We start from the raw sequence: 57,671 nt of genomic DNA on the forward strand, positions 1-57,671 counted from the left end.
AGGGGTCGACGTCGCTGGTGCGCTCCAGGAGGGCGACGGACTCCATGGCGAAGGTCTCGCGGACCCGCTCCAGCAGGGCGTCGAGGCTGGTCTCGCCGCGCAGCACACTGCCCGCGAGGAAGGACAGGATCTCCGACTCGGCGCGCAGCCGGGCCGCCTGGTGGGTGCGGCGGGCCGCCAGGTCCACGACGGAGGCGACGGAGACGCCGACCGCGAAGAAGATCACGATGGCGACGATGTTCTTGGGGTCGTCGACGGTGAGCGTGCGGGTGGGCGGGGTGAAGAAGAAGTTCAGCAGCATGGAGCCCGCCGCGGCGGCGGCCAGGGCCGGCCAGAGGCCGCCGAGCAGGGCCGCGAGGACCGTCAGGAAGAGGTAGAGCAGGACGTCGTTGGCGAGGCCGGGGCCGTTGTTGATGCTGAGCAGCAGCAGGGTCAGCAGGACCGGGCCGAAGACGCCGACGAGCCAGCCCGCCAGGATGCGGGAGGCGCCGAGCCTGGCGCCGCGGGCGACCGGCAGGCCGCGGCCCTTGGCGACCTCGTCGTGGGTGACGATGTGGACGTCGAGGTCGGGCCCGGAGTCGCGGGCGACGGTCTGTCCCACGCCGGGGCCGAAGACGTACTGCCAGGTCTTGCGGCGGCTGGAGCCGAGCACGATCTGGGTGGCGTTGACCCCGCGGGCGAACTCCAGCAGGGAGCTGGGGACGTCGTCCCCTATGACGTGGTGGAAGGTGCCGCCGAGGTCCTCCACCAGGGTGCGCTGGACGGCCAGCTCCTTGGGGGAGGCGGAGGTCAGGCCGTCGCTGCGGGCGACGTACACGGCGAGGATCTCGCTGCCGGAGCCCTTGGCGGCCATCCGGGAGGCGCGTCTTATGAGGGTGCGGCCCTCGGGGCCGCCGGTGAGGCCGACGGCGATGCGCTCGCGGGCCTGCCAGGTGGAGCGGATGTTGTGCTCGCCGCGGTACTGCTGGAGGTACTCGTCGACCCGGTCGGCGACCCACAGGAGGGCGAGTTCGCGCAGGGCGGTGAGGTTTCCGGGGCGGAAGTAGTTCGAGAGCGAGGCGTCGATCTTGTCCGGCTGGTAGATGTTGCCGTGTGCCATGCGGCGGCGCAGCGCCTGCGGCGACATGTCGACCAGTTCGATCTGGTCGGCGCGGCGCACGACCTCGTCGGGCACCGTCTCGCGCTGGCGCACCCCGGTTATCGACTCGACGACGTCGCCGAGGGACTCCAGGTGCTGGATGTTGACCGTGGATATGACGTCGATGCCCGCCTGGAGCAGCAGCTCCACGTCCTGCCAGCGCTTGGCGTGCCGGGAGCCGGGGACGTTGGTGTGCGGGAGCTCGTCGACGAGGGCGACGGCGGGGGCGCGCTCCAGGACGGCGTCCACGTCCATCTCGGTGAAGGTGGTGCCCCGGTAGGCGATCTCGCGGCGCGGCACCTCTTCGAGGCCGTGCAGCATGACCTCGGTGCGCGGCCTGCCGTGGTGCTCGACGAACGCGACCACGCAGTCGGTGCCGCGCTCCACCCTGCGGTGGGCCTCGGAGAGCATCGCGTACGTCTTGCCGACGCCCGGTGCCGCACCGAGGTAGATCCGGAGTGTTCCTCGTGTCCCGCGTCCCATGGCCTCATTGTCTTTCAGGTGGACACAGGCGGCCTGTGTGCGCTGCTGCCGACCTTACGTCCAGCGATCGGGACAATGCGGACAGGGTGTGGGCGTGCGGAGGGGCCTTGACGCGATTCTGATGCGCCGCGCGGGCAGGCCCCCCCGGCGGCTCAGCCGGTCGCCGCTCCCCCGGCTGCCGCTTCCCCGCTCGCTCCGTCCGCCGCCGCTCCTGCCGCCGCGTCGCTCTCGACGATCCGGCCGTCCCTCAGCTCCAGCACCCGGTCCGCCAGGCCGAGCAGCTGGGCGTCGTGCGTCGCGACCAGGGCGGTCACTCCTTCGCTGCGGACCACCGCCCGCAGCAGTTCCATCACCGCGAGCCCGGTCTCCGCGTCGAGCTGTCCGGTCGGCTCGTCGGCGATGAGCAGGGCGGGCCGGTTGGCCAGCGCGCGGGCGATGGCCACCCGCTGCTGCTGTCCGCCGGAGAGCTCGCCGGGGCGCTGCTGGGCGTGGTCGGCGAGCCCGACGAGGCCGAGCAGCAGGGCGACCCGCTCCTCCCGCTCCTTGGGCTCGGTCCTGCGCAGCCGCAGCGGCACCTCGACGTTCTCGGCGGCGCTGAGGATCGGTATCAGTCCGAAGGACTGGAAGACGAATCCGACGCGGTCCCTGCGCAGCTCCAGCAGGCCCCTCTCGTCGAGTGCGCCGATGGCGGTGCCGTCGACGGTGACGCTGCCGCCGTCCGGCCGGTCGAGGCCGCCGACCAGGTTGAGCAGGGTGGTCTTGCCCGATCCGGACCGCCCCTTGAGCGCGACGAGTTCCCCGCGCCCCACGGTGAGGGAGACCCCGCGCAGCGCGTGCACGGCCGCCGCGCCGCTGCCGAAGGAGCGGTGCAGGTCGTGGACCTCCACCATGGGGGCGTCCCCCGGCACCGTGGCGGTGCCCCCGCCCGTGGCCGCCGCCGTACCCGTGCTGTCGGTCATTGCCCGCTCCCCCGCTCGTACCGCTGGTGCTGTCCCTGTGCCCAGTGTTGCCCATGCCTGTGACAACGGGCATCAGCCTGCCGGACGATCGTCCGTCCCGGCCGGGGTGCCGTCCGCCCACACCCCGACGTGGTCGTGCTCGGCGGTGAGCCGCACCCGGCCGCGCAGCCCGTACCGCTCGATGTGCTCGCGCGGCAGTTGCAGCCGCCCGACCCGGTCAAGTACGGCGAACTCCTCGCCGCCCGGGTCCCCCTCGGCGCGCAGCGTCTCGGTCGCGGTGCGGCCGTCCCTGATCCGTACGGTGCGGCCGACCTGCTCGGAGACCAGGGGGTCGTGGGTGACCACGAGGACGGTGGTGCCCAGTTCCTCGTTGGCGCGGCGCAGGGCGGCGAAGACGTCGGCGCCGCTGGCGGTGTCGAGTTCGCCGGTCGGCTCGTCGGCGAACAGCACGCGCGGGCCGTTCGCGCTCGCCACGGCGACGGCGACGCGCTGCTGTTCGCCGCCCGACATCTGCTGCGGGCGGCGGTCGCGGCAGTACCCGACGCCGAGCGCGTCCAGCAGTTCCCCGGCGCGCGCGGTCCTGGTGCGGCGGGGGACGCGGGCGTACTTCATCGGCAGGGCGACGTTCTCCAGGGCGGTCAGGTAGGGCAGCAGGTTGCGGCCGGTCTGTTGCCAGACGAAGCCGACGGTGCGGCGGCGGTAGCCGAGCCGTTCGCGGCGCCCCATGGACAGCAGGTCGTGCCCGGCGACCCTGGCCCGTCCCGCGGTCGGCAGGTCGAGGCCGGAGAGGATCGACAGGAGGGTGGACTTGCCGGACCCGGAGGCGCCCACCAGGGCCGTGCACTCGCCCTCCTCGACGACCAGGTCGAGCCCCTGGAGCGCCTGTACCTCGACGTCCTGGGTGCGGTAGACCCGTACCAGGTTGTCGCAGAGGATCAGTCCCTCGTCGGCCGCGGGCCTCGCCGCCGCCCTGGCGCGGGCCTCCAGTACGTCGAGCCCGGTGACGTCCGTTCCGGTCATCCGTGTTCCCCCAGTCGCAGTACGGCGGTGAGTTTGCGGCGTCGGGCCAGCACCGTCTCCACCGCGACGGCGGCGGCGACCAGCAGCAGGAATCCGGCGCCCAGTGCCGCGGTGGTGCCGTGGTCGGCGCGCACGGCGGGGGCGACCGGTCCGCCGGTGAAGCCGTGCAGGTCGAGGGCGGGTCCCAGCAGCGCGGGCAGGAACAGTCCGAGGACGGTCCCGCCGACCGCCGCCGCGAGCACCATCGGGACCAGTTGCACCAGGTGCAGCGCGCCGGTGGCCCGGTCGCCCAGTCCCATGGTCCGCAGCCGGGCGGCGGTGCGGCCCCGTTCGGGCGCGGCCAGCAGCAGGTCCAGGACGAGGGCGACGAGCGCCAGCAGCACGGTGAACGCGGTGCACAGCCGGAACGCCGAGGTCAGCGCCGCCAGTACGCCGTCGCGGCCGGCCGCGTCCAGTTCTTCGGTGAGCACCCGCAGCCGGCCCACGGTGGAGTCGGGCGCGGCCCGGGGCACCAGTGCGCGCAGTGCGGGCCGGTCGATGCGGGGCCCGTACAGCAGCAGGGCCGAGGCGCGCGGGGCGACGGCGCCGAGCCCCTTGAGCAGCGCGCGGTCCGTGAGCAGGAGCGGCACGTCGGACCCGTCGCGCACCGGTCCGAGCGTGCGGTCGCGGTACGTGCCGGGCGGCAGCGGGCCCACCACCTTGACGCGTACGACGGTGCCGCGGACCCGGGCCGCGTAGACGGCGCCCTCGCGCAGTCCGGGGCCCGCCAGTACGGGGATGTCGCCGCCGTCCGCCCGCAGGCCGGCCAGTGCGCGGCCGACGGCGGAGCCGGGGACGGCGGCGCGCAGGGCGGCGGAGTCGAGGGAGACCAGGTCGACGGTGCCGTGGTTGGCGCCGTCGCGCGCGTCGTTGAGGTCGGCGGTGCGCCGGTCGGTGGTGAGGCTGTGCTCGATGCCGGGGGTCAGGGCGATCTGCCGTACCGTGCGGGCGTCGAGGCGGTCGGCCGCGTAGGAGGCGTCGGCGCCGGTCTGCCAGCGGGCGGTGTCCTCGCGGCCCTCGACGAGGCTCTGGCCGACGATGCCCGCGAAGACCGCGGTGGCCAGGGTGGTGACCAGGACCAGCAGGGCCAGGGCGCGGGCCGGGGCGTCCTGCGCCGCCCGGGACAGCGCGACCATCGGTACGGTGCCCCGACCCCGGGCGGCCCAGCGGGCAGCGGCCCGTACCGGCGTCGGGTAGCAGCGCACCAGCAGGACGACGGCCGCGACGCCCAGCAGGGCGGGTACGGCGGCCATCTGGAGGTCGGGCTCCGCGACCGCGCCGCGCGCGTGCAGGGTGTACACGCCGGCCGCGGCGAGCAGCAGCAGCGACACCTCCAGGGTCAGCCTGCGCAGCGCGGCCCTGCGGGTGCGGCCCGTGCGGGTGCGTACGGGCGCGTGCAGGGCGCCGTCGCGCAGCAGGTACCAGGTGACGGCGGGCAGCATCAGCCAGCCGGCGGCGGTGACCGTCACCGCGGGCAGCAGGGCGGGCGGCGAGGTGCCCGGCGGGGCGAGCCGCAGTGCGGCGAGCACGCCGGCGGCGCCGCCGAGGAGCACCAGGGGTGCGGTGCGCAGGGCGGCGGCTCCGGCGAGCCGGGTCGCGGAGGCGCCGCGGGCGCGGCGCAGCCGGTCGTCGGGGAGCCGGCGGCGCAGGGCGAGCAGGGCGGTTGCCGCGCAGGCGGCGAGGCCCACGCAGAACAGCGAGACCGGGGCGAAGGCGATCATCACCCGGGCCCGTGCCCAGTCCCGGTCGAAGTCGTCGAGGATCCGCGGGAGCGTGCCCAGGTCCTGCAGCTCCTTGGCGGGGTGCTCGCCGAGCCGGCAGTCGTAGCCGCCCAGGCCGAAGCTGGGGATGCCGCAGTACAGCTGGGACGCGTCGTCGAGGTACCGGGGGACGGCGCGGCGCAGTGCGGCGCGCCCCTCGCCCGTGACGAGCGTGGTGGCGGTGGGAACGTCGAGGTGCAGCCGCAGCCGCCAGACCGCGATCATCGGCAGGGTCGCGTCCTCCTGGAGCTGTTCGGCGGCTGCCGCGCCGATGACCGCCGCCGCCTGCCAGGCGGCGGACTGCCCTCCGGGCGCGGTCAGGGGGGTGGCGAGCAGCGGGGTCTCGCGGAGCAGGGGGCTGTCGGCGGGGCGGAAGAAGCCGACCACCCGGGCCCTGCCCGCGACCTCCTTGGTGTTGGGCGCGGGGACGAGGTCGAGGCGGTCGCCCAGCCGCAGTCGCAGCGCGTCGCGGGTGCGGGTGGAGACGGCGATCTCCAGTGCGCCCTCGGTGGTGGACGGGGGCCGCCCCTGGACGTAGTCGCCGGGCTTCGGGCCGTCGTCGGCCAGGTGCAGGGTGAAGGAGGCGGCACCGCCGGGGGTGCGGGCGGCGCCCGCGGCGATCTCGATGCGGACCGATTCGGGGGTCACCCGGCCCTCCAGCGGCGGCGGGGCGGCGGATTCGAGGAGGGAGCGGTTGGCCCTGAGGTCGTCGAGGAGTTCGCCGGTGACGGGCCGGCCGTCGCCCACCTCGCGGAAGAGCGCCTCGAAGCGGATCGCGGGGGCGGTGCGCTGGGCATGTTCGACGCGGGCGGCGAGCGCGCGCCCGGCCAGCGCGTCGACGACGGCGGGTCCGGCCGCCGCGGCCAGGGAGAGCAGCCCGACGAGCACGGCGAGGCAGCACGTCAGGGGCAGCTCGGCCCGAACCCGCCGCAACAGCGACCCCCGGCCAGGCCCCCGACCGCCCGGCGCACCCCGGGATTCCGGGGCTGCTCCCCGCCCCCCGGACGCACCCCCGGAGCCGGCCGCCGCTCCCTGGCCCTCGGCCGCACCCTCGGCGCCCGGCACCGCTCCCTGGCCCTCGGCCGCACCTCCCGAGCCAGCCACCGCCCCCTGGCCCTCGGCCACACCTCCCGAGCCAGCCACCGCCCCCTGGCCCTCGGCCGCACCTCCCGAGCCAGCCACCGCCCCCTGGCCCTCGGCCACACCTCCCGAGCCAGCCACCGCCCCCTGGCCCTCGGCCACACCTCCCGAGCCAGCCACCGCTCCCCGGCCCTCGGCCGCACCTCCCGAGCCGGCCGCCGCTCCCCGCCCCTCGGGAGCAACCCCCGATTCCGGCGCCGCTCCCCTGCTCATCGAAGCCATCCCGGGCTCCCGGTCCGGCGCCGGTTCCCGGGCGTCCCCGGCCGTCCCCGTCATCGGTCCTCCCCCGCCCGCGTCATCGGTCCTCCCCCGCCCTCAGAACCCGTGCCAGGTCGGTGCGGGCCAGGAACCGTGCGGCCACCGTCACCACCGCGCAGATCAGTGCGGTCGTGGCGGCGACGGTGACGGCGACCCGGCCCCAGGGGATCTCCGTCAGCAGCCACGGGAAGACCGGGTTGCCCGCATCGTCGACGGTGACCAGCGGCATGATCAGGGAGGCGAGGACCGTGCCCAGGGCGGTGCCGAGCACGGCGGCCACCGCCGCGATGCACAGCTGTTCGGTCCACAGGTAGGCGGCGAGCTGTCCGCGCCGCAGGCCGAGTGCCCGCAGCAGGGCGAACTCGCGCTGTCTGGCACGGGCGGACAGGGCGGTGTGCAGGGTGAACGCCACGACCGCGAAGGCGGGTGCGAGGACCAGGCACAGGGTGAGTGCCCCGCGCGCGCCCTCGCGCAGCGGGTCTGCGGCAAGTTCCCGCCGCTGGTGGGCGACGTCGACGGCCTCCCCGTACCTGTACTGCCGTACGGCGTCCAGCGCGGCGGCGGAGTCGCCGCCGCGCACCGACACCCACCAGGACTCCTCGCGCTCCAGCAGCTGGCCGTTGGGCACGAGGCGGGCGGCGAGCGCCCGGGAGTCGGCCAGCAGCCGGGGGACGTCGCGGGACGCGCCGGGCACCGCGGCGATCCGGGCGGTGATCCGGACGTCGACGGTCCGCACGCCGCGCAGGGAGACCTCGACGGTGCTGCCGACCTTGCTGTCGGTCGCCTTCAGGAAGGCGTCGGAGGCCAGGACCGGCAGGGCCCCGGTACGTTCGGCGTCCGGGACCAGGGTGAGCTGCCGCTTCGGGTACGGGGCGGGCAGCATCGGACCGCGCAGCGCCCCGTCCAGCAGGGTCCCCGGCCGTGCGGTGTCGGAGCACAGGACGGGGTCCGGCGGGCCGTCGGGGCCCGGCGCGGCGGGCGGACGGCCGGGGCAGCCCGCCCGGCCGGCGACGACCTTGCTGCCCCGCTCGGAGTCGAGCCAGACGGGGCGGGCGGTGAGCCCCGGCACCTGGTCGACGGTCAGCCGGTAGGTGCGCTGCACGCTCTCGCCGTCCATGCGCACGGCGAGCTGGACGAGCCGCAGCGGTCTTCCTTCGGCCGGCCGGACGGGGAGCGGCAGCGAGACGGTCTGCGGCCGTCCGCCGTTGACCGGGAGGGGCACCGTGCTGCGGTGCGCCAGGCCGTCGGCGTCCTGAAGGACGACGGTCAGTCCCAGCGGCACCGCCCTGCCGGGTCCGTCGGCCGACAGCCGCACCCGCATCGGCAGCCGGCCCCCGTACGGGCGCAGCGCCTTCGTGTCGAGCACCGCCCCGTGCCCGGGGACGTCCCGTCCGAGGGGGGCGAGGAGTTCGCCGATCGGCCGCCGCGCCAGGTCGGGGCGGAGCGCGGGGACGACGCCGGCGGCGGTGTTGAGCGAGGTGACGGCAATGGTCTCCTGGCCGAAGCCGCCCTCGGTCTCGAAGACCGGTGTCAGAGCGCTCGCCCGGGGCAGCGCGGCGTACTTCGCCCGCCGCTCGCCGGACGGCGGCCCGTCGCTGTGGTCCGGCACGATGCGCAGGTCGGAGCCGGTCGCGAAGGCGGCCTGGTCGTGGTCGCCCCGGTCCAGGATGGCCAGCGAGGTGCCGCTGAGCGCGCCGACGGCCAGGGCGAGCGCCACCACCAGCAGGGGCCCCGCGTGCCCGGAGACCCGCCGGCCCACCTGCCGTCCGCCGAGCGACGGGACGAGGCCCCGGGCGCGCCGGGCGAGGGGCTCCGCGAGCCGGGCGGCGACGGGCAGCAGCCGCAGGGTCAGCAGCGCGGCGGCGCAGGTCATGGTGACGGGTGCGAGGACCAGTACGGGGTCGACCCCGGCACCGTCGCCCACCGGGCTGCGGTACTGGCGCAGCTGGAGCCAGCCCAGAACGGCGACGGCGGCGAGGGCCAGGTCGGTGCCCGCCCGCTGCGCCCCGGACAGCCTGCCGGGCCTGCGCCGCAGTTTCCCGACGGCGGCCCGGTCGGCGGCGGTCCGCAGGGCGGGCGTCAGCATCGCCGCACCGTGCACCAGCACGGCCAGCAGGGCGAACGCCCAGCCGACCGGCAGCAGCGCCGACCCGGGCAGCCGGCCGGGGACCAGTCCGGCCCGGCCGAGACCGGACAGCAGCGGTCCGGCCAGGAAGGGCGCGGCGAGCCCGGTGGGCAGGGCGACGGCGGCCCAGTGGGTCACGCCGGATCCGGCGATCCGGGGCGTGCCCGCACCGCGTGCGGCGAGCAGGGCCAGTTCGGGGCGCCGGTGCTCGGCGAGCTGCCTGGCGGTGAGGACGAGCGCGGCGGCGGCCAGTGCGGCGAGCAGGCTCGCCGGGATGTAGAGACCGGCCCGGGAGACCAGGATCGGTGTTTCCAGCCGGCCCAGCGCGATCGGCAGGGTGCCTTCGACGGTGAGTGCGACGCCGTCGGGTGCTCGGCTGCCGAGGAAGACGGAGAGCCCGGTGTCGCTGCCGACGAAGGTGCGCAGCCGCTCGCGCAGCGGCTCGATCCCGCCGAGCCTCAGTCCCTCGGACCGGGGCACCGCGAGCCACAGGTCCTTGGCGTTCGAGGCGAACCGGGGTTCGGCGAGGAACGCCGCGCGCGGTACGAGCACCAGCCGGTCCGGGCTCCCGAAGGAGCCGGCGAGTCCGCGCCACAGGGCCGGGTTGCCCGGCCGGTTGTCGTACGTCCCGGTCATCCGCGCCTGGACGCGCCGCCCCTCGGCGACGACCAGCCCGAAGGTGCCGCCGGGCCGCACCCGCAGCCGCCCCGCGAGGTCCACCGGCAACGCGGCCTCCACCGGTCCCCCGGCCACCCCCGGCCACCGCCCCTCAACAAGCCGCGCGTCCCCGCCCCCAACCCCTGCGGCGCCCCCGCCCCCACCGCGCGCGGCCACTCCGCCCGAGGCCGTTCCAGTTCCCTGCCCTCCGGCCCCGGCAGCTCCGGAATTCCGCCCTCCGGCCCCGCCCCCACCGCTCACGGCCACTCCGCCCGAGGCCGTTCCGCCTTCCTGCGCCCCGGCCTCGCCCCCGCCCCCTGCGGCACCCCCGCCCCCTCGCCGCGCGTCCGTGCCGACGCCCTCCAGGGAGACCACCGCGGCCGTCAGGTCGTCCCGTTCCCGGCCGGACCCGTCGACCACGCCGAACTCCGTCGCGAACGAGCGGGGTGCCCGCAGGGCCGCCGCGGTCCGGTGCGGTACGGGTCCGAAGTTGCGGCGGACCGCCTCGCGCACCGCGGGGTCCGTCCGTGCGTGGCGGGTCGTCGCGCCGTCGCGCTCGGGGACGTGGTCGCCCACGACGGTGAGCACCGCTCCCGGGTCGGCGGCCAGGCGCCGCTGGGCACCGCCCTCGACGGCGGTCTCGGTCAGCGAGGCGAGTGCCGCGAGCACCGTCGCGGCGAGCAGCACCGCGAGCGCCGCCGCGCAGAGCACCAGGGCGTGGTGCCGCGCCCAGCGCACCACGACGGGCGCCCTCCCGCGCCGTCGCCAGCTCACAGACCGATTCCTCCCCCGAGTGATCCGCCACAGTATGGGAGGCCTCCCACGCACCACGCAACGGCCCGGAGCACACCAACTTCCCTGCACAGGAGGGGAATTGCCGCCTCCGCCGGGGCGGCCGGAGACGGACCGCCGGAGACGGGCCGCCGGAGACCGGGCGGCGAAACGGCCGGTGGCCCGCACCCCCGAGGGGTACGGGCCACCGGCCGCGTACGACAGCCGGAGAGAACCCCGGCCGGGAAAGGACTTCAGCGCACCTCGGTGATCTCCGGGCCGCGCTGCAACTGCCCCATGCCGCCGGAGAAGCGGGACTCCGCCTGCTCCTCCTGCTGGACGCCTTCGGCGACCATCTGCGCGTCGTCGGGCAGCTTGAGGACGATCGGGTCGCGCGGCGCCATCGGCCCCTCGCCCCGGACGACCACGGTGTCGAGGAAGATCTGCTCCAGGACTCCGGCGGCCTGCGGCTGTACCGCGCCCTGACCGGAGATCACTCCGCGCAGGAACCAGCGGGGCCCGTCCACTCCGACGAAACGCACCAGCTGCACACCGCTGTTGCCGTCCGGCAGCTGTACGGGGACCTGGGCGCGCAGCTCCCAGCCGAGCGGTCCCTCGACCTCGTCGATGACACCGCCCTGCGAGGTGATGCCGGTGGCGATCTCCTCGCGGACCTCGCCCCAGATGCCTTCCTTCTTCGGCGCGGCGAAGGCCTGCAGCTGGATGGCGCTGTCGCTCAGGACCACGGTGGCGGCGACGATCGCGTCGCCCGCGACCTCCACCCGCAGCTCCATGCCCTCGACCCCGGGCACGAAGATGCCGCCCAGGTCGACCCGGTCCTTGCCGGGCTCGGAGACCTCGGAGACGTCCCACGGGCCGTCGGGCCGGGGCGCCGGCGGCAGGTTCACCCGGTGCGCCTCGCCGTCCGTGTCCTCGAAGGCCCCGCCGGTCTGTGCCTCGTCGGCGACCTGCTCGGTCACGCCCGCCTGGTCCTCGGCGGATTCGCTCTTCTTGCGACGTCCGAACACGTCACTGTCCTTCCCGGTCGGTAACGACCGAAGCGTATGAGTTCCCACCCGTTGAGTCATCCGGGCCATCCACCGAGCCGTCCGCCGGAGCGCCCGCGGGGACGCCCACCGCGGCGTGGCCGCCGGTGGACCCGAAGCCCCCCTCGGCCCGTGCCGAGCCGGGAAGTTCCGCGACCTCGTGGAAGCGCACCTTCTCGACCTGCTGGACGACCAGTTGGGCAATCCGGTCGAAACGCTCGAACCGCACGCTCTCGCGCGGGTCCAGATTGACCACGATCACCTTGATCTCCCCACGGTACCCGGCATCCACCGTCCCCGGGGCATTCACGAGGGCCAGACCGCAGCGGGCGGCAAGACCCGAACGCGGGTGCACGAAGGCGGCGTAACCGTCCGGCAGCGCGATCGAGACGCCGGTCGGCAGCACCGTCCGCTCGCCGGGGGCGAGTTCGCAGGCCTCGGTGGTGACCAGGTCGGCCCCGGCGTCACCGGGGTGGCCGTACGACGGAAGCGGTACGCCGGGATCGACCCGGCGGATGAGTACGTCGACGGGGTTGCGGCTCATGGGTTCACCTCGAAGGCGCGGGCGCGCCTGGCCTGATCGGGGTCGGCCATCGCCGCCCGGATCTCCTCCGGGCGGCCGTTGTCGATGAAGTGGTCGACCTTGACTTCGATGAAGAGGGCGTCCGCGCGGACCGCGACGGGCCCCTGGGGGCCGCCGATCCGTCCGGTCGCCGTGGAGTAGATCTTGCGCCCGTGCACGGCGGTGACCTCGGCGTCGAGGTGCAGCACGGTGCCGACGGGCACCGGGCGGACGAAGTCGGTCTCCAGCCGTCCGGTCACCGCGATCACCCGCAGCAGCCAGTTCAGCGAGCCGAGCGTCTCGTCCAGCGCCGTCGCCAGTACGCCGCCGTGGGCGAGCCCGGGAGCCCCCTGGTGGGCCGCCTGGACGGTGAACTCGGCACTGACGCACACGCCCTCGCCGGCCCGCGCCTGGAGGTGCAGACCGTGCGGCTGTCCGTCGCCGCAGCCGAAACAGTGCTCGTAGTGCGCGCCGAGAAGCTCTCCCGGGGCCGGGGCGTCGGGGTGCCGGACCGGGGCTATGGCCTCGGCCGGGGGCGTCAGGGCCGTGGAGCCGGCCGGGCGTCCGGGAGTCGCCTCCCGGGGGTTCTCAGTACTCACAGGCGCAGACCTTACTTCGGTTTGCGCCGGGGAAGTCATTCGGTCCCCGCCCGGCGGCCCGCCGGTCCGTCCGGGGGTCCGGCGCTCCGCCCCCGGGCGGGCGCGGCCCCGCGTGGCCGGGCGCGGGCCGCGCCGTGCCAAGCTGGACGGCATGCAGTCCTACGAAGAACGCCTGACCGCGCCCCGTTCGTGGTGGTTGATCGCCGTACTGGTGGGCATCGCGTGCGGGCTGATCCTGCTGCCCGTCGGCCCGCTGCCGATGCTGGGCGGGGTGATCGGCGGCATCGCCCTGTCGGCCGTCGCGGTGAGCACGTACGGCTCGGTGCGGATCAGGGTGGTGGCCGGCGCGCTGGTCGCGGGCGACGCCCGGATCCCGGTGTCGGCGCTCGGCGAGGCCGAGGTGCTGGACGCCGAGGAGGCCCGCGCCTGGCGCACCCACAAGGCCGACCCGCGTGCGTTCATGCTGCTGCGCGCGTACATCCCGACCGCGCTGCGGGTGCGCATCACGGACCCGTCGGACCCGACCCCGTACGCGTACCTCTCGACCCGTCACCCGCAGGCCCTCGCGGACACGCTGGCGGCGGCCCGCACGAAGGCGGCCGAGCCCTCCGAGGGCTGAGCGCCGGGCGTCCCGGACCCGGGGGCCCAGAGTCAGGGGTCAGGGGGCGGAGATCAGCTTCCCAGCGCCTTGGGGCCGCTGCCGGCCTCCAGCTCCCGCAGCTCCTTCGCGTGGTCCAGCTCGGGCAGCGCGGGGAGCGCGTCCCACGGGATCTGCCTGCGGCGCAGGTCTTCGCGAATGCGGTCGGCGAGCTTCCTGGTGTCGCGGCGGTTCATCACCGCGCCCACGGCGGCGCCGACCATGAACGGCATCAGGTTCGGCAGGTTGCGCACCATGCGCTTCATGATCTGCTGGCGCAGCTCGCGCTTGACCTGCCCGCCGAGGGCCAGGTTCAGGGTGGTCGGCTTGCTGATGTCGATGCCGCGCTCCTCGGCCCAGGAGCCGAGGTAGGCGAGGGTGCGCTGCTTGAGGTTGCCCGGCGGACGCTGCCCGTAGACCTCGTGCAGCTCCGCGATGAGCTTGAGCTCTATCGCGGCGACGCCGGTGATCTCGGCGGCCATCTCGGCCGGCATGGCCAGCGGTACGGGCATCATCGCGGCCGCGCCGACGCCCGCGCCCACCGTGGACGTGCCGTTGGCGGCGCCGGCCACGAGCTTGTCCGCCAGCTGCTCCGGGGTCAGGCCCGGGAACTGCCGGCGCAGGGTCGCGAGGTCGCGCACGGGAACGCGCGGGGCGTTCTCGATGATGCGGTCGGCGAGGTGGCCGAGGCCCGCCCGGACGCTCTCGCTGCCCTTGCGCACCCCTGCTCTGGCGCTCTCGCCGCCCTTGCGGACGCCCGCTCTGGCGCTTTCGCCGCCTTTGCGCACGCCCTGTCCGAGGGCCGCCAGACGCCGGGTCCCGGTCACGGACCCCTTCGCTGCGCCGAGCCGGGCCACCAGGCCCCGCTCGCCGTCACGTGCGCCGGCGGCTTCACTCGGATCGCCGTCCGCCCGCCCGGTGGAGATCCCGGAACCGGTGGACGAGTGGGACGGCGGGTGGGCGGCGGACTCGTCGGGCGCCTGTGCGGCGTCCTCGGGGCCCGTACCGCCCTGTGTTGACTCCTGTGGTTCCTGTGGTGCCTCCGACGCGTTCCTGCGCCGGAAAGGCCGCTTCCTGAACGGTGTCGCGCCAGTCACGGCCGACCCCGTCCTAGTCGCAGTCGCGGCAGATCGGCTGGCCGTTCTTCTCGCGGGCCAGCTGGCTGCGGTGGTGGACCAGGAAGCAGCTCATGCAGGTGAACTCGTCGGCCTGTCGGGGCAGCACACGGACGGACAGTTCCTCGTTGGAAAGGTCCGCGCCGGGCAGCTCCAGGCCTTCAGCCTGCTCGAACTCGTCGACGTCGACGGTCGTGTTCGACTTGTCGTTCCGCCTCGCCTTGAGTTCTTCGATGCTGTCCTCGTTGAGGTCGTCATCGGTCTTACGTGGGGTGTCGTAATCCGTTGCCATGTCGCTCTCCCCCTCTGGGTGGTTGCGGTGTCTCAGGCGCACTAACGCGTGAGAGGCCGGACTTGTGCCCGACCTGAGGCGGAGATTTTGCCTCACATCAAGGTCTGTTACTCAATCGACACCTCAGACGCACTCCGGGGAGTGATCGTCCTGGATGGCGATCGGGACCGTACACGGTCCGCATGTCGCACTGCCCGAGCGCCACCCCGTGTACTTCCCGTGATCCCACCCCCCGGAAACCCGGACTTTTCCCGGTTTTACGGAGGGTTGTTGATCACTGAGAGTAGGTGGCCGGAAAGTGCGCTCTGTGATCGATCACACACGGAGCCGCCGGGTTGTCGTCCCGAAAATTCCGCTTAAAGCGAACACATCGGCGACTTCACCGAGGCGTCCTTCCGTGCCTCACACCGGCAGCGTGACGCGCATGACGAGACCGCCGCCCTCGCGAGGCTCCGCGATGATACGGCCTCCGTGAGCCCTCGCAACGCTGCGTGCGATCGACAGCCCCAGGCCCACGCCCTTGTCACTGCCGGTCCGCTCGGTCCGCAGCCGTCTGAACGGCTCGAAGAGGTTGTCGATCTCGTACGCGGGAACCACGGGACCCGTGTTCGAAACCACCAGCACCGCCTGTCCGTGCTCGATGTCGGTGGTCACTTCGACCCAGCCGCTCTCCTGTCGCCCACCACCCTTGCCCGAACCCGCCGCACCCGCATCCTGGGGCGCCACGTTGTACCGCACCGCGTTCTGGACAAGGTTCAGCGCGATCCGCTCCAGCAGGACGCCGTTGCCCTGGACCACCGCGGGCTTCTGCTCGCCCCGCAGCTCCACGCCCTTCTCCTGGGCCTCGCCGCGGGCCTGGTCCAGGGCGCGGGTGGCGACCTCGGCCATGTCCACGGGTTTGCGCTCGACGATCTGGTTGTCGCTGCGGGCCAGCAGCAGCAGGCCCTCCACCAGCTGCTCGCTGCGCTCGTTGGTGGCCAGCAGGGTCTTGCCGAGCTGCTGGAGCTCCACCGGGGCACCGGGGTCCGAGAGGTGGACCTCCAGGAGGGTCCGGTTGATCGCGAGCGGCGTGCGCAGCTCGTGCGAGGCGTTGGCGACGAAGCGCTGCTGGGCGGTGAAGGCGCGCTCCAGCCGGTCCAGCATCTCGTCGAAGGTGTCCGCCAGCTCCTTCAGCTCGTCGTCCGGGCCGTCCATCTCGATGCGCCGGGTCAGGTCCGTGCCCGCCACCCGGCGGGCGGTGCGGGTGATCCGGCCCAGCGGCGACAGGACGCGCCCGGCCATCGCGTACCCGAAGGCGAAGGCGATGACGCTGAGGCCGACCAGCGCCAGCAGCGAGCGGTTCAGCAGGTCGTTGAGGGCCTGCTGGCGCGTCTCGCTGAGGCAGGAGCGCAGGATCGCGTTGAGCTCCTCGTTGTTGGTGGCGTTCGCGAGGCTGGGGCACGCCTGGCTGGACAGGTGGACCTGCTGGCCCACCACCTTGAAGTCGAGCTGCTGGGCGTCGCGCAGCGCCTGCGCGGTCAGCAGGTAGATGATCGACAGCAGCAGGATGCCCGCGATCAGGAACATGCCGCCGTAGAGCAGCGTGAGGCGTATGCGGATCGTCGAGCGGATCCACGGGAAGGCCGGTTCCGGCTGCCGGGGGTCCCAGGACGGTTTGGGCGGTGCTGCTGGTGGGGCGGGTGCGCTCTTCACCGCCGCCTCAGATCCGGTAGCCGGAGCCGGGCACGGTGACGATCACCGGGGGCTCGCCCAGCTTGCGGCGCAGGGTCATCACGGTCACCCGTACGACGTTGGTGAACGGGTCGGTGTTCTCGTCCCACGCCTTCTCCAGCAGCTGCTCGGCGGAGACCACGGCGCCCTCGCTGCGCATGAGCACCTCCAGCACCGCGAACTCCTTCGGTGCGAGCTGGATCTCCCGGCCGTCGCGGAAGACCTCGCGCCGGTTGGGGTCGAGCTTGATGCCGGAGCGCTCCAGCACGGGCGGCAGCGCGACGGTGGTACGCCGTCCCAGCGCACGCACCCGGGCGGTCAGCTCGGTGAACGCGAACGGCTTGGGCAGGTAGTCGTCCGCCCCGATCTCCAGGCCCTCCACGCGGTCGCTGACGTCGCCGGACGCGGTGAGCATCAGGACGCGGGTGGGCATGCCCAGCTCGACGATCTTGCGGCAGACGTCGTCGCCGTGCACGAGCGGGAGGTCGCGGTCGAGGACGACGACGTCGTAGTCGTTGACCCCGATCCGCTCCAGGGCGGCGGCGCCGTCGTACACGACGTCGACGGCCATGGCCTCCCGGCGCAGTCCGGTGGCCACCGCATCGGCGAGCAGCTGCTCGTCCTCGACGACGAGTACGCGCACGTCGTTTTCCTTCCTCTGGTGCCGTGAGGCAGTCATGGTGTTCGAAGAGACGCGGGGATGTCCCCGCAGGGTTTTCCTACCTGCACCATCCTGCCCGTTTCAGCCGTAAACCGGCTGTAAGACGGCCTGCGGGGGCTTCGGCGGAGCCGTCCGGGCGGGCCTGCGGGGCGCGACTTCCATGATTCCCGGGGCAGTTGAGGTTTCCCTGAGGTGCGGCGTGGGGAGGACGACAGAACACCCGCGATCACGCCCTGTATGTGGCACGCCACAGCCCGCTCTGTCCCCCAGAGGGAAGGTGTGCGTGATCGAAACACCCTCGGCACACCCCCGTGCCACCGACCCATGACGAGGGGGCGCACATGGACGCTTTCACCACCAGTCTCCTGAGCCGCATAAAGGACGCCCAGACCGACCTGTCCAGGGCCCGGGAAGCGGGCGACGACTTCCTGGTCGACGTCGAGCAGGAGGAACTCAACGACCTGCACCGGATCGCCGCGGAGCACGGTGTGCAGATCGACGCGGCGGCCGCCTGACCGCCCCGCGCCACGACGAAGGCCCGCTCCCCGTGCAGGGAGCGGGCCTTCGCCCTGTCCGCGCCCCACGGCCGTGCGCAGGCCCTGCGCGCCGGGGGCTCCGTACGCCGGGCGCGCGCTAGTCGTGCCAGGCGCCCAGTTCCTCCAGCAGCTCCTGGAGCGGGCCGAAGACCCCCGGCGACGCCGCGACCGTCAGCTCGCCCGAGAGCGGCTGTCCCGGGCGTCCCCCGGTCAGTGCGCCCGCCTCCCGTGCGATCAGGTCGCCCGCCGCGAAGTCCCACGGGTTGAGCCCCCGCTCGTAGTACCCGTCGAGACGGCCGCCGGCCACGTCGCAGAGGTCGATCGCCGCCGACCCGCCGCGCCGGATGTCCCGGAAGCCGGGGATCAGCCGGCCCGCGATCCGCGCCTGCCGGGCCCGCCGCTCGGCCAGGTACCCGAAACCGGTCCCGATCAGGGCCCGCTCCAGCGGCGGCGACGGCCGGACCGCCAGCTTCCGCCCGGTCTCCGAGGGGCCGTCGCAGTACGCCCCACGTCCCAGCACCGCCCGGTAGGTCTCCCTCCGCAGCGGTGCCTCGACGACGCCGACCAGCGTCTCGCCCCGGTACTCGGCGGCGACGGACACCGCCCAGGAGGGCAGCCCGTACAGGTAGTTGACGGTGCCGTCGAGCGGGTCGACGATCCAGCGGACCCCGCTGGAGCCCTCGGTGGCGGCGCCCTCCTCCCCGAGGACGCCGTCGTCCGGCCGGTGCTCGGCGAGGTGGGCGGTGATCAGTTTCTCGGCGGCGATGTCCATCTCGGTGACCACGTCGACGGAGCTGGTCTTGGTGGCGGCCACCCCGAGGTCGTCGGGCCGGCCGTCCCGCAGCAGCTCACCGGCCCTGCGGGCGGCCTCCAGGGCGACGGCCAGGAGTTCGGACCTGAGCGCTTCGCTTGCGTCTGACACGGCTCTCCTAGGCGTAGGGGCTGTCGGCGCCCGCGGCGGCGGGCTTCGGGGCGCGCGAGGGGCAGCAGCCGACCGGGCACACGTCGTGGCTGGGGCCGAGCAGGCCGAGCGCGCACGGCCGGACCGCGAGACCGCGCTCGTGGGCGGCCCGCTCCAGGACCAGTTCCCGTACGGCCGCGGCGAACCTCGCGTCCGCGCCGACCGTCGCCGACCTGGCCACCGGCAGCCCCAGCTCGGCCGCCTTCGCGGTGGCCTCGGTGTCCAGGTCGTACAGCACCTCCATGTGGTCGGAGACGAAGCCGATCGGGACCATGACCACGGCCGGGGCGCCCGCGTCGTGCAGCGCCTCCAGGTGGTCGCAGATGTCGGGCTCCAGCCACGGGATGTGCGGGGCGCCGGAGCGCGACTGGTAGACCAGCTCCCAGGGGCGGTCCGCGACACCGGTCGCCTCCCGCACCTCCTCGGCGATCAGAGCGGCGACGTCCAGGTGCTGGGCGACGTACGCCCCGCCCGCGCCGTGCCCCTCGGCCGGCCCCGAGGTGTCGGCGGCGGCCGTCGGGATCGAGTGCGTGGTGAACGCGAGGTGGGCGCCCGCGCGCACCTCCTCGGGGAGCTCCGCCAGGGACCTCAGGACGCCCTCGGCCATCGGGCGTACGAAGCCGGGGTGGTTGAAGTAGTGCCGCAGCTTGTCCACGCGCGGCGGACGCAGTCCCTCCGCCTCCAGTGCGGCGAGCGACTCGGCGAGGTTCTCCCGGTACTGCCGGCAGCCGGAGTACGACGCGTACGCGCTGGTCGCGAGCACCGCGACGCGGCGGTGGCCGTCCCGGGTGATCTCGCGCAGGGCGTCGGTCAGGTACGGGGCCCAGTTGCGGTTGCCCCAGTAGACCGGCAGGCCCTCCAGGCCGTGCTCGGCGAAGTCCTTGCGCAGGGCGTCCAGCAGGCGGCGGTTCTGCTCGTTGATCGGGCTGATGCCGTCGAACAGGAAGTAGTGCTGCCCCACCTCCTTCAGCCGCGCCTCGGGGATGCCCCGGCCGCGCGTCACGTTCTGCAGGAACGGGAGCACGTCGTCGGGACCCTCGGGGCCGCCGAAGGAGAGCAGCAGCAAAGCGTCGTACGGGGCCGCGTCGGGCGTCGCGGCGGCGTCGCGGGACGTGCCGGCGGCGGGGCCGGTCTCCGCCTCGGACGCGTGGTCGGGGACTGCATCGAGCTGATCAGGCATGTACCGATCCTGCCACCCGCCTCCGTCGATCCGGCGTCCGGCACCCGGGCTCGGCGGGCCGCGCCGCGACCGGGCTCTCCGGCGCACCACGCGCTCCCGGCACGCTGTTTCCTTACGTAACCTGTACACACCATCTACACGTATGACCGGCGCCGGTCCCCACCCGCGCCTGATCGGCGGAAACCCAGTTGCCCAGTCCCTACCGCGCCCTGTTCGCCACCCCCGGCACCAAGGCGTTCTCCGCGGCCGGCCTGCTCGGCCGGATGCCCCTGTCGATGATGGGCATCGGCATCGTCACCATGATTTCCCAGCTCACCGGCCGGTACGGGCTGGCCGGCGCGCTGTCGGCCACGCTCGCCATGTCGGCGGCGGTCTTCGGCCCGCAGATCTCCCGGCTGGTCGACCGGCACGGCCAGCGCCGGGTGCTGCGCCCGGCCACCCTGGTCTCCGCCGTCGCCGTCGCGGGGCTGCTGGTCTGCGCCCAGCAGGGCGCCCCGGACTGGACGCTGTTCGTCTTCGCGGCGGGCGCGGGCACGGTGCCCAGCGTCGGCTCGATGGTCCGGGCCCGCTGGGCGGCGATCCACCGGGGCTCCCCGCGCCAGTTGCACACGGCGTACGCCTGGGAGTCGATCGCCGACGAGGTGTGCTTCATCTTCGGGCCGATCGTCTCCATCGGCCTGTCGACCGCGTGGTTCCCGGAGGCCGGACCGCTGATCGCGGGCGGGTTCCTGCTCGTCGGGGTCTTCTGGCTGACCGCCCAGCGGGCCACCGAACCGGCTCCGCACCCGCGGCAGCAGGACGGCCGGGGGTCGGCGATGCGCTCCAGGGGCCTCCAGGTGCTGGTGGCCACCTTCGTCGCCACCGGCGCGATCTTCGGTTCGATAGACGTGGTGACCGTGGCGTTCGCCGAGGACCAGGGCCGCAAGGCGATGGCCAGCCTGGTGCTCGCCGCGTACGCCCTGGGGTCGTGCCTGGCCGGAGCGGTGTTCGGGCTGCTGCACCTCAAGGGGCCGCTGCCCAAACGGTGGCTGCTGGGTGTCTGTGCGATGGCCGTGAGTATGATCCCCCTCCAACTGGCCGGGAACCTTCCGTTTCTGGCCGTGGCGCTCTTTGTCGCGGGCCTGGCCGTCGCACCGACGATGGTGACCACGATGGCCCTCGTCGAACAGCACGTACCCCGCACCCAACTGACCGAGGGCATGACCTGGACCAGTACCGGGCTCGCCGTCGGCATCTCGATCGGCTCGTCCGCGGCAGGCTGGGCGGTCGACGGGATGGGGGCGGACGCGGCGTACGTGGTGCCCGTCCTGTCGGGGGCTCTCGCGGCCGCGGTGGCGTTCCTGGGGTACCGCCGGCTGGGCAGGCCGGCACCGACTCGGGGAGGGCACGAGACCGATGAGCGACAGCACGAAGACGGGCAACGCGTGGCATAACTGGGCGGGCAACGTCACCGCCCGCCCGGCACGGGCGGTGTCCCCCTCCTCCGTCGAGGAACTGGCCGACGCCGTACGGACGGCCGCCGCCGAGGGCCGGAAGCTCAAGCCCGTCGGCACCGGCCACTCCTTCACCGCGATAGCCGCCACCGACGGCACCCACGTCCGTCCCGATCTCCTCACCGGCATCCGCGACATCGACCGCGAGGCGGGCACGGTCACCGTGGAGGCGGGCACTCCGCTCAAGCGCCTCAACCTCGCCCTGGCCCGCGAGGGACTGTCGCTGACCAACATGGGCGACATCATGGAGCAGACGGTGGCCGGCGCCACCAGCACCGGGACGCACGGCACCGGCCGCACCTCCGCCTCGCTCGCCGCCCAGATCAGGGCGCTGGAGCTGATCACCGCCGACGGCCGGGTGCTGACCTGTTCGGAGAAGGAGAACCCGGACGTCTTCGCGGTCGCCCGGATCGGCCTGGGCGCGCTCGGCGTCATCACCGCGATCACCTTCGCCGTGGAGCCGATCTTCTTCCTGACCGCCCGCGAGGAGCCGATGGCCTTCGGCAGGGTCCTCTCCGACTTCGAGGAGCTCGTCGCCGAGAACGAGCACTTCGAGTTCTACTGGTTCCCGCACACCGACAACTGCAACACCAAGCGCAACAACCGCAGCCTGGGCCCGGCCGCCCCGCCCGGCAGGATCGCCGGCTGGGTCGAGGACGAGCTGATGTCCAACGGGCTCTTCCAGGTGGTCAATTCCCTGGGCCGGGCGATTCCGCGCACCATCCCCGCCATCGCCCAGGTCTCCAGCCGCGCCCTGTCCGCGCGCACCTACACGGACATCCCGTACAAGGTCTACACGAGCCCGCGCCGGGTGCGCTTCGTGGAGATGGAGTACGCGGTGCCGCGCGAGGCCACCGTCGAGGTCCTGCGCGAGGTCCGCGCGATGATCGAGCGCTCGCCGCTGAGGATCAGCTTCCCGGTGGAGGTGCGGACCGCCCCCGCGGACGACATCCCGCTCTCCACCGCGTCCGGCCGGGACTCCACGTACGTCGCGGTCCACATGTACAAGGGCACGCCGTTCCAGGGGTACTTCACCGCCGTGGAGCGCATCATGACCGCGCACGGCGGGCGACCGCACTGGGGGAAGATGCACACCCGCGACGCCGAGTACCTGGCGGCGGCCTACCCGCGCTTCGGGGAGTTCACGGCGCTGCGCGACCGGCTCGACCCGGACCGCCTGTTCGGCAACGACTACCTGCGGCGCGTCCTGGGCGACTGACCGGGCGCGGTCCCCGCCGGCCGCCCCGCGCGGCCTGCCCACGGCCCTCGCGCGGGCCCGGCCGGGCCCCGCGCGGCATCGCCCGACGGCCTCGTACGGCAGCCCGGTCGGTCCCGCGCGGCGTCCCCGTCGGCCCCCGCACGGCCCGGCCGTGGAACGTGTGGGGGCCGCCCGGTTCTCCCGGGCGGCCCCCACAGGGTCCTGCTGCCCTCTCTGCGGGCCTCGCGGGCCGAGCCCGACCCGACGGGCCCCGCGCGCCCTACGGGGCGGCGGTGGCGCCGGAGCGCGGCGGGGCCGACTGGGCGCCCGCGCCGTCCTTGTCGCCACCCGCACCGTTCGCACCGTCCGCGCCGCCCCCGCCCGCGGGCGTCTCCTCGGCGGGCGGCGTGGGACGGCCGCTCGCGCCGCCGCCGGAACCGTCGCCGCCGGTGGCTCCGTCGCCCTTGCCCGGGTCGGGCGTGGTGGTGGCACCGGGGCCGGGCGTCCTGTCACCGCCGGACCCCTCACCGGTCTCCTTGCCGGTCCCGGTGTCCGGGCTCTGCCCGCCGGTCCCGGGGTCGGGGCTCCGCCCGCCGCCCGAGCCGGAGCCGTCGGGGGTGGTGGTGGCGGGCGGCTGCTCGGCGGGCGGGTCCTTCTTCTCGCCGCCCCGCACGAAGTTGCCGATGCTGGTTCCCTTGCCGCCGCTGACGTCCTTCTGCGCGATCAGCTCGTACGTGGTGATCCCTCCCATCGCCACCGCGAACACCACCGCTGCCGCGAGCGCCGAGCGCTTCCAGCCGCGCACCCGGGTGCCGTGCACGGTGGCCTCGCCGAACTCGCCCTCCCCCGGCAGCTGCCCGGCGGCCAGGTCGGTGGGCACCTCGACCTGGCGCAGCACCCGCGTCCCGTTGTCACCGTAGGGCCGGTTCTCCTTCGGTCTGGCGTGCACCGTGACCTCGCGCAGCTGCTCCCCGGTGCGTTTGAAGAGGTGCTGGAAGATCGATCCGCCGCTGGTGGCGACGATGCTGACGACTCCGGCACCGATGACCGTGCCGTACACCCCGAGCTGGGAGGCCAGCACGGCCGCGACCACGGCGGCCAGGGCGCTGCCCGCGACCTGCGGCACGCTCAGATCGATGCGGCGTTTCGCCGTCTCTTCACCGGTATCCGACTTCTTGTCCATCTCCAGCCTCTGCTTGCCCTTCTGCGCCACCTTGCTACAGAAGAGACATTTGGGAGGAGTGGAAAGTTCCGCTTCTGATCTTTCTGTGAATCAGGACACCCGGCGGCGTTGCGGGCCGTCTGGCGGGGCAGGAGGGGGCTCATGAGGTTGACCCTCCGGGGGGACCCGACAACTCCCGCGGTCGGGGAGAAGTTGGGTGGCGCGCCGGTCCACCCATGTGGCCCGAATGGAGTACTGTGGCGAGCCCTGGATCCGGTCTCCCCCATGGGCGTCCGGACCCTTCGGGAGGGGGCCGAACGGCACTCGCACCGGCGGCGCCACGGCATCGAACGGGTACCTGCTACACAGGGTGACCAATGGTTACTTTGCGTCGACAACAGGTCACCGTGCCATAACGGCGAACCAGGGCGCAACGCCCGACACGCCGGGCAACACGGCAAGGTAGTGGCAGGCTGCACCCGGGCAGGCCACACTCGACTAGCGGAAGCAGCGACGCACGTGACGTCGGCAGGCACCACCCGGGAGGTCCCCATGCCCGAACTGCGTGTCGTGGCCGTCAGCAACGACGGCACACGGCTGGTTTTGAAGGCTGCGGACAGCACGGAGTACACGCTTCCGATCGACGAGCGACTGCGTGCCGCCGTCCGCAACGACCGCGCCCGACTCGGCCAGATCGAGATCGAGGTGGAGAGTCACCTCCGTCCTCGGGACATCCAGGCGCGGATACGAGCAGGAGCATCGGCCGAAGAGGTCGCCCAGATGGCCGGGATCCCGGTCGACCGGGTGCGCCGCTTCGAGGGCCCGGTGCTCGCCGAGCGCGCCTTCATGGCCGAGCGCGCCAGGAAGACCCCGGTCCGCCGCCCCGGCGAGAACGCCGGACCCCAGCTCGGCGAGGCCGTGCAGGAGCGGCTGCTGCTGCGCGGCGCCGACAAGGAGACCGTGCTGTGGGACTCCTGGCGGCGTGACGACGGCACCTGGGAAGTACTCCTCGTCTACCGGGTCGCGGGCGAGCCGCACTCGGCGAGCTGGACCTACGACCCGCCGCGCCGGCTGGTCGCGGCCGTGGACGAGGAGGCGCGCTCGCTGATCGGCGAGAGCGACGACATCCCCGCCGCGCCGGAGCCCAGCTTCCCCTTCGTACCCAGGATCGCCAGGCTGCCGCGCGACCGGCCGCTGGACCGGGCCCTCGACCGTTCGCTGGAGCGGCCGCTGGACCGGGCACTGGACCGTCAGCTGGAGAGGCCGCTGGAGCGGCCCGCCCCGCCGCCCGCGATGGAGGCGGACGACGGCGGCGAGCGTGATTCGCTGACCAGCCTGCTGGAGGCGGTACCGAGCTTCCGCGGCGACATGGTGGTGCCGGAGCGGCCCGCTCCGCCCGCCCCGCCGGAGCCCCCGGCCGCACTCGACGTGGACGAGCAGGACGCCGTGGCCGAGGAGCCGCCCGCGGCGGCCGGTGCGGGCGCGGCGTACGCGGACGTGCTGATGCCGCGTGCCGTGGCCGGGCACCGGGACCGGCTGGTCGGCACGACGGACCGGCAGGCGGAGGCGGACGGAGTACGTCCGGGCCGTCGGGCCGCCGTACCGAGCTGGGACGAGATCGTCTTCGGCACCCGCAGGAAGAAGCAGGAGTAGACGTTTCTCCGCCGGAGCGGACGGCTTCCTCCGGTTCGCTCCACCGATGTGGCCAGGGGCCCGTACGCACGGCGTACGGGCCCCTGGGTGTGCGGTCGGCTACTGCGGGTCGGGGCCCGTGGCGACCGGTCGGGACTCGTCCGAGGACCACTCGGACCACGAGCCGGCGTACAGCGCGGCCGGCACGCCCGCGATCTCCAGCGCGAGCACCTGATGGGCGCCGGACACGCCGGAGCCGCAGTACACGCCGACCGCGGTGGCCTCGGCCGCGCCCAGGGCGCCGAAGCGCTCGGCCAGCTCGGCGGCGGGCCTGAAGAGGCCGTCCGCGCCGACGTTCTCGCTGGTCGGGGCGGAGACCGCACCCGGAATATGGCCGCCGACCCGGTCGATGGGCTCGACATCGCCCCGGTAGCGCTCGGCGGCACGGGCGTCCAGCAGCAGCCCCTTGCGCGCGAGATCGGCCGCCCCGTCCGCGTCCAGCAGGCCCGCACCGCCCTCGACTGGCCGGAAATCCCCTTCCGCCGGGGCGGACGGCTCGGTCGTCAGCGGGCCTTCCCAGGCCGCGAGCCCGCCGTCCAGCACCCGTACGTCCCGGTGCCCGGTCCGGCGCAGCAGCCACCAGGCGCGGGCCGCCGCCCAGCCGAGCCCGCCGTCGTACACGACCACCGGCGTCCCCGCCGAGACACCGGCCCGCCGCATCACGGCGCCGAACTCCTCCGGGTCGGGCAGCGGGTGCCGGCCGCCCGCACCCGGCGGACCTGCGAGTTCCGCGTCGAGGTCGACGAACACGGCGCCCGGCAGGTGCCCGGCCTCGTACTCGGGACGGAGATTCGGGCCGCCGAGCTGCCAGCGGACGTCGAGCAGGACGGGCGGCCGGGGACCGGCCGACTCGCTGAGCAGATCTGCTGCGGAGATGATGGGATCCATGCGTGCCATCCTCGCGCAACGCGCGGCCCACCCGTGGCGCCCTCGCGGCCCGGCCTTCCCGTAACGAGGTCGAAACGGGACGCGCGGCGCGGCCGGGGCGCGCCGCGCGCCGGGGGGTGCAAGCATCTGCACGGGGCACGAATCCGTACCGCACAACGGCGTGCACGCCCCGTGATCCTGTACGGCCACCACGAATGGTCCGAGGAGAAGAGACGATGACCGAGGCTGCCGCTCGGCACATGCCCGGCACCCCCTGCTGGGTGAGTCTGATGGTGCATCAGCTGCCCACCACCCAGGAGTTCTACGGAGCGCTGTTCGGCTGGGAGTTCCGCCCCGGCCCGCAGCAGCTCGGCCCGTACGTCCGGGCCCTGCTCGACGGACGCGAGGTGGCCGGCATCGGCCAGCTGCCCCCCGACCGGCACCTGCCCACCGCCTGGACCCCGTACCTGGCCACCGACGACGCCGGGGCGAGCGCCCAGGCCATCACCAGCCACGGCGGCACCGTCGCGGTCGGCCCGCTGGACGCGGGCGAGGCGGGCCGGATGGCCATCGCCGCCGACCCCTCGGGCGCGGTCTTCGGTCTCTGGCAGGCGGCGGCCCACCTGGGCGCCACCACCCCCGGGGCGCCCGGCACCCCGGTGTGGAACGAGCTGGTGACCCGCGAGACGTCGGGCATCGTGAAGTTCTACCAGGCGCTGTTCGGCTACGACGCGGAGGCGGTGGTCTCCGCCGACTTCGACTACACCACCCTGCTCCTCGACAAGAAGCCGGTCGCCTCGGTGCACGGCGTGGGCCACTCCCTGCCCCGGAACCGCGGAGCCCGCTGGATGACGTACTTCGAGGTCACGGACACCGACGAGGCGGCCCGTCTGGTCACCGACCTGGGCGGCCACGTCCTCCAGGCCCCGCGGGAGGGCGCGAACGGGCGGGCGGCGGTGGTGTCGGACCCGGAGGGGGCGGTGTTCACGATCGTGACGTCGCAGCGCTGAGCCCGTCCGGCGCCGCCCGCCGCCGGACCGGGTGCGGAGCGCGCCCGAGGACACCGGCCGCCCTGCGGCGAAGGGCCCCGCCCCGGAGCATCTCCGGGGCGGGGCCCTTCGCCGTCACTAGTGGCGGCGGGGTACCGCGCAGGCGACGGCGACGATCGCCATCAGCACGTACCCCAGGGTGCGCACCTCGTCGGGCGCCCAGTTGTTGCCGAGAGCGGTGAGCAGAACGGTGAGCACGACATACGGCCAGCCCGGCCCCGAGGGGCGAAAGGGCTCGGTACGGGTCGACTGAGCAGGCATCATGGTCTCCTTGGGGGAACCCCCGGTGCAGGGGTGTACGGGTGTTGCCAACCACCCTCCGGCCCAACCGAGTTGGCCGGTGTTGTCCGGGGGTAGGCCGGGGACACCGGTACGTTGTCCGGTCCGACGGGAGCGGGAGAGAGGGGCCGCGGGGTGGCGGACTCAAGGGGTGGTCGCCCCAAGAACCCGGTGCGGGCGGCCACGGTGGAGGCCAAGGAACTCGCCCACTTCCTGCGCGAGCGGGTGCGGCTCAGCGGCATGACGTACCGCACGCTGTCCGGGACGATCTTCGTCTCGCGCACCCAGATCTCGGAGTGCCTCGGGGGGCGGGTGCCGTCCGAGGAGTTCGTGCGCGCGCTCGTGAAGGCCACGGCGGCGGACGCGGAGGCGCGGGAACGGGACGAGAAGCGGGCGTTGGAGCTGTTGATGGAGGCCCGGCGCTCGTTGGGGCGCCCGGTGGGCGGGCCCGTTCCCGGGGCGGACTCCACGGTGGACTTCGCCGTGGTGCCGCCCGGCCCCGCACCGCACACCGCCCCGTACCCGGTGCCGCCGCCCGCACCGCACACCGCCCCGTACCCCGTGCCGCCGCCCGCACCGCACACCTCCGCGCACCCGGTGCCACCGCCCGCGGCACCCTCACCCGCGGCTCCGGCGCCCGGCCTGCCGGGGGACGAACTCCTGCGCCTCGTGCAGCGCCGGACCGAACTGGAGCGCGCGGTCGCCGCGTTGAAGGGCGAGCGGCAGCGGCTCAAGCGCGAGAAGCGGCACACCCGCGAGCTGAACCAGGTCCACGAGGCGCTGGAGCGGACCAGGGCGGAACGGGACCGGGCCGAGGCCGAGGCCCGCCAGGCCCTCGAACGGCAGCTGGCCGCCGAGAAGTCGGCCGCGCAGGAGCGCGGACGGGCGCTGCGGCTGACGCAGCAGCTCGATCTGCTGGGGTTGTCCGGGGTTGTCCTGGACAACCCCGCCCACCTCACGGACAACCAGGACAACCCCGGGGGCCCGGACAACCCCGCCGACCGGGGCACCGGTGCCGAGCACCCGCCGTCGACCGCCGGCCCGGCCCCGGGCGGCGGGACAACGACGTACGGTGCGGCCGGGGGCGACACAGCCGGGGGCGGCGGGGACGGGGACGAGGAGGCCGGGGACGATCCGAACGGATCGATGAACTCCGGGGCCGGGCCGCACACCGTGCAGGCAGACCTGTCGTCCTCCCCCTTCGCCGGCGGCTCCCGCCCCGCGGGACCGCCGCCGGGCCCCGGCGCCACCCGTGTCTCCGAGGACCGCGCCACGGCGCGGCAGCCCGCCCCGGGTGCGGACGACCTCGACGACATGTGGACCGAGGCGACGGCCGCGGCCGAGGCCTACCGGGCCACCGAGGCCGTGCGCCACTACGCCGAACTCGTCGTGGCCCAGCAGCAGCACGCGGGAGCCGACCACCCCGACACCCTGACCGCCCGGCACAACCTGGCCGCCTGGCGCGGCGAGGCGGGCGACGCCCCCGGCGCGGTGGCCGCGTTCCGGACCCTGCTCCCCCGCCGCGAGCGGGTGCTGGGCCCCGACCACCACGAGGTGCTCGCCACCCGGCAGAACCTCGCGCACTGGCAGGGCGTCGCCGGTCACACGCAGAACGCCGTCACCGGGTTCGCCGCGCTGCTGCCGGACGTCCTGCGGGTGCTGGGCGCGGACCACCCCGACACCCTGGCGGTACGGCGCGGGCTCGCCGTCTGGCGGGGCGAGTGCGGCGACGCGTCGGGGGCCGCGAGCGCGCTGGGCGAACTGCTGCTGCGCATGGAGTCCGTACTGGGCGACGACCATCCCGACACCCTCGCCACCCGCAGCGACCTGGCGCAGTGGCAGGGCGTCTCGGGCGATGTCGCGGGCGCCGTGGCGGGGTTCGCCGCGCTGCTGCCGGACGCCGTGCGGGTGCTGGGCCAAGACCACATGTACACCTTGATCGTCCGGCACAACCTGGCCGCCTGGCAGGGGGTCTCCGGCAACACCGCCGACGCGGCCGCCCATCTGTCGGCGCTGCTGCGGGACACGCTGCGCGCGCTGGGCCGCCGCCATCCGCACACCCAGGTCATCCGCCGCAATCTCACGTTCTGGCAGGAGAGGGCACAGCCATGATCCCGGACGACGCCAAGAGCGCGGACGACGCCAAGAGCCCGGACGAGCCGCACACCACGGTTCCCGAGGACGCCCGGGTCGCTCCCGCTCCGGACACCTCGGCGACCCGGTACCTGCGCGCCCGCTCGGTGGTCGCGGGCCGCTACCGCCTGCTGGAGGAGCTCGGCCGCGGCGGCATGGGGCGGGTCTGGCGGGCCCACGACGGCGACCTCGTCCGGGAGGTGGCCGTGAAGGAGGTGGACCTGCGCGACCACCAGGACCCCGGCCAGCGGCACTTCGCCTACGCACGCGCGCGCCGCGAGGCGCAGGCCGCCGCACGCATCGACCATCCGAACGTGGTGCGCATCTACGACGTGGTGGACCACGCCGAGCGGCTGTGGATCGTGATGGAGCTCGTCACGGGCCGCACCCTGTCCCAGGTCGTGCGGGAGAAGGGGCCGCTCGGCGTCGACGAGACGGTACGGATCGGGCTGAGTCTCGCCTCCGCGCTGGGGGCCGTGCACGAGGCCGGGGTGGTGCACCGGGACGTCAAGCCCGCCAACGTGCAGCTCGAACCCAAGGGGCGGGTGGTGCTGATGGACTTCGGCATCGCCGCGATCGTGGACCTGGACACCGCCCTCACCCAGACGGGGGTGCTGGTGGGCACCGTCGGGTACATGGCTCCGGAGCGGCTGCGCAACGAGCCCCAGCATCCGGCGTCCGACCTGTGGTCGCTGGGGGCGACGCTGTTCCACGCGATAACCGGCCGTGCGCCGTTCGCCCGCACGGAACTCATCGCGACCCTGGCGGCCGTCCTGCACGAGGAGGCCGACGTGCCCGCCTCCGCGGGTCCGATCGGCCCGCTGCTGGCCGCCCTGCTCGACCGGGACCCGGACCGGCGGCCCACCGCGGGCGAGACGGTCCGCGAACTGACCGCCTACCTCCAGTCCGAGGACCCGACCCGCGCCCTGCCGCCGCGGCGCCGGGGGCCGTCGCCGTCCGGTCCGGTCGGCCGGCGCACGGGAGTGCCCGACCGGGAGACGCGCGCACTGCTCGGCCCGCCGGAGCCGGGCCGCCCGCAGCCGGTGCAGCCGTCGACCGGGCTGGAGCTGAACCTGGCGGCCGGTGGCGAACAGCCGCACTGGGTGCCCGTGGACGACGGGCCGCGGCGGGAGTCCGTACCCGCCCCTCCCGAGGCTCCGCGGGACCCGGCCGGCGGTCCGGCCGTGCCCGAGGACCGGGCCCCCACGCCCGAGGACCGGGTTCCCCTCCCCCAGGACCGGATTCCCGGGCCCGCCGAGGCTGCCGCGGAGCCGCGCCGGGAGCCGCCGCGCGCCCGCAGCTACATTCCGCGCAAGCCCGCCACGGCGTTCGCCCCGCAGCCGACGCACCGCGACGGCGACCCGGGCGGCTGACGGCACGGGCGCCGCCGGGGGCGTCAGCCCGCGGCCACCGGCAGTACGTCCGGCGACAGTGCGCCCGCCTGCGAGGACGCGCTCGTCATGCGCCTGCGGTGGTGGCGCCTGCACAGCACCTCGTAGCCGACCTCCACCGCCGGGCGGGCCACGTCGCCGACCACGACCTGCTCGCCCTCGACGACCATCTCGCCGCCGACGGTGCGGGCGTTGTGGGTGGCCCGTGCACCGCACCAGCACATCGCCTCGACCTGGAGGGTCTCCAGCCGGTCGGCGAGTTCGATGAGGCGCTGGGAGCCGGGGAAGAGGCGGGTGCGGAAGTCGGTGGTGATGCCGAAGGCGAAGACGTCCAGTTCGAGGTCGTCGACGACGCGGGCGAGCTGGTCGATCTGTTCCGGGGCGAGGAACTGGGCCTCGTCCACGATCACGTAGTCGACCCGGTCGCCCCGGGACAGCTGCTCGACGACGTATCCGTACAGCTCCATGCCCTCGGACGCCTCGACCGCCTCGGTGACCAGGCCCAGCCGGGAGGAGAGCTTGCCCTCGCCCGCCCGGTCGTCCCGGGTGAAGATCAGTCCCCGCAGCCCGCGCGCGGAGCGGTTGTGGACGATCTGCAGTGCCAGGGTCGACTTCCCGCAGTCCATCGTTCCGGAGAAGAAGACCAGCTCGGACATGAGGAGTTGAGCCTTTCGGGCCGTGGGGAGGGGAAGGGGACGGGGGGGTTACGAGCGTACTTCGAGGAGCGGGACGTGCTGCTCCACCGGGGTCATCGAGCCGTGCATGCCGACCATCGAGGACTCGCCCGGCTCGTTGCGCGAGGCGGTGATCACCACGTCGGCGTGGGCGGCGGCGACCACGTCGCCGATCCGGTCGCGCACCCGGTCCTCGACGTGCGGGCCGAACCAGCCCGCCCCGATCGCCTCGTCGCGGCTCGCGACCCAGAACTGCTCGCCGAGCACCTCGCGCCAGACCGCCAGGACGTCGGCGGCGGCGCCCGGGACCGCGTACACGTGCCGGGCCCGGCCCTCGCCGCCGAGCAGGGCGACGCCCGCGCTCAGCTCCCAGTCCTCGTCGAAGTCGATGCGCGACTCCTCGTCGAAGGGGATGTCGATCATGCCGTGGTCGGCGGTGACGTAGAGGGCGCTGCGCGGCGGGAGTTGTTCCGCGAGGCGCTGGGCGAGGCGGTCGACGTACATCAGCTGGCCGCGCCAGGCGTCGGAGTCCACGCCGAAGCGGTGGCCCTTGCCGTCGACCTCGCTGTAGTACGTGTAGACCAGCGAGCGGTCGCCGGCGGCCAGGTGCTGGGCGGCGAGGTCCATCCGGTCCTCGCCGGTGAGCCGGCCCTGGAAGGTCCCGCCGCTCAGCGCGACCTTGGTGAGCGGGGTGTGCTGGAAGTCCGGGGACGACACCTGTGCGGTGTGCACGCCCGCCGCGTCCGCGAGCTGGAAGACGGTGGGGTGCGGCTGCCAGTGGTACGGGTCGGTCCAGGGGCGCCAACGCAGCTGGTTCATCAGGGCGTTGGTGGCCGGGTCGCGGACCGTGTAGCCGGCCAGGCCGTGGCCGCCGGGGGTGAGGCCGGTGCCCACGGAGGCGAGCGAGGTCGCGGTGGTGGACGGGAAACCGGCGGTGAGCGGCCGGCCGGTGCCGCCGCGCGAGGTGGCGAGCAGCGAGTGCAGGTACGGGGCTTCGTCGGGGTGCGCCCTGATCTGCTCCCAGCCGAGGCCGTCGATCAGGAACACGCAGTTCCGGTCGGCCGGGGTCAACTCGCCGAGGGTGGCGTGCGTTCCGGGGACGTCCATGCCCGCGGCCAGGGTGGGCAGCAGGTCCGCGAGCGAGCCGGAGCCGTACTCCGGGACCGGTGCGGTGTCGAGCGCGAGCGGGACGGGGTCCTGCCAGGCGGCGGGAATCGCCATCAGCGGGCGGCGGAGCCGGTCGCGGCGGTCGCCTCGGACAGCGCCTGCGCGAAGACCAGGGTCTGCTTCACCGTGTCGGGGCCGTCCCCGGCCTCGCTGACGCGCAGGCTCAGGTCGTCGGCGGTGGAGTTGCCGGTGTAGCCGTGGTCGGCGTCGCAGTTGGGGTCGCCGCAGGCGGCGGGCTCCAGGTCCAGACGGGCGACGGCGCCCCAGCCGATGGTCAGGACGACCTCGCGCGGCAGGGTGCCCGGAACGTACTTCTCCGGATTGGCGACGACCCGGCTGACCACGACGGACGAGATCCGGCCGAGCTTCACGGACTCGGTGGAGGTGGTGGCGTACGGCGTCGGGGAGCTGGTGTCGGCGTTCTGCTCGTCGGTGTGGCTGACGATGAAACGGGTGCCGGTGAGGACGAGGACCGTGACGTGCCGGCGGACCTCGTTCGAATCGAACGTGGTCTCCTGATGCACGAGGTAGGACGCGACGGGCTCCGAGCCGACAGCGGCCTCCACCGCTTCGGCCACAAGAGCCGGGTAGTAGCCGCTGCGCTCGATCGCCGCGCGCAGCCCCTGGGTCGTCGTACCGGTCTTCGCCATGCCTTCCATCCTACGGGGCCCGGGAGGGCGGATGTCCCTTGAGCCGTCGGGCGCTCGGAGGGAGGTCAGTAGCTCGGGAGGCTGCGGGGGCCGAGGTCGTTGCGCACGGCGGGCGGCGCGAGGCGGACGGTGGCGCCCAGGACGGAGAGGCCGTCCGGTGCCACGACCACGGGTTCCAGCGCCACGCCGACCACCTCGGGGTGGTCGTCGACCAGCCGGGAGACCCGCAGCAGCAGTTCCTCCAGCGCGCGGGTGTCCACCGGTGCCGAACCGCGCCAGCCGAACAGCAGCGGGGCCGTCCTGATCGACCTGATCAGCTCGGCCGCGTCCCGGTCGGTGGCCGGTACGAGCCGGTGCCCGATGTCCCCGAGCAGTTCGGAAGCGGCCCCGGCCAGACCGAACGACAGCACCGCGCCGGCCGCCGCGTCGATGCTCGCCCGTACGACGGTGTCGACGCCGCGCGGTGCCATGGCCTGCACGACCGGCGACAGTTCCTCGGGCTTGCCGAGCGCCTCGGTCAGCTCCGCGTACGCCCTGCGCAGGTCCTCCTCGTCGGCGAGGTCCAGCCGTACGCCGCCGAGGTCGGGGCGGTGGCGCAGGTGCGGGGCGGTGGTCTTGAGCGCGACCGGGTAGCCGAGGCGGGCGGCGGCGGCCACGGCGGCGTCCGGGCCGGGGGCGGGCAGTGCGGCGCGGACGGCGATCCCGTACCGGCCGAGCAGTTCGCGTGCGGAGTCCGCGTCGAGCGGCAGCCCGCGCGGGTCGCCGCCGGTGCCCAGCAGGGCGTCGATCTGCGCGGCGGCCCCGCTCTCGTCGATGTCGTCGTACTCGGGGACCTTGCCCGGCTCGGCGGCCTCGCGCCGCCAGCGGGCGTACCGCACGGCCTCGGCCAGCGCGCGCACGGCCCGCTCGGCGGCCGGGTACGCCGGAATCCGCCGAACGGGCGCCGCTGCGTCCGCCGCTGCGTCCGGTGGGCCCCCGGGCGGCCCGGGGGCCGGAGCGGGCGGGCCCGCGGCGGCCTCCCGCGGAACCGCACCCGGCTCCCCGGCCGGGCCCCGCCCCCCGGCCGCGCCCTCCTTCCCCGGCCCGGTGCCCGCCGCCACCGCCAGCGCCTCCGCCAGTTCCCCCATCTCCACGTGCACCACCGCCACCGGTTTCGCCGGGGACGTGGCGGCGGCCTCCCGCAGTGCCGCGGCCAGGACCTCGCCGTCGCCGGACTCGGTGGCCCCGTCGTCCCCCACCCACGGGATCGCCGTGACCACCACCGCGTCGCACCCGGGGTCCGCCAGCGCGGCGGACAGCGCCTCGCGGAAGTCGGCCGGACGCGCGGCGGTGGTGAGGTCGAGGGGCGGCTGCGGACGCAGTCCTTCCGCGAGGCAGGCGTCGTAGGTGATCAGCCCGAGGGACTCGGAGTTGCCGAGGATCGCGGTGCGCGGGCCGCGCGGCAGGGGCTGTTCGGTCAGCATCAGACCGGCGTCGACGAGTTCGGTGACGGTGTCGACGCGGATCACTCCGGCCTGCCGGAACAGTGCCGAGACCGTGGCGTCGGGAATGCGTGCCGTGGGCACCGCGTGTCCCGGCGGCGTGCTTCCGCTGTGCCGGGCGCCCTTGACGACCACGATCGGCTTCACGGCGGCGGTGCGGCGGGCGAGGCGGGTGAACTTCCGCGGGTTGCCGATGGATTCGAGGTAGAGCAGGACGGTGTCGGTGTCGGTGTCCTCGTAGCAGTACTGGAGGAAGTCGTTCCCGGAGACGTCCGCGCGGTTTCCGGCGGAGATGAAGGCGGAGACGCCCGCTCCGCGCCGGTTCAGCCCGGAGAGCAGGGCGATGCCGATGGCGCCGGACTGGGTGAAGAGCCCGATCCGGCCGCGGGTGGGCAGCCGGGGCGCGAGCGAGGCGTTGAGGTCCACGGGGCCGGAGGTGTTGATGATGCCGAAGGCGTTCGGGCCGATGATCCGCATCCCGTACGAACGGGCCAGCCGCACCAACTCCCGCTGCCGCTGCCGTCCTTCGGCGCCGCCCTCGGCGTACCCGGCGCTCAGTACGACCAGCCCGCGCACCCCGCTCTCGCCGCAGTCGGTGACCACGTCCAGGACCCGTGCCGCGGGTACGGCGACGACGGCCAGGTCCACCGGCTCGCCGATCTCCGCGACGGAGCGGTGGGCCGGTACGCCGTCCAGGGCGGTGGTCTCCGGCGGCAGGGCCGCGTTCACGGCGTACGTACGGCCCGTGAAGCCGGCGGCGACGAGGTTGCGCAGCACCGTGCGGCCCACTCCGCCGGGCTGCCGGCCGGCGCCGACGACCGCGACGGAGCCGGGCGTCAGCAGCCGTTGCAGGGAGCGCGCCTCGGCGCGGTGCTCGCGGGCGCGCTGGACGGCCACCGAGCGGTCGGTGGGCTCCAGATCGAACTCCAGGCGGACCACACCGTCCTCGAAGGAGCGTTTCTGCTGATACCCGGCGTCCGTGAAGACCTTGATCATCTTTGAGTTGGCGGGCAGCACCTCGGCGACGAAGCGCCGGATGCCGCGTTCGCGGGCGACGGCGCCGATGTGTTCGAGGAGGGCGGAGGCCACGCCGCGCCCCTGGTGGGCGTCCTGCACCAGGAAGGCGACCTCGGCCTGGTCGGCACCGGGGCCCGAGGCGGGCATGCCGTCGGCGTTGATGCGGTCGTAGCGGACGGTGGCGATGAACTCGCCGCCCACGGTGGCCGCGAGGCCGACCCGGTCCACGTAGTCGTGGTGGGTGAAGCGGTGCACGTCCTTGGCGGAGAGCCGGGGGTAGGGCGCGAAGAAGCGGTAGTACTTCGACTCGTCGGAGACCTGCTCGTAGAAGCTGACCAGCCGCTCGGCGTCCTCGGTGGTGATGGGCCGGATGCGCGCGGTGCCGCCGTCGCGCAGCACCACGTCGGCCTCCCAGTGGTCGGGGTACACGTGCTCGGGGCGACCGGGCGCCCCCGGGCGCACGCCGTCGGGGTCCCGCTCCGCCTGATCCGCATCGTCCGCAGCCATGCCCATGGAGGCAGCCTACGACTCGCGGGCCCGGGGAGGGCGGGGCACTCTGGTGCTGCTCCCGGTGCCGCCGCGGGGCCGCGGGCAGGTGCCGGTCCCGGGTTGTCCGACGGGACTTCCGGCGGGACTTTCGTCGGGCAGAGCAGCCCGCACCACATGAGAGACTGGTCTAGACAACCAAGCATGAACACGAAGGGCAACACCATGGTTGAGCGCCGCGTCACCGTCGGCTGGGCCGAAGGCCTGCACGCCCGCCCCGCCTCCATCTTCGTCCGCGCCGTCACGGCCACCGGCGTCCCCGTCACCATCGCCAAGGCGGGCGGCAACCCGGTCAACGCCGCTTCGATGCTGGCGCTGCTGGGCCTGGGCGCACAGGGCGGCGAGGAGATCGTGCTGGCGTCCGAGGCCGAGGGCGCGGACACCGCCCTGGACCGTCTGGCGAAGCTGGTCGCCGAGGGCCTGGACGAGCTCCCCGAGACCGTCTGACCCGTACGGCCCCGAAAGGTCGCGCCCGTACGGGCGAATCTTCGCGCGGAAGCCGCGGTCCCGAGAACGGGACCGCGGCTTCCGTCGTTCCGCGGGGCGCGCGGAAATTACCCGGTGAATTTCTTCCCGGGAATTCCTGGCGGGCGCAATCCCGAATAGGGCCGCCCCTGCCACTGCTTTTTATACGGACCCCGTGTTAATTCCGGCCGCTCGCCAGGTTTACGGCATGTTGCGGAATCCTCATGCGGTACGAGGCCGCCGCCCGCTCCGCGTGCCGGGCGGTCAGCGTCCTGGCCCGCTCCGCGTCGCGCCGGGCCACCGCGTCCACGATCGCGCCGTGCTCCGCCCACCGCTCGGCGGGGCGGACGGACCGCTCCGAGACGTACATCCAGGTGGTCTTGTGCCGCAGCTGGGTGAGCAGGGTGATCAGTCCGGGGCTGGCGGAGGCCTGGGCGAGCGTCTCGTGGAACCAGCCGCCGAGCGCGGCGAGATCGTCGCCCTCCGGCTGCCCGGCCCGCTCCTGCCCCAGCCTGACCAGCCCGCGCAGCACCTTGAGGTGCGCCTCGCTGCGCCGCACGGCCGCCCGAGCCGCTCCCAGGGGCTCCAGCAGCGTCCGCACCTCCAGCAGGTCGGCGGCCTCCTGCGCGGTGGGCTCGGCGACGCAGGCGCCCACGTTCCTGCGGCGGGTGACGAAGCCCTCGGACTCCAGCGTGCGCAGCGCCTCGCGGACCGGGACCCGCGAGACCCCGTACCGGCCGGCCAGCAGTTCCTCGGTCAGCCGGCTGCCGCGCGGCAGGGCCCCCGACACGATGTCGTCGCGGATCGCCGTACACACCGAATGCGCGGGAATGCGCATGCCCGTCCCTCCGTCCGTTCTGCAACCGCCTTTCCGGAACTCTATTGCAGCGGGCCCGAACTGCCGACGGGCGGCGGAAATTCATGGCCGAAATTTGGCCGCGGCGGCCGGTGGGCCGCAAGAATTGCCGGAAAAGCGCGGGAACGCCGAAGGCCCCGGCTCACGAGGAGCCGGGGCCTTCGGGGAAACGACGGGAGGTACGGGGCCGCGCGCGGGATTCGGTCAGACGCGGACGCCGTGGCCGCGCAGGTAGGCGACCGGGTCGATGTCCGAACCGTAGTCGGGGGAGGTGCGGGCCTCGAAGTGCAGGTGCGGGCCGGAGGAGTTGCCGGTGGAGCCGGAGAGGCCTATCTGCTCGCCGGGGGTGACGGACTGCCCGACCGAGACACCGATCGAGGAGAGGTGGCCGTACTGGGTGTACGAACCGTCGTTCATCCGGATCACGATGTTGTTGCCGTACGCGCCGCCCCAGCCGGCCTCGACGACCGTGCCCGAGCCGACGGCGACGACGGAGCTGCCGGAGGAGGCGTGGAAGTCGACGCCGGAGTGGCTGCCGGAGGACCACATGGCTCCGCCGGTCTGGTAGCCGGTGGAGACGTAGGAGCCGGCGACCGGCAGCCGGAAGGAGTTGAGGCGCTTGCGCTCGGCCTCGCGGGCGGCGCGCTCGCGCTCCTCGCGCTCCTTCTTGATCTTCGCCTCGGCCTTGCGCTTGGCCTCCGCCCGGCGGGCCTCCTCGGCCTTGCGCTCGGCCTCGGCCTTCTCGTAGGCGTGCTTCTGGGCGGCGGCCTGGGCCTCGACCTTCTCGGCGAGGTTGTCCGTCACGGTGTCCTCCAGGACGACCGCGCGGATGGCGCCGGTGTCCTCGGCGGTCAGGTCCTGCTCGGCGGCGAGGGCCTGCGGGGCCAGCGTCCCGATGACGCCCGTCGTGGTGAGGGCGGCAACTCCGGCGATGTTCGCGCTCCTGCGCGACAGCACGGAGGGACGACGGTGCTTCCCGGCGGCACGGGTGAACGCCATGAAGAGGCTGTTTCCTTTCCTTCCTTCTCGCCTACCGGGTTAGCTGACGGGTTCGGAGCAGGAAGGTCTCCTACGGGCCCCACCGGCCCGTGAAGGGCGATGGCGTCCGATTCACCCCAGGGACGTAAGTGGGTCCCCGGCTCCCCAGGCTCGCGCCTGACGGGGACTCGGCGATGACTGTCCGGTGCCGCGGTTGCGGCGCACTCTGACGGACAGCCGGACCGACGCTAAGCGGCCCCTGTTTCAATCACCAAACAGAGACGGGGTTTTGTAACGCAGCCCACACGGCAGACACGCAACCTCCACAACAAACCGGACATACAGGAGGACCCCGACAACTCATCAGTCATCGGGGCCCTCCTTGTCCTGATTTGTCAGCCGGTGACGACGGAAACCTCACCGATGCCGAGCGCCCGCACCGGCTCGGCGATCCGCGCGGCGTCGCCGACCAGGACGGTGACGAGCCGGTCCACCGGGAAGGCGTTCACGACGGCCGCGGTGGCCTCCACGGTGCCGGTCTGCGCGAGCCTGGCGTACAGCTGGGCCTGGAAGTCGTCGGGCAGGTGCTGCTCGACCTGGTCGGCCAGGGTGCCCGCGACGGCGGACGCCGTCTCGTACTTGAGCGGGGCGACGCCCACCAGGTTCTGCACGGCCACGTCGCGCTCGGCGTCGGTGAGCCCCTCGGCCGCCAGCGTCCGCAGGACCTTCCAGAGGTCCTCCAGGGCGGGCCCGGTCGACTCGGTGTCCACGGAGCCGCTGATGGCCAGCATGGCGGCGCCGGTGCCGTCCTCGGCGGAGCGCAGCACCTGGCCGAAGGCGCGTACTCCGTACGTGTAGCCCTTCTCCTCGCGCAGGACGCGGTCCAGCCGGGAGGTGAGGGTGCCGCCCAGGCAGTACGTGCCCAGCACCTGGGCGGGCCAGACGCGGTCGTGCCGGTCGGCGCCGATACGGCCGATCAGCAGCTGCGTCTGGACGGCGCCCGGACGGTCCACGACGACGACCCGTCCGGTGTCGTCGGCCGTGACGGGCGTCATCGGGCGCGGCTCGGCGGTGTTGCCGGTCCACTCCCCCAGGGTGTCGGCCAGCACGGCGTCCAGGTCGGTGCCGTCCAGGTCGCCGACGACGACCGCGGTGGCGGTGGCCGGGCGGACGTGCGCCTCGTAGAAGGCGCGCACGGCCGCGGAGTCGATGCTCTTCACCGTCTCCTCGGTGCCCTGCCGGGGGCGCGACATCCGCAGCGACGCCGGGAAGAGCTCCTTGGAGAGCTGTTTGGCGGCCCGCCGCGAGGGGTTGGCCGCCTCGTGCGGGATCTCGTCGAGCCGGTTGCGCACCAGCCGCTCGATCTCGCCGTCCGCGAACGCGGGCGCGCGCAGGGCGTCCGCGAGCAGCCCGAGCGCCTTCGGCAGCCGGGAGACCGGGACTTCGAGGGAGACCCGGACGCCCGGGTGGTCGGCGAACGCGTCGAGGGTGGCGCCGCAGCGCTCCAGCTCGGCGGCGAACTCCTCGGCGGAGTGCTTGTCGGTGCCCTCGGTGAAGGCGCGCGACATGATGGTGGCCACTCCGTCGAGGCCCGCGGGCTCGGCCTCCAGCGGGGCGGCGAGGAAGACCTCGACGGCCACCAGCCGCTGGCCGGGGCGGTGGCAGCGCAGCACGGTCAGCCCGTTGGGCAGCGCGCCGCGCTCGGGGGCCGGGAAGGCCCACGGTGTCGCCGGGCCGGCCTGCGGCTGCGGGTGGAACTGCATGTCGCTGGTCACGGCTGCTGCGGTCTCCGTCACTTGTCCGCCCCTTCCTGCGTGTCTTCCTGCACGGCGCCGTCCTGCCCGGCGTCGTCGGACCCGGCTGCCGCGAGCGGCTCGTACACCAGGACCGCCCGGTTGTCGGGGCGCAGCCGTGCCTTGGCCACCGCCTGGACCTCCTCGGCGGTGATGTCGAGGACGCGTCCGACGGCGGTCAGGGCGAGCTGCGGGTCGCCGAACAGCACGGCGTACCGGCACAGTTCGTCGGCGCGGCCGGCCACCGTGCCGAGCCGGTCCAGCCACTCGCGCTCCAGCTGGGCCTGGGCGCGCTCCATCTCCTCGGCCGTCGGGCCCTCCTCGGCGAACCGGGCGAGCTCCTCGTCGACGGCCGCCTCGATCCGCGGAACCTCCACGCCGCTGGACGTCTTGACGTCCAGCCAGCCGAGGGAGGGCGCGCCGGACAGCCGCAGCAGGCCGAATCCGGCGGCGACGGCGGTCTGGTCGCGGCGCACGAGGCGGTTGTGCAGCCGGGAGGACTCGCCGCCGCCGAGGACGGTGAGCGCCAGGTCGGCGGCGTCCGCCTCGCGGGTGCCGTCGCTGGGCAGCCGGTAGGCGGCCATCAGCGCACGCGACGGGACCTCCTCCTCGACGACCTCGCGCAGTTCGCCGCCGATGACGTCGGGCAGCGAGCCGTCGCGCGGCGGCTGCTTGCCGTCGTGGCCGGGGATCGAGCCGAAGTACTTCTCCACCCAGGCCAGGGTCTGCTCGGGGTCGATGTCGCCGACCACGGACAGCACCGCGTTGTTGGGCGCGTAGTACGTGCGGAAGAAGGCGCGGGCGTCCTCCAGCGTCGCGGCGTCCAGGTCGGCCATGGAGCCGATCGGGGTGTGGTGGTAGGGGTGGCCCTCGGGGTACATGAGGGCGGTGAGCTTCTCGAACGCGGTGCCGTAGGGCACGTTGTCGTACCGCTGGCGGCGCTCGTTCTTGACGACGTCGCGCTGGTTCTCCATGGACTCGTCGTCGAGCGCGGTGAGCAGCGAGCCCATCCGGTCGGCCTCCAGCCAGAGCGCCAGCTCCAGCTGGTGCGCGGGCATGGTCTCGAAGTAGTTGGTGCGCTCGAAGCTGGTGGTGCCGTTGAGCGAACCGCCGGCGCCCTGCACCAGTTCGAAGTGCCCGTTGCCGTGCACCTGGGCGGAGCCCTGGAACATCAGGTGCTCGAAGAGGTGGGCAAGGCCCGTACGGCCCTTGACCTCGTGGCGCGAGCCGACGTCGTACCAGAGGCAGACCGCGGCGACCGGGGTCAGGTGGTCCTCGGAGAGAATCACCCGCAGACCGTTCGCAAGCCGGTGCTCGGTCGCTGTCAGGCCGCCTGAGCCGGCCTGCGCCGTGGCCGTGTGACCCATGGGCATGTACGTCCCTTCGCTCGCGTATGAGACAAGTCCTGCGATTAAGTCCTGCCACTGTATGCAAGCGCACCGACAGTCCGCGAAGTTCCCGGTTCGCACACCCTTCTTGGGGACCTCGTCAAAGAGGCGTCCGGGCCGGTACGGACGGGTCGAGGTCGGCGTTGTCGGTGGGGCGGTCCACAATGGTCGGCGTCAGAACCCCCGATCCACCTCCGCGCCAACCCGAGCGTCACCCCCGCGCACCACCCAGCGATCCGCAACCGTCCGTTGCAAGAGTGAGAAGGAGCCGCAGCCGCGATGGCCCGCCGCAGCACGAAGACCCCGCAGCCGGACGAGGCGTTCGAGGAGAAGATCCTCGACGTCGACGTCGTCGACGAGATGCAGGGCTCCTTCCTCGAGTACGCGTACTCGGTGATCTACTCGCGCGCCCTGCCGGACGCGCGGGACGGCATGAAGCCGGTGCACCGCCGCATCGTCTACCAGATGAACGAGATGGGCCTGCGTCCCGACCGCGGCTACGTCAAGTGCGCCCGCGTCGTCGGCGAGGTGATGGGCAAGCTGCACCCGCACGGCGACGCGTCGATCTACGACGCGCTGGTCCGGATGGCCCAGCCGTTCTCGATGCGGCTGCCGCTGGTCGACGGCCACGGCAACTTCGGTTCGCTCGGCAACGACGACCCGCCGGCCGCGATGCGTTACACCGAGTGCCGGATGGCCGATGCCACCTCGCTCATGACGGAGTCGATCGACGAGGACACCGTCGACTTCAACCCGAACTACGACGGCAAGGAGCGCGAGCCCGTCGCGCTGCCGGCCGCCTACCCGAACCTGCTGGTCAACGGCACCACAGGCATCGCGGTGGGCATGGCCACCAACATGCCGCCGCACAACCTGGGCGAGGTCGTCGCCGCCGCCCGCCACCTGATCAAGCACCCGGGCGCCGACCTGGAGACGCTGATGCGTTTCGTGCCCGGCCCCGACCTGCCGACCGGCGGCCGGATCGTCGGCCTGGCCGGCATCAAGGACGCGTACGAGAAGGGCCGCGGCACCTTCAAGATCCGCGCCACGGCCGCGGTGGAGAACGTGACCGCGCGCCGCAAGGGCCTGGTCGTCACCGAACTGCCCTTCACGGTCGGTCCGGAGAAGGTGATCGCCAAGATCAAGGACCTGGTCGGCGCGAAGAAGATCCAGGGCATCGCCGACGTCAAGGACCTCACCGACCGCTCGCACGGCCTGCGCCTGGTCATCGAGATCAAGAACGGCTTCGTGCCCGAGGCCGTCCTGGAGCAGCTCTACAAGCTGACGCCGATGGAGGAGTCCTTCGGCATCAACAACGTGGCCCTGGTGGACGGCCAGCCCCTCACGCTCGGCCTCAAGGAGCTCCTGGAGGTCTACCTCGACCACCGCTTCGAGGTCGTGCGGCGCCGCAGCGAGTTCCGCCGCACCAAGCGCCGCGACCGGCTGCACCTGGTCGAGGGCCTGCTCGTCGCGCTGATCGACATCGACGAGGTCATCCGCCTCATCCGCTCCAGCGAGAACTCGGCACAGGCCAAGGAGCGCCTGATCGAGCGCTTCGGCCTGAGCGAGATCCAGACGCAGTACATCCTGGACACCCCGCTGCGCCGGCTCACCAAGTTCGACCGGATCGAGCTGGAGTCGGAGCGCGACCGGCTCAACGGCGAGATCGACGAGCTGACCGGAATCCTGGAGTCCGACGCGGAGCTGCGCAAGCTGGTCTCCGCCGAACTGGCCGCGGTGGCGAAGAAGTTCGGCACCGAGCGCCGTACGGTCCTGCTGGAGTCGGGCGCCTCCGCGGTCGCCGCCGTCCCGCTGGAGGTCCCGGACGACCCGTGCCGCGTCCTGCTGTCCTCCACCGGTCTGCTGGCCCGTACGCCCAACGGCGAGCCGCTCGCCCTGGACGACGCGCGGCGCACCAAGCACGACGTGATCGTCTCGGCGGTGCCCGCCACGGCCCGTGGCGACGTCGGCGCGGTGACCTCGGCGGGACGCCTGCTGCGCCTCGCCGTCATCGACCTGCCGCAGCTCCCGGACACCGCGTCCGCGCCCAACCTCTCCGGCGGCGCCCCGGTCTCCGAGTTCCTCTCCCTGGAGGGCGACGAGACCCTGATCTGCCTGACCACCCTCGACGAGTCGTCGCCGGGCCTGGCGATCGGCACCGAGCAGGGCGTCGTCAAGCGGGTGGTACCGGACTACCCCTCGAACAAGGACGAGTTGGAGGTCATCTCCCTCAAGGACGGCGACCGCATCGTCGGCGCGGCCGAGCTGCGCACCGGTGAGGAGGACCTCGTCTTCATCACCGACGACGCCCAGCTGCTGCGCTACCAGGCCGCGCAGGTACGTCCGCAGGGCCGCCCGGCCGGCGGCATGGCGGGCATCAAGCTGGCCGCGGGCGCCAAGGTGATCTCCTTCACGGCGGTGGACCCGGCGGCGGACGCGGTGGTGTTCACCGTGGCGGGCTCGAAGGGCACCCTGATGGGCGACGCGGAGTCCTCCGCCAAGCTCACGCCGTTCGACCAGTACCCGCGCAAGGGACGGGCCACCGGTGGCGTCCGCTGTCAGCGGTTCCTGCGCGGCGAGGACACGCTGATGCTGGCCTGGGCGGGCGCCGCTCCGGCCAGGGCCGCCCAGAAGAACGGCACCCCTGCCGACCTGCCGGACCTCGACCCGCGCCGCGACGGCTCGGGCACCCCACTGGCGAAGCCGGTGGCCGCGCTGGCGGGCGCGGTGTAGGTCCCGCACCGGGGACGACCGGGGGCGCGACCGTCTTGCGGCGGTCGCGCCCCCGCGTGCCCGCACCCCCGCGTGGCCGGCGACGGCCCGGCCGTCGAGTGCGCGACGGAAGGGGCGAGCTTCGGCCTCCACGAGCGTCGCGCCACCGCGCCCCTCGCGACCTCCCGGCCACTCCTCGCGCGCCCCGGGACCGGCCGGCTCCGGCCCCCCTACGCCGGACCGTTCCACTCCCGGTGCGCCGATCGCGGACCACCCAGCTCCGGATCGCCGGCCCATTCCGGACCGCCCGAATCGGGATCGTCCGATTCCGGATCGCCCGATTCCGGATCGTCCGGCTGCTGTACGTAGCGCAGTACGCCCCACATGGCGCGCTCGCTCCGCTCGTCCTGGACCGCGTCCTCGTCCGCCCGGCAGTCCGTCAGCCGTGTGCGCAGCGCGGCCCCGTCCGTGCCCGAGCCGATCAGCACGAGCTGGGTGAGCCGCTCCTCGTCGCTCCCCCACGGCTCCGGACTGAACCGCAGGAACCGGCCCACCGCGTGCACCTCGTACCGGTTGCGCGCGTCCGCCGCACCGAAGTCGACGTACCCCTTGATCCGGTAGAGCCCCTCGGGCCGTTCGTCGAGGAACCGCATCAGCCGCCCGGGGTCCATCGGCCGGTGCGAGGTGAAATCGACGCTCTCGTACGAGGCGTGCAGGTGGGCGGCGTGGTCGTGCCCGCAGTCCGCCGCCCCGCACCCGGCCTCGGCGCCGTCCGGCGCGTCCTCGTCCAGGCCCTCCGCCTCCGCGCGCAGGTCCTCGAAGCTCAGCTGCCAGCCGTCCGCGCGGTGTTCCGCGTCGGTCCGGCGCTCGAAGAGCACGTCCGGGTCGATCCGCCCGTACCGCACCGGCAGCACCGCGCCGCCGCCGAGCGCGGCGAGTTCGGCCCGCAGCGCGTCCAGCTCGTGCTCCGGCACCCGGTCCGCCTTGTTCAGGACCACCAGGTCGGCGACGGTGAGGTGCCGGACGATCTCCGGGTGCCGTTCGCGGGTCGCCGTGAACTCGGCGGCGTCCACGACCTCGACGAGCCCGCCGTACACGACCCGCGGATTCTCACTGGCGAGCAGCATCTTCACCAGCTCCTGCGGCTCGGCCAGCCCGCTCGCCTCGATCACGACGACGTCCATCCCGGCGGCCGGATCGGCGAGCTTGTCGAGGTAGAGGTCCAGCTCACTGGCGTCCACCGCACAGCACAGACAGCCGTTGCCCAGCGACACCGTCGAGTCCCCGAGCTGCCCGGCCACCGCCATGGCGTCGATCTCGATGGACCCGAAGTCGTTGACGATCGCCCCGATACGGGTGCCTCGGCTGCGCCGCAGGAGGTGGTTGAGCAGCGTCGTCTTGCCGGCCCCCAGGAACCCCGCGAGGACGACGACCGGAATCTGTTGCCTGGACATGGTGCTGATCGTAGAGGCGCCCGCGGGCCCGCCGGGAACCCCGGCCCGCGGACGCCGCGTCCGTCGAACGATTGTTGCCCCCGCTTACCGGGAAGACACTCAGCACGGCGCGCAGGGCGACGACACGTGCCTCCGTGCGCCTCTTCTCCGCCTCCCGCCGATCGGAGCCGCTCGGCAACCTGGGATGCGGCAAACGCAGTCAACGACCGCCCGCCGGCCCGCGCGCCATGTCCGTTTCACCGGTGTCTGGTTGACGGTCGCCTGTGATTCGGGGGTGGGTGCATGACAGGGCAGGAACGCCGACGCCTGCGCGACGTCGCCGCGGGCATTCTGTTCAGTGCGGCGGTCACCGCACTGCTGGCGCAACAGAGACAGAACCACCACCGGCTGCTGCTGATGGAGAAGCACCATCTCCACTCGGAGCTGCTCTACAAGGCCATGGACGACCCGCAGCTCGCGGAGGTGCTGAACACCTACGAGACGGAGGTGCCTCCGGAGCGGCAGCGCCAGTTCCTCTACGCGAACATCGTCTACGGCAACGTCCTGCACTACTGCCGCATCGGCGTCATGGACACCGAGGAGGCGCTGGGCCACCTGCGCGGCATCTGCCAGAGCCGCGCCTTCCGGGACTTCTGGGACGCCACCCAGCACCACCGGGAGAGCCTGCCCGGCGACTCCCCCGAGGCGGTGCTGGGCCGCCAGGTCGATCTGATCGTCACGCGCGCCAGCGAGGAGAGGGACAACTGGTGGGTGGCGTGAGCGGAAGCGGAAGGAGGCGAACCGGCCCGCCCGGGGTGGCGGTACCGGGCGCGCGGGCCGCGGTACCGGGCGTACGGACCGGGGCGTGCCACGGGCGGTACGACGAAGCTACGCGTCCGGAATCTCGGCCTTGGCCCTGATGAGGGTCTCCCTGCTGATCACGACGATCCGCTCGTAGTCGGCGCGCCCCGCGTCCGCCGGCAGTTCGTCGTCGAGCACCGCCGTCGACTCCGTACCGATGACGGCAAAGTTGCCGTCACTGAGTTCGAAGATGTCCGGACAGGTCTGCCCCGAGGCGCTGCCCCGCTCCTTGGGCGACGCGCCGATCCTGCGGACGATGCTCACGTTCTTCAATGGGTATCCCGTTGGTGCTGTGCCCTGGCAGCGCGCAGGGCAGGGGTGTCTGACGTTGATGAGCCGTGAGCACGATCACGGGGTGACGCGTTCCGATGCGCACGGGGACCTCCCGCACTGGAACACGTGAGGACCCGCCTCGTGACGTTCCGAGCGGGACACCTCCGACGAACGGGTGGCGCGGGTCACATTACCCGCTTCACGTCATGGTTGGCGTGCACCCGAAAGGCCGCTCGAAACCCCGGAAGGCCCGTGCGCGCCCCGGGCCCGCCCGCCGTCCGGCGGGGGCGGCGCACTCGCTGCCGGGGCCCGCCGCGCACGGGCGGACCGCGCCCTCCGCCCCTCCGCGCACACCCTGCTCTCGCCCCGGCGCACGCCTGCCCCTACGGTTCGCCCCATGCGCATCAACTGGCCGCAGCGCGTCGTCTCCCGTTTCCTGCTGATGCAGCTGGTGATCGCCACGGGCGTCACCGTGCTGGCCACCGGCCTCTTCCTCGCCCCGCTGGGCGCGCAGCTCGACGACCAGGCGATGCGGCGTGCGCTGTCCATCGCGCAGGTCACGGCGGACCCCCGGCTCGCGGCGACGCTGCTGGCGTCGCCCGCCACGCCCGGCGGTCCGGTGCAGGCCGAGGCCGAACGGATCCGGCGGGCCACCGGCGCGGAGTACGTGGTGATCATGGACCGGCGCGGCATCCGCTGGTCGCACACCTCGCTCGCGCAGATCGGCCGGACCGTCTCCACCGATCCCAGCGACGCGCTCGCGGGTGCCGAGGTCATGGAGATCGACAGCGGCACGCTCGGCCGCTCGGCCCGGGGCAAGGTCCCGCTGCGCGACCTGCGCGGACGTATCGTCGGGGCCGTCTCGGTCGGCATCGAGTACGACACCGTGCGCGGGCGGCTGCTCGCGGCCATTCCGGGGCTGCTCGCTTACGCGGGCGGGGCGCTCGCTCTCGGTGCGCTGGCCGCGTACCTGATCTCCCGCAGGCTCCAGCGGCAGGTCCACGACCTGGCCTTCTCCGATCTCGCGGGGCTGCTCGCGGAGCGCGAGGCGATGCTGCACGGCATCCGGGAGGGGGTCGTGGCCCTCGACGCGCGCGGCCGGGTACGGCTGATCAACGACGAGGCACAACGGCTGCTGGGCGTCGGCGAGGAGGCCGCCGGGCGGCTGCTGGACGAGGTGCTGGGCCCGGGGCGCACCGCCGACGTGCTGCTGGGCCGGGTGTCCGGCGAGGACCTGCTGACCGTCCGCGGGCCCCGGGTGCTGGTCGCCAACCGGATGCCCACCGACGACGGCGGGGCCGTGGCCACCCTCCGCGACCGCACCGAACTGGAACAGCTGGGCCGCGAGCTCGACTCCACCCGCGGGCTGATCGACGCGCTGCGCGCCCAGGACCACGAGCACGCCAACCGGATGCACACCCTGCTGGGGCTGCTGGAGCTGGAGATGTACGAGGAGGCCGCGGAGTTCGTCACCGAGGTCGCCGGGGTGCACCGGGCCACCGCCGAGCAGTTCTCCGAGCGCGTCCACGATCCGCTGCTCGCGGCCCTGCTGGTCGGCAAGGCGACCGTAGCCGCGGAACACGCGGTGGTGCTGCGCCTCGCGGAGGGCACCCTGCTGCCGGACAGGCTGGTGGACCCGCGGGGGCTGGTGACGGTGGTCGGCAATCTGGTGGACAACGCGCTGGACGCCTCGGCCGGGTCGGCCGGTGCGTCCGTGGAGGTGGCCCTGTTCGCGCGGGGCCGCGAGGTGGAGCTGCGGGTGACGGACAGCGGGCCCGGGGTGCCCGAGGAGCAGCGGGAGCTGATCTTCACGGAGGGCTGGTCGACGAAGGAACTGCCCGCGCACGGCAGACGCGGGCTGGGGCTCGCGCTGGTACGGCGGCTCGCGGAGCGGCAGGGCGGGTCGGCGCGGGTCGCCGAAGGGGCCGGCGGGGGTGCGGAGTTCACGGTCGTACTGCCGGAAGCCCTGGCTGGTAGGGCTGCGGCAGTACGACCGTGAGCGGTGCGCGGGACCGTGCTCAGGCCGCCCCGGCTCCGGTGAGGGAGCGGACCTCGGTCTCCGCGTGCTTGGCCTCGTCCGGTGGCTCGGGCGAGGTGACGGTGCCCAGCCAGCCCGCGAGGAAGCCCAGCGGGATCGAGACGAGGCCGGGGTTCTGGAGCGGGAAGAACTGGAAGTCGGCGGCCGGGAACAGCGATTCGGGGCTGCCGGAGACGACCGGGGAGACCACCACGAGCAGTACCGCCGGGACCAGCCCGCCGTACACGGACCAGACGGCCCCGCGGGTGGTGAAGCCGCGCCAGAACAGCGAGTAGAGCAGCACGGGGAGGTTGGCGGAGGCCGCGACGGCGAAGGCGAGGCCGACCAGGAACGCCACGTTCAGGTCGCGGGCGAGCAGGCCGAGGGCGATGGCCACCACTCCGATGCCACCCGCGGCGACCCTGGCGACGGCGACCTCGCTGTACTGCTTCGCGCGCCGGCTGCGGCTGCGCAGGGAGGCGTACAGGTCGTGGGCGACGGAGGCGGAGGAGGCGAGCGTGATGCCCGCGACGACGGCGAGGATGGTCGCGAAGGCGATGGCCGCGACCACCGCAAAGAGAACCGTTCCTCCTGTGGAGCCGTCGCCGCCGCCCAGATCGGCGGCGAGCAGCGGGACGGCCGTGTTGCCCGCCGCGTTGGACGCCCGCACCCGGTCCGAGCCGAGGATCGCGGCGGCGCCGAAGCCCAGCACGATCGTCATCAGGTAGAAACTGCCGATCAGCCCGATCGACCAGACCACCGACCGGCGCGCGGCGCGGGCGGTGGGCACGGTGTAGAAGCGCGACAGGATGTGCGGCAGGCCGGCCGTGCCCAGGACCAGGGCGAGTCCGAGGCTGATGAAGTCGAACCGGGCGACCCAGTCCCCGCCGTACCTGAGGCCCGGGGCCAGGAAGTCCTTGCCGTGCCCGCTGCGTTCGGCCGCGGTGGTCAGCAGCTGGTTGAAGTCCCCGTGGAACCGCACCAGGACGAGGACGCTGAGCGTGAGGGTGCCGGCCATCAGCAGGACGGCCTTGACGATCTGGATCCAGGTGGTGGCCCGCATCCCGCCCAGCGTCACGTAGATCACCATGAGGGCGCCGACGCCGATGACCGTCCAGGTCTGGGCGGCCCCGCTGCTGCCGCCGAGCAGCAGACCGACGAGCGAGCCCGCGCCGACCATCTGGGCGACCAGGTAGAGGACGGAGACGGTGACCGAGGAGGTGCCCGCGGCGATCCGCACGGGCCGCTCGCTCATCCGGGCGGCGACCACGTCGGCGAGGGTGAACCGGCCGCAGTTCCTGACCAGTTCGGCCACCAGGAACAGGACGACGAGCCAGGCCACCAGGAATCCGACAGAGTAGAGCATGCCGTCGTAGCCGTAGAGGGCGATGAGGCCGGAGATGCCGAGGAAGGAGGCGGCGGACATGTAGTCGCCCGCGATGGCGAAACCGTTCTCCATGGGCGAGAAGAGCCGGCCGCCGACGTAGAACTCCTCGGCCGAGCCGTGCCGGTTGCGGCTCACCCAGGTGGTGATCGCGAGGGTGGTCGCGACGAACGCGCTGAACAGCAGCAGGGCCAGGGTCTGGTGACCGTGGTTCACCGGACGTCCCCCTTGGTGAGCCTCGCCAGTTCCTGGGTGTCCCAGCGCAGTTCCAGGGCGGCCCGGTCCCGGCGCAGCCTGGCGTGCCGGGTGTACGCCCAGGTCAGCAGGAAGGTGGTGAGGAACTGTCCGAGTCCCGCGACCATGGCCACATTGACCGCACCGGCCACCGGCCGGGCCATCAGCTCCGGAGCGGCGGTGGCGGCGACGACGTACGCGAAGTACCAGGCGAGGAATCCGAGGGTCGCGGGGAAGACGAACCGCCGGTACCGGCTGCGCACCTGCCGGAACGCCGCGCTGCGCTGCACTTCCAGGTAGATGTCGGCCGCACTGTGTTCGCGCTCCGTGGCGGTGCGCGCGGGCGGCACGAGATGCGCCGGGGTGCCCGTACCGTCCAGTTCGCCCCACCCGGAGGCGAGCGCGTCGTACCACGGGTCGTCGAACCGCATCGCTGCGGCATCACGCCCTTCGTGCTTGTCCACCGAACAACTCTCCTTGTCCACGGCCGGATTGGTCCGCGTGCCCCAGGATGGGCAGACCGGAAAGATCGTCGGTTCGGCAATCCCCTCTCTTCACCCCATTAGGTGACGTCTCCACTGATGGCATGGTCCCAGGGCACAGTCCCCGCTCCTGCCCGCCGCTCCTGGTCATGTCCGCACCGGACGCGAACCAGAGCCCCGGCCGCCGCGTCCGGCGATCGGCCACCGCTTGCGGCACCCGGTCGCTGAGTGCGGCACCCGATCGCTGAGTCCCGCGCTCGATCGCTGAGTCCGGCGGAGCCCGCCGGACGCCCCTAGAGCGTGCTGCGGCCTCCTCGCCCGCCCGCCGCGGGCGGCCGGGCGAGGCCCTCCCGGTAGGCGTACCGCACGGCCTGCGCCCGGTCGCGCACCCCGGTCTTGGCGAAGAGGTTGTTGATGTGGGTCTTCACCGTGGCCGGTCCGATGCGGAGCTCCCGGGCGATCTCCGCGTTGGGCTTGCCCTCCGCGATCAGCACCAGCACCTCGGCCTCGCGCGGGGTGAGCCCGTCCGGCAGCTCCTCGGGACCCGGCGCGGCGGGCTCGGGTGCGGTGACCTGTTCGAGGAGTCGGCGCTGCACTCCGGGCGAGAGTCCGGCCTGCCCGGACACCACGTCCCGCACCGCCCGCGCGATCTCCGAGCCGTCCGCGTCCTTGGTGAGGTACCCCCGGGCGCCCGCCCGCAGCGCCGGGAACAGCCACTCGTCGTCCGCGTACGTCGTCAGCACCACGACCTGGGTGGACGGGTGCCGGTCCCGGATTCTGCGAGTCGCCTCCACCCCGTCGCAGCGCGGCATCCGCAGGTCCATCAGGACCACGTCGGGCCCGTGCTCCGCCACCAGCGCGACGGCCTCCTCACCGTCCCCCGCCGAGCCGACCACCTCGATACCTGGCAGCAGCCCCAGCAGGAGCACGATGCCCTCGCGCACCATCGCCTGGTCGTCGACGACCAACACCCGGATCCCACCGCCCTCGACGGCACCGCCCGCACCGACGGCTCCCCCATGAGCGCCGACTCCGCGCGCATCCCCCTCACCTGAGGCTCCCCCGTTCGCGCCGGCTCCGCGGGCCTCTCCCTCGTTGGCGGCTCCCGCGTGAGCATCGGCTCCGCGGGCATCCCCCTCACTGACGGCTCCCCCATGAGCGCCGGCTCCGCGGGCATCGCCCTCACCAGAGGCTCCCCCGTGCGCGCCGACTCCGCGGGCCTCTCCCTCGTTGACGGCTCCCGCGTGAACGTCAGCTCCGCGGGCATCCCCGTCACCAGCGGCTCCCCCGCGAGCGTCAGCTCCGCGGGCGTCCCCCGTACCAGCGGTTCCCCCGCGCGGCTCGCCCCCGCCGGGGCCCCACGCCTCCGCGTATCTCATACCGGCATCCGCAGCCTCACCGCGAACCCCTTCCCCTCCGGGCCGGCCTCCAGCGTGCCCCCGAGCAGTTCCGCCCGCTCCCGCATTCCCAGCAGACCGTACCCGGCGCCCGTAGCCGACAGTTCTCCTCGCGCGCCGGACCCGCCCGAGTCCCGTACCTCCAGGCCGACTTCGTCCGGGCCGTACGTCAGCACCAGCCGCACCGCCGCTCCCGGCGCGTGCTTGCGCACATTGGTCAGCGCCTCCTGTGCCACCCGCCGCACCGCCTGCGAAGCCTCGGCCTTCAGCTGTCGTGGTTCCCCGACCACTTGGACCTCGGACCGGTCGGCGGTCGCCAGCTCCCGCAGATAGTCCTCCACGGGCGCCATGTCCCCGCGCAGCGCGGAGAGCGCCTGACGGGTCTCCGCGAGGCCTTCCCGGGCCATTCCCCGGGCCGCGACGACCCTCTCCAGCACGCTGTCCCTGAACGGTCCCTGCGGCTCGCGCTCGATCAGCAGCCGCGCCGCCTCCAGGTGCACCATCTGCGCCGAGAGGCTGTGGGCCAGGACATCGTGTATCTCCCGGGCTATTCGGGCCCGTTCGGCCAGTGCCGCCGTCTCGGCCTCCGCGACCCGCGCGGCCCGCTCCTGCGCGAGGAGCCGGAAGCCGGACCCCCTGGCCTGCGCGTCCAGCCGCAGCATGTACCCGATGCCGACGACACCGAAGCCCACCACGGCCATCTCCCGGACGGTCACCAGACCGATGGCCGCGTGCAGGCCCATGATCAGCCCGCTCAGCGGGAGCCCCACCGACAACGGCAGCCGCTGTATGGCCTGCACCGCACAGACGATCAGCAGAATCGCCCCGGGAGTGCCGGCCCCCACCGCGTACGACCCCACTGCCAGCAGGGTCACCGCGCCCAGCACCCCGATCGCGGGCAGCAGCCGGTGGCGCAGGGTGTACCGGTCGTACAGCCCGGCGGCGCCGATGACCGCCGCCAGCGAGAGCGGCGGAACCATCACGGCCACACCGCCGAAGACCTGGGAGTCGTACGCCTCCCAGAGGATCCAGAAGCCCACTCCCAGCCAGGTGACCACGTCGATGGCGATCCGGATCCGGGGCACCCCGAGCCGGGACAGCGCCTCCGGCGCAGGCCAGGCGGTGAACCCGCCGCTCGACTGCTTCGTCTCCGATCCCATGCCGTCGACATTACGGATCAGGCGTCCGCAGCGGATCGGAGCGTGGGTGGAGCTTTTCGCTCCACCCACGGGTTGAGATCGCAAGGCGCCACGGGTGGCGGCACACCTGTCGCGGCCAGTGGCGGATCCGGTCAGGCGTCGATGCGCGACCTGTCCAGGGTGGCCGCCGCGCTGGTGATGAACTCCTTGCGCGGCGCGACCTCGTTGCCCATGAGGAGGTCGAAGACCTGCTCGGCGGAATCCAGGTCACCGATGTTGATCCGGCGCAGCGTCCGGAAGCGCGGGTCCAGCGTGGTCTCCGCCAGCTGGTCCGCGTCCATCTCGCCGAGGCCCTTGTAGCGCTGGATGTCGTCCTTGTACCGGACGTTCTTGCGCTGGAACTCCAGCAGCGTCTGCCGCAGCTCGTTGTCGGAGTACGTGTAGACGTACTTGTCCTGGCCCTTCTTGGGCTGGACCAGCTCGATCCGGTGCAGCGGCGGTACGGCCGCGAAGACCCGTCCCGCCTCGACCATCGGCCGCATGTACCGCTGGAAGAGCGTGAGCAGCAGAATGCGGATGTGCGCGCCGTCGACGTCCGCGTCGACGAGGAGCACGATCTTGCCGTACCTCGCCGCGTCGATGTCGAAGGTCCGGCCGGACCCGGCTCCTATGACCTGGATGATCGCGCCGCACTCGGCGTTCTTCAGCATGTCCGAGACGGACGCCTTCTGAACGTTGAGGATCTTGCCCCGGATCGGCAGCAGCGCCTGGAACTCGGAGTTCCGGGCCAGCTTCGCCGTACCGAGCGCGGAGTCTCCCTCGACGATGAAGAGCTCGCTGCGCTCCACGTCGTCGCTGCGGCAGTCGGCCAGCTTGGCCGGCAGCGAGGACGACTCCAGCGCGGTCTTTCGGCGCTGTGCGTCCTTGTGCTGGCGGGCCGCGATCCGGGTGCGGGCGGCGGCGACGATCTTCTCCATCACCGTGCGCGCCTGCGCCTTGGCATCGCGCTTGGTGGAGGTCAGGAACGCCTTCAGCTCCTTGGCGACCACGGCCGCGACGATGCGGTTGGCGGCCGAGGTGCCGAGCACCTCCTTGGTCTGGCCCTCGAACTGCGGCTCCGCGAGCCGCACGGTGACCACCGCGGTGAGGCCCTCCATGGCGTCGTCCTTGACGACGTCGTCCTCGGCGACGCGCAGCAGCTTGGCGGAGCGGAGCGCCTCGTTCACCGTCTTGGTGAGGGAGCGCTCGAAGCCGGAGACATGGGTGCCGCCCTTGGGGGTGGCGATGATGTTGACGAAGGACTTGACCGTGCTGTCGTACCCGGTGCCCCAGCGCAGCGCGATGTCCACGCCGAGTTCGCGGGTGACCTCGGTGGGCGTCATGTGGCCGCGCTCGTCGAGGACCGGGACGGTCTCCTTGAAGGTGCCCTGCCCGCTGAGCCGCATGACGTCGCAGATCGCCCTGTCCTGCGCCAGGTACTCGCAGAACTCGCTGATGCCGCCGTCGAAGCGGAACGTCTCTTCGCTCTTGCCGACGCCCTCCAGGTCCCGCTCGTCGCGCACGACGATGGTCAGGCCGGGGACCAGGAACGCCGTCTGGCGGGCGCGCTGGTAGAGGTTCTCCAGGGAGAGCTTGGCGTCCTTGAGGAAGATCTGCCGGTCCGCCCAGTACCGCACCCGGGTACCGGTGCGGCCCTTGGGCACCCGCTTGCCCTTGCGCAGCCCGTTGCCCGGGTCGAAGGGGGCGTCCGGTCCCGACTCGGTGAAGATGCCCGGGACACCGCGGCGGAAGCTGATCGAGTGCGTGACACTGCGGTCGACCTCGACGTCCAGGCGGGCCGAGAGCGCGTTCACCACGGATGCGCCCACGCCGTGCAGACCGCCGGAGGCGGCGTAGGAGCCACCGCCGAACTTGCCGCCGGCGTGCAGCTTGGTCATGACGACCTCGACGCCGGACAGGCCCGTCTTGGGCTCGACGTCGACGGGGATGCCGCGGCCGTTGTCCTGCACCTCGACGGAGCCGTCCTCGTGGAGGATGACCTCGATGCGGTCGCAGTGGCCGCCGAGCGCCTCGTCGACGGAGTTGTCGATGATCTCCCACAGGCAGTGCATCAGACCGCGGCTGTCGGTGGAGCCGATGTACATGCCGGGTCGCTTGCGGACCGCCTCAAGACCTTCGAGGACGAGCAGGTGCCGCGCGGTGTAATTGGAACCGTCACGGTCGGCACCGCTCAGCAGTGCGGCGGACGGGACGGTCGTATCGGCGGTCACGCGGTTCGCTCCTCGCTGAATTTCAAATGGGCCCCGATGGGGTACGGGGTCGGCGTCGTTCGCCGCTCAGAGGGTAACGGGGCCTGGTAGAGCGGGTGTAACGCCACCCTAGGCAATTCTCATGCTAGTCCAGACGCGTACACGTGTTCGATCCCTCGTTGGAGTGAAGCACATGTCACGTTCCCTTCCGGGCATGAACCATTTAGGCTCCGGGCACGTCCTCATGAACAACCCGGCAATCCGGCCGGGCGGACGCAACCCCCTGACAAACCAGAGACAAGCCAGCAACGCGAAACCGTAAAGCGACGCAATACGGCTCATTCGCCGCCAACCGGCAACAGACAACCACTCCGGACGACCTCCGGAAGAAGTTTCAAGGAAAAGCCACGAGCGGGAACGTTTTCGGCCTGGTTGGATGTTGACCCTGGTACGACAGCTCGTCGAGCTAGAGAAGAGGCGACGTGACTACTGTTCTGACCCCCGCGAGCCCCCTGACGGCCGCTGACCGATGCGACCGCTGCGGCGCACAGGCCTACCTGCGCGTTCTCCTGGCCAGCGGCGGCGAACTGCTCTTCTGCGCCCACCACGGTCGCAAGTTCGAGCCCGAGCTCAAGAAGATCGCCGCGGAAATACAGGACGAGACCGACCGGCTGACGGTCACGCCCTCGTCCGCAGAGGACGACGAACGCTGACGCCCTGAGAGCGTCCACGACGAGCCAAGGGCCGGTCACGACCGGTCGACGGGCGGCCCACCCCGGGTGTGCGGGGCAGGCCGCCCGTTCTCGTACCCTCACGGGCCCCGGAGCCCTACGAGGCCCCCTGGGCGCGGGCCTGCCGCCCGGCCCATAGAGGCCCGCTGAGCGCGACCGAGCGCGTACGGAGAACCACCACGCGGGCACGGAGCGACCGTCGAGCATGTCGAGCGCGTACGGGGTGGATTCACCCGCGTACGGAGCGAAGCCACCCGCGCACGGAACGGGGCAACCGCCCCCGCCGCACTCCGATGACGCCGTCACAGCGGGACCCCGGGCAGGCACGCTGCGTGCCTGCCCGGGGTCCCGCTCACTTGCCGTACGGGCGGATCCGTCCCGCTCGCCCCGCGGTACGGGCGGGCCCGTCGCGCTCAGCCCTGCTCGTTCACCGCCCCGGCCACCGCCGAGATCCGCGTGTACACCCCAGGGCTCTCCGCCTGCCCGCAGCCGCTCCCCCAGGACACCAACCCGATCAGCCGTCCCCGGGCCACCAATGGCCCCCCGCTGTCCCCCTGGCAGGCGTCGTGGCCCCCTTCCGGGTCCCCGGCGCAGAGCATGGTGGCCGGCTCGTACGTTCCGTCCAGGTTTCCGGGGTAGGCCCGCTCGCACGCGGCGTCCGGCAGGACCCGCACCCGGGCCGCCCGCAACGACGACGCGTAGGAACCGTCGCCCGTGGTGTCGCCCCAGCCGTAGACCACGGCCTCCGTGCCCGGCTCGGCCGCGGCGCTGTGCGGGCCCGCCATCCGGATCGCGTAGCGCTCCGGCAGCGCGGCGGACAGGGTCAGCACG

Annotated in this window: 46 protein-coding genes and 1 riboswitch (2 of these 47 only partly in view); of the genes, 13 read left to right on the forward strand and 33 right to left on the reverse strand. The window is 73.3% G+C overall.

The features are described from left to right. The 8 genes from ACFYVL_RS17950 to ACFYVL_RS17985 all read right to left on the reverse strand — a co-directional run. A protein-coding gene (locus ACFYVL_RS17950; protein WP_389245731.1) for an ATP-binding protein crosses the window boundary here: on the reverse strand, positions 1–1,621 show its 5' portion. It extends 932 nt beyond the left edge of the window; 1,621 of the gene's 2,553 nt are visible here — the first part of the coding sequence; its start codon is at positions 1,619–1,621; its stop codon lies beyond the left edge, outside the window. Between the two features lie 152 nt (positions 1,622–1,773). Next, positions 1,774–2,580 carry an ABC transporter ATP-binding protein gene (locus ACFYVL_RS17955; RefSeq protein ID WP_389245733.1) on the reverse strand — a complete coding sequence of 269 codons (807 nt, stop codon included), beginning with the start codon at positions 2,578–2,580 and terminating at the stop codon, positions 1,774–1,776. Positions 2,581–2,652: 72 nt separating this feature from the next. Then, positions 2,653–3,600, reverse strand: a complete 948-nt coding sequence (locus ACFYVL_RS17960; protein ID WP_389245735.1) for an ABC transporter ATP-binding protein — start codon at positions 3,598–3,600, stop codon at positions 2,653–2,655. Continuing rightward, entirely contained in the window at positions 3,597–6,332 is a 2,736-nt protein-coding gene (locus ACFYVL_RS17965; protein WP_389245737.1) for a hypothetical protein, read from the reverse strand. The genes ACFYVL_RS17960 and ACFYVL_RS17965 overlap by 4 nt, the downstream gene beginning before the upstream one ends. Before the next feature lie 502 nt (positions 6,333–6,834). Then, entirely contained in the window at positions 6,835–10,353 is a 3,519-nt protein-coding gene (locus ACFYVL_RS17970; protein WP_389245739.1) for an ABC transporter permease, read from the reverse strand. Between the two features lie 251 nt (positions 10,354–10,604). Beyond that, the gene (locus ACFYVL_RS17975; RefSeq protein ID WP_389245741.1) at positions 10,605–11,378 is read right to left on the reverse strand and encodes a DUF3710 domain-containing protein; all 774 of its coding nucleotides are present in this window, start codon (positions 11,376–11,378) and stop codon (positions 10,605–10,607) included. Position 11,379: 1 nt separating this feature from the next. After that, the gene (gene dut / locus ACFYVL_RS17980) at positions 11,380–11,940 is read right to left on the reverse strand and encodes a dUTP diphosphatase (protein ID WP_389245743.1); all 561 of its coding nucleotides are present in this window, start codon (positions 11,938–11,940) and stop codon (positions 11,380–11,382) included. Beyond that, positions 11,937–12,479, reverse strand: a complete 543-nt coding sequence (locus ACFYVL_RS17985; RefSeq protein WP_389245949.1) for a PaaI family thioesterase — start codon at positions 12,477–12,479, stop codon at positions 11,937–11,939. Before ACFYVL_RS17985 ends, dut begins: the two co-directional genes overlap by 4 nt. Before the next feature lie 229 nt (positions 12,480–12,708). Here ACFYVL_RS17985 and ACFYVL_RS17990 point away from each other — a divergent pair, with 229 nt between their 5' ends. Continuing rightward, a complete protein-coding gene (locus ACFYVL_RS17990) occupies positions 12,709–13,176 on the forward strand; it encodes a DUF3093 domain-containing protein (RefSeq protein ID WP_389245746.1) in 468 nt (155 codons plus the stop codon). Positions 13,177–13,229: 53 nt separating this feature from the next. Here ACFYVL_RS17990 and ACFYVL_RS17995 read toward each other — a convergent pair whose 3' ends face one another. From ACFYVL_RS17995 to ACFYVL_RS18010, 4 genes are all read right to left on the reverse strand, one after another. Next, the gene (locus ACFYVL_RS17995) at positions 13,230–14,291 is read right to left on the reverse strand and encodes a hypothetical protein (protein WP_389245748.1); all 1,062 of its coding nucleotides are present in this window, start codon (positions 14,289–14,291) and stop codon (positions 13,230–13,232) included. A 13-nt stretch (positions 14,292–14,304) separates the two neighbouring features. Continuing rightward, complete coding sequence (locus ACFYVL_RS18000) at positions 14,305–14,601, reverse strand: DUF4193 domain-containing protein (RefSeq protein ID WP_185026814.1); 297 nt, start codon at positions 14,599–14,601, stop codon at positions 14,305–14,307. A gap of 402 nt (positions 14,602–15,003) precedes the next feature. Beyond that, the gene (locus ACFYVL_RS18005) at positions 15,004–16,293 is read right to left on the reverse strand and encodes a sensor histidine kinase (RefSeq protein ID WP_389245750.1); all 1,290 of its coding nucleotides are present in this window, start codon (positions 16,291–16,293) and stop codon (positions 15,004–15,006) included. A gap of 7 nt (positions 16,294–16,300) precedes the next feature. After that, a complete protein-coding gene (locus tag ACFYVL_RS18010) occupies positions 16,301–16,954 on the reverse strand; it encodes a response regulator transcription factor (protein WP_185026810.1) in 654 nt (217 codons plus the stop codon). Between the two features lie 359 nt (positions 16,955–17,313). On the opposite strand from ACFYVL_RS18010, the gene ACFYVL_RS18015 reads away from it, so the two are divergent. Further along, positions 17,314–17,487: a hypothetical protein gene (locus ACFYVL_RS18015; RefSeq protein ID WP_389245752.1), complete on the forward strand. Its 174-nt coding sequence runs from the start codon at positions 17,314–17,316 to the stop codon at positions 17,485–17,487. Between the two features lie 118 nt (positions 17,488–17,605). On the opposite strand, the gene ACFYVL_RS18020 is transcribed toward ACFYVL_RS18015, so the two are convergent. Together ACFYVL_RS18020 and ACFYVL_RS18025 are read right to left on the reverse strand one after the other, a co-directional pair. Then, complete coding sequence (locus tag ACFYVL_RS18020) at positions 17,606–18,430, reverse strand: inositol monophosphatase family protein (RefSeq protein ID WP_389245754.1); 825 nt, start codon at positions 18,428–18,430, stop codon at positions 17,606–17,608. A gap of 7 nt (positions 18,431–18,437) precedes the next feature. Further along, complete coding sequence (locus ACFYVL_RS18025; protein ID WP_389245756.1) at positions 18,438–19,649, reverse strand: ferrochelatase; 1,212 nt, start codon at positions 19,647–19,649, stop codon at positions 18,438–18,440. Positions 19,650–19,837: 188 nt separating this feature from the next. Here ACFYVL_RS18025 and ACFYVL_RS18030 point away from each other — a divergent pair, with 188 nt between their 5' ends. Continuing rightward, positions 19,838–21,082, forward strand: a complete 1,245-nt coding sequence (locus ACFYVL_RS18030) for an MFS transporter (protein WP_389245758.1) — start codon at positions 19,838–19,840, stop codon at positions 21,080–21,082. Beyond that, positions 21,045–22,361, forward strand: coding sequence for a D-arabinono-1,4-lactone oxidase (locus tag ACFYVL_RS18035; protein WP_389245760.1), 1,317 nt, complete (start codon positions 21,045–21,047; stop codon positions 22,359–22,361). Before ACFYVL_RS18030 ends, ACFYVL_RS18035 begins: the two co-directional genes overlap by 38 nt. Positions 22,362–22,620: 259 nt before the next feature. On the opposite strand, the gene ACFYVL_RS18040 is transcribed toward ACFYVL_RS18035, so the two are convergent. Continuing rightward, positions 22,621–23,553: a hypothetical protein gene (locus ACFYVL_RS18040; protein ID WP_389245761.1), complete on the reverse strand. Its 933-nt coding sequence runs from the start codon at positions 23,551–23,553 to the stop codon at positions 22,621–22,623. Positions 23,554–24,054: 501 nt separating this feature from the next. On the opposite strand from ACFYVL_RS18040, the gene sepH reads away from it, so the two are divergent. After that, on the forward strand, positions 24,055–25,155 hold the full coding sequence (gene sepH / locus ACFYVL_RS18045) for a septation protein SepH (RefSeq protein WP_389245763.1): 1,101 nt from the start codon (positions 24,055–24,057) through the stop codon (positions 25,153–25,155). A 99-nt stretch (positions 25,156–25,254) separates the two neighbouring features. On the opposite strand, the gene ACFYVL_RS18050 is transcribed toward sepH, so the two are convergent. Beyond that, the gene (locus ACFYVL_RS18050) at positions 25,255–26,082 is read right to left on the reverse strand and encodes a sulfurtransferase (RefSeq protein ID WP_389245765.1); all 828 of its coding nucleotides are present in this window, start codon (positions 26,080–26,082) and stop codon (positions 25,255–25,257) included. A 215-nt stretch (positions 26,083–26,297) separates the two neighbouring features. Here ACFYVL_RS18050 and ACFYVL_RS18055 point away from each other — a divergent pair, with 215 nt between their 5' ends. Beyond that, positions 26,298–27,071, forward strand: coding sequence for a VOC family protein (locus ACFYVL_RS18055; RefSeq protein WP_389245767.1), 774 nt, complete (start codon positions 26,298–26,300; stop codon positions 27,069–27,071). 117 nt (positions 27,072–27,188) lie between these two features. On the opposite strand, the gene ACFYVL_RS18060 is transcribed toward ACFYVL_RS18055, so the two are convergent. Beyond that, positions 27,189–27,371 (reverse strand): hypothetical protein, encoded by a 183-nt coding sequence (locus ACFYVL_RS18060; protein ID WP_389245769.1) that lies wholly within the window; start codon positions 27,369–27,371, stop codon positions 27,189–27,191. A 153-nt stretch (positions 27,372–27,524) separates the two neighbouring features. On the opposite strand from ACFYVL_RS18060, the gene ACFYVL_RS18065 reads away from it, so the two are divergent. Together ACFYVL_RS18065 and ACFYVL_RS18070 are read left to right on the forward strand one after the other, a co-directional pair. After that, positions 27,525–29,501: a tetratricopeptide repeat protein gene (locus ACFYVL_RS18065; protein WP_389245771.1), complete on the forward strand. Its 1,977-nt coding sequence runs from the start codon at positions 27,525–27,527 to the stop codon at positions 29,499–29,501. Then, the gene (locus ACFYVL_RS18070; protein ID WP_389245773.1) at positions 29,498–30,895 is read left to right on the forward strand and encodes a protein kinase; all 1,398 of its coding nucleotides are present in this window, start codon (positions 29,498–29,500) and stop codon (positions 30,893–30,895) included. Before ACFYVL_RS18065 ends, ACFYVL_RS18070 begins: the two co-directional genes overlap by 4 nt. Positions 30,896–30,918: 23 nt before the next feature. Here the strand turns inward: ACFYVL_RS18070 and ACFYVL_RS18075 are convergent, their stop codons facing one another. The 4 genes from ACFYVL_RS18075 to ACFYVL_RS18090 all read right to left on the reverse strand — a co-directional run bounded on the left by ACFYVL_RS18075 (position 30,919) and on the right by ACFYVL_RS18090 (position 36,415). After that, a complete protein-coding gene (locus ACFYVL_RS18075) occupies positions 30,919–31,569 on the reverse strand; it encodes a thymidine kinase (RefSeq protein ID WP_389245775.1) in 651 nt (216 codons plus the stop codon). Positions 31,570–31,617: 48 nt separating this feature from the next. Further along, complete coding sequence (locus ACFYVL_RS18080) at positions 31,618–32,808, reverse strand: alkaline phosphatase family protein (protein WP_389245777.1); 1,191 nt, start codon at positions 32,806–32,808, stop codon at positions 31,618–31,620. Then, the gene (locus ACFYVL_RS18085; protein ID WP_389245779.1) at positions 32,808–33,404 is read right to left on the reverse strand and encodes a DUF5998 family protein; all 597 of its coding nucleotides are present in this window, start codon (positions 33,402–33,404) and stop codon (positions 32,808–32,810) included. The genes ACFYVL_RS18080 and ACFYVL_RS18085 overlap by 1 nt, the downstream gene beginning before the upstream one ends. 65 nt (positions 33,405–33,469) lie before the next feature. Next, positions 33,470–36,415 (reverse strand): GNAT family N-acetyltransferase, encoded by a 2,946-nt coding sequence (locus ACFYVL_RS18090; RefSeq protein WP_389245781.1) that lies wholly within the window; start codon positions 36,413–36,415, stop codon positions 33,470–33,472. A 198-nt stretch (positions 36,416–36,613) separates the two neighbouring features. Here ACFYVL_RS18090 and ACFYVL_RS18095 point away from each other — a divergent pair, with 198 nt between their 5' ends. Next, entirely contained in the window at positions 36,614–36,895 is a 282-nt protein-coding gene (locus tag ACFYVL_RS18095; protein ID WP_389245951.1) for an HPr family phosphocarrier protein, read from the forward strand. A 196-nt stretch (positions 36,896–37,091) separates the two neighbouring features. Here the strand turns inward: ACFYVL_RS18095 and ACFYVL_RS18100 are convergent, their stop codons facing one another. The 4 genes from ACFYVL_RS18100 to ACFYVL_RS18115 all read right to left on the reverse strand — a co-directional run bounded on the left by ACFYVL_RS18100 (position 37,092) and on the right by ACFYVL_RS18115 (position 41,913). After that, complete coding sequence (locus tag ACFYVL_RS18100; protein ID WP_389245783.1) at positions 37,092–37,751, reverse strand: GntR family transcriptional regulator; 660 nt, start codon at positions 37,749–37,751, stop codon at positions 37,092–37,094. A gap of 222 nt (positions 37,752–37,973) precedes the next feature. Then, on the reverse strand, positions 37,974–38,768 hold the full coding sequence (locus ACFYVL_RS18105; protein WP_389245785.1) for a M23 family metallopeptidase: 795 nt from the start codon (positions 38,766–38,768) through the stop codon (positions 37,974–37,976). A gap of 13 nt (positions 38,769–38,781) precedes the next feature. Beyond that, positions 38,782–38,951, reverse strand: a riboswitch (cyclic di-AMP (ydaO/yuaA leader). Between the two features lie 191 nt (positions 38,952–39,142). Next, positions 39,143–40,510, reverse strand: coding sequence for a M16 family metallopeptidase (locus tag ACFYVL_RS18110; protein WP_389245952.1), 1,368 nt, complete (start codon positions 40,508–40,510; stop codon positions 39,143–39,145). A gap of 29 nt (positions 40,511–40,539) precedes the next feature. After that, positions 40,540–41,913, reverse strand: a complete 1,374-nt coding sequence (locus ACFYVL_RS18115; RefSeq protein ID WP_389245787.1) for a M16 family metallopeptidase — start codon at positions 41,911–41,913, stop codon at positions 40,540–40,542. Positions 41,914–42,207: 294 nt separating this feature from the next. Here ACFYVL_RS18115 and ACFYVL_RS18120 point away from each other — a divergent pair, with 294 nt between their 5' ends. After that, complete coding sequence (locus tag ACFYVL_RS18120) at positions 42,208–44,661, forward strand: DNA topoisomerase (ATP-hydrolyzing) subunit A (RefSeq protein ID WP_389245789.1); 2,454 nt, start codon at positions 42,208–42,210, stop codon at positions 44,659–44,661. Between the two features lie 209 nt (positions 44,662–44,870). Here ACFYVL_RS18120 and ACFYVL_RS18125 read toward each other — a convergent pair whose 3' ends face one another. Then, entirely contained in the window at positions 44,871–46,094 is a 1,224-nt protein-coding gene (locus ACFYVL_RS18125; RefSeq protein ID WP_389245791.1) for a CobW family GTP-binding protein, read from the reverse strand. Between the two features lie 282 nt (positions 46,095–46,376). Between ACFYVL_RS18125 and ACFYVL_RS18130 the strand changes: the two genes are divergently transcribed. Then, entirely contained in the window at positions 46,377–46,853 is a 477-nt protein-coding gene (locus ACFYVL_RS18130; RefSeq protein WP_389245793.1) for a DUF6082 family protein, read from the forward strand. Positions 46,854–46,961: 108 nt separating this feature from the next. Here the strand turns inward: ACFYVL_RS18130 and ACFYVL_RS18135 are convergent, their stop codons facing one another. Next, on the reverse strand, positions 46,962–47,198 hold the full coding sequence (locus ACFYVL_RS18135) for a hypothetical protein (protein WP_389245954.1): 237 nt from the start codon (positions 47,196–47,198) through the stop codon (positions 46,962–46,964). Positions 47,199–47,604: 406 nt separating this feature from the next. On the opposite strand from ACFYVL_RS18135, the gene ACFYVL_RS18140 reads away from it, so the two are divergent. Then, complete coding sequence (locus ACFYVL_RS18140) at positions 47,605–49,206, forward strand: ATP-binding protein (protein ID WP_389245794.1); 1,602 nt, start codon at positions 47,605–47,607, stop codon at positions 49,204–49,206. 19 nt (positions 49,207–49,225) lie between these two features. Here ACFYVL_RS18140 and ACFYVL_RS18145 read toward each other — a convergent pair whose 3' ends face one another. The 5 genes from ACFYVL_RS18145 to ACFYVL_RS18165 form a co-directional block, all read right to left on the reverse strand. Further along, positions 49,226–50,824 carry a cation acetate symporter gene (locus tag ACFYVL_RS18145; protein WP_389245796.1) on the reverse strand — a complete coding sequence of 533 codons (1,599 nt, stop codon included), beginning with the start codon at positions 50,822–50,824 and terminating at the stop codon, positions 49,226–49,228. Beyond that, entirely contained in the window at positions 50,821–51,273 is a 453-nt protein-coding gene (locus tag ACFYVL_RS18150; RefSeq protein WP_389245957.1) for a DUF485 domain-containing protein, read from the reverse strand. Before ACFYVL_RS18150 ends, ACFYVL_RS18145 begins: the two co-directional genes overlap by 4 nt. 344 nt (positions 51,274–51,617) lie before the next feature. Beyond that, on the reverse strand, positions 51,618–52,301 hold the full coding sequence (locus ACFYVL_RS18155; protein WP_389245959.1) for a response regulator: 684 nt from the start codon (positions 52,299–52,301) through the stop codon (positions 51,618–51,620). A 398-nt stretch (positions 52,302–52,699) separates the two neighbouring features. Then, positions 52,700–53,881 carry a sensor histidine kinase gene (locus ACFYVL_RS18160; protein WP_389245798.1) on the reverse strand — a complete coding sequence of 394 codons (1,182 nt, stop codon included), beginning with the start codon at positions 53,879–53,881 and terminating at the stop codon, positions 52,700–52,702. Between the two features lie 131 nt (positions 53,882–54,012). Further along, positions 54,013–56,130 (reverse strand): type IIA DNA topoisomerase subunit B, encoded by a 2,118-nt coding sequence (locus tag ACFYVL_RS18165; RefSeq protein WP_389245800.1) that lies wholly within the window; start codon positions 56,128–56,130, stop codon positions 54,013–54,015. 461 nt (positions 56,131–56,591) lie between these two features. Here ACFYVL_RS18165 and ACFYVL_RS18170 point away from each other — a divergent pair, with 461 nt between their 5' ends. Further along, the gene (locus ACFYVL_RS18170; RefSeq protein WP_389245802.1) at positions 56,592–56,822 is read left to right on the forward strand and encodes a hypothetical protein; all 231 of its coding nucleotides are present in this window, start codon (positions 56,592–56,594) and stop codon (positions 56,820–56,822) included. A gap of 431 nt (positions 56,823–57,253) precedes the next feature. Here ACFYVL_RS18170 and ACFYVL_RS18175 read toward each other — a convergent pair whose 3' ends face one another. Beyond that, on the reverse strand, positions 57,254–57,671 hold the 3' portion of the coding sequence (locus ACFYVL_RS18175) for a S1 family peptidase (RefSeq protein ID WP_389245804.1). It continues 413 nt past the right edge of the window; only the last 418 of its 831 coding nucleotides appear in the window; its start codon lies beyond the right edge, outside the window — the gene reads right to left on this strand; the stop codon is at positions 57,254–57,256.

It is taken from the genome of Streptomyces sp. NPDC004111, from assembly GCF_042874215.1.
Classification (GTDB): Bacteria; Actinomycetota; Actinomycetes; order Streptomycetales; family Streptomycetaceae; genus Streptomyces.

Coding starts and splice junctions, on each gene's coding strand:
- ACFYVL_RS17955 (WP_389245733.1), bottom strand. CDS start 2,580: ATGACCGACAGCACGGGTACGGCGGCGGCCACGGGCGGGGGCACCGCC.
- ACFYVL_RS17960 (WP_389245735.1), bottom strand. CDS start 3,600: ATGACCGGAACGGACGTCACCGGGCTCGACGTACTGGAGGCCCGCGCC.
- dut (WP_389245743.1), bottom strand. CDS start 11,940: ATGAGCCGCAACCCCGTCGACGTACTCATCCGCCGGGTCGATCCCGGC.
- ACFYVL_RS17990 (WP_389245746.1), top strand. CDS start 12,709: ATGCAGTCCTACGAAGAACGCCTGACCGCGCCCCGTTCGTGGTGGTTG.
- ACFYVL_RS18000 (WP_185026814.1), bottom strand. CDS start 14,601: ATGGCAACGGATTACGACACCCCACGTAAGACCGATGACGACCTCAAC.
- ACFYVL_RS18015 (WP_389245752.1), top strand. CDS start 17,314: ATGGACGCTTTCACCACCAGTCTCCTGAGCCGCATAAAGGACGCCCAG.
- ACFYVL_RS18025 (WP_389245756.1), bottom strand. CDS start 19,649: ATGCCTGATCAGCTCGATGCAGTCCCCGACCACGCGTCCGAGGCGGAG.
- ACFYVL_RS18035 (WP_389245760.1), top strand. CDS start 21,045: ATGAGCGACAGCACGAAGACGGGCAACGCGTGGCATAACTGGGCGGGC.
- sepH (WP_389245763.1), top strand. CDS start 24,055: ATGCCCGAACTGCGTGTCGTGGCCGTCAGCAACGACGGCACACGGCTG.
- ACFYVL_RS18050 (WP_389245765.1), bottom strand. CDS start 26,082: ATGGATCCCATCATCTCCGCAGCAGATCTGCTCAGCGAGTCGGCCGGT.
- ACFYVL_RS18055 (WP_389245767.1), top strand. CDS start 26,298: ATGACCGAGGCTGCCGCTCGGCACATGCCCGGCACCCCCTGCTGGGTG.
- ACFYVL_RS18060 (WP_389245769.1), bottom strand. CDS start 27,371: ATGCCTGCTCAGTCGACCCGTACCGAGCCCTTTCGCCCCTCGGGGCCG.
- ACFYVL_RS18070 (WP_389245773.1), top strand. CDS start 29,498: ATGATCCCGGACGACGCCAAGAGCGCGGACGACGCCAAGAGCCCGGAC.
- ACFYVL_RS18075 (WP_389245775.1), bottom strand. CDS start 31,569: ATGTCCGAGCTGGTCTTCTTCTCCGGAACGATGGACTGCGGGAAGTCG.
- ACFYVL_RS18080 (WP_389245777.1), bottom strand. CDS start 32,808: ATGGCGATTCCCGCCGCCTGGCAGGACCCCGTCCCGCTCGCGCTCGAC.
- ACFYVL_RS18085 (WP_389245779.1), bottom strand. CDS start 33,404: ATGGCGAAGACCGGTACGACGACCCAGGGGCTGCGCGCGGCGATCGAG.
- ACFYVL_RS18090 (WP_389245781.1), bottom strand. CDS start 36,415: ATGGGCATGGCTGCGGACGATGCGGATCAGGCGGAGCGGGACCCCGAC.
- ACFYVL_RS18095 (WP_389245951.1), top strand. CDS start 36,614: ATGGTTGAGCGCCGCGTCACCGTCGGCTGGGCCGAAGGCCTGCACGCC.
- ACFYVL_RS18100 (WP_389245783.1), bottom strand. CDS start 37,751: ATGCGCATTCCCGCGCATTCGGTGTGTACGGCGATCCGCGACGACATC.
- ACFYVL_RS18105 (WP_389245785.1), bottom strand. CDS start 38,768: ATGGCGTTCACCCGTGCCGCCGGGAAGCACCGTCGTCCCTCCGTGCTG.
- ACFYVL_RS18110 (WP_389245952.1), bottom strand. CDS start 40,510: ATGCAGTTCCACCCGCAGCCGCAGGCCGGCCCGGCGACACCGTGGGCC.
- ACFYVL_RS18115 (WP_389245787.1), bottom strand. CDS start 41,913: ATGCCCATGGGTCACACGGCCACGGCGCAGGCCGGCTCAGGCGGCCTG.
- ACFYVL_RS18120 (WP_389245789.1), top strand. CDS start 42,208: ATGGCCCGCCGCAGCACGAAGACCCCGCAGCCGGACGAGGCGTTCGAG.
- ACFYVL_RS18125 (WP_389245791.1), bottom strand. CDS start 46,094: ATGTCCAGGCAACAGATTCCGGTCGTCGTCCTCGCGGGGTTCCTGGGG.
- ACFYVL_RS18130 (WP_389245793.1), top strand. CDS start 46,377: ATGACAGGGCAGGAACGCCGACGCCTGCGCGACGTCGCCGCGGGCATT.
- ACFYVL_RS18140 (WP_389245794.1), top strand. CDS start 47,605: ATGCGCATCAACTGGCCGCAGCGCGTCGTCTCCCGTTTCCTGCTGATG.
- ACFYVL_RS18150 (WP_389245957.1), bottom strand. CDS start 51,273: ATGCGGTTCGACGACCCGTGGTACGACGCGCTCGCCTCCGGGTGGGGC.
- ACFYVL_RS18160 (WP_389245798.1), bottom strand. CDS start 53,881: ATGGGATCGGAGACGAAGCAGTCGAGCGGCGGGTTCACCGCCTGGCCT.